The sequence below is a fragment of the Paenibacillus wuxiensis genome, assembly GCF_040195695.1.
GTDB lineage: Bacteria > Bacillota > Bacilli > Paenibacillales > Paenibacillaceae > Paenibacillus_B > Paenibacillus_B suaedae.
Window position 1 is genome coordinate 1 of sequence record NZ_JBEFZI010000015.1, and the last position, 57,671, is coordinate 57,671.

Annotated in this window: 56 protein-coding genes, 3 pseudogenes, 2 riboswitches and 1 other annotated feature; of the genes and pseudogenes, 54 read left to right on the plus strand and 5 right to left on the minus strand. The window is 47.0% G+C overall.

The genetic code is table 11. From position 1 onward, the window contains the following. From ABN764_RS26235 to ABN764_RS26285, 11 genes and pseudogenes are all read left to right on the plus strand, one after another. A partial coding sequence (locus tag ABN764_RS26235) for a 3-hydroxyacyl-CoA dehydrogenase/enoyl-CoA hydratase family protein (protein ID WP_446673567.1) occupies positions 1 to 2,363 on the plus strand: 2,363 nt, incomplete at its 5' end. 49 nt (positions 2,364 to 2,412) lie between these two features. Further along, positions 2,413 to 2,601: a hypothetical protein gene (locus ABN764_RS26240; RefSeq protein ID WP_446673568.1), complete on the plus strand. Its 189-nt coding sequence runs from the start codon at positions 2,413 to 2,415 to the stop codon at positions 2,599 to 2,601. Further along, complete coding sequence (locus ABN764_RS26245; protein ID WP_446673569.1) at positions 2,595 to 3,860, plus strand: acetyl-CoA C-acyltransferase; 1,266 nt, start codon at positions 2,595 to 2,597, stop codon at positions 3,858 to 3,860. Before ABN764_RS26240 ends, ABN764_RS26245 begins: the two co-directional genes overlap by 7 nt. An 83-nt stretch (positions 3,861 to 3,943) precedes the next feature. Then, the gene (locus tag ABN764_RS26250) at positions 3,944 to 5,761 is read left to right on the plus strand and encodes an acyl-CoA dehydrogenase FadE (RefSeq protein WP_446673570.1); all 1,818 of its coding nucleotides are present in this window, start codon (positions 3,944 to 3,946) and stop codon (positions 5,759 to 5,761) included. A 75-nt stretch (positions 5,762 to 5,836) separates the two neighbouring features. After that, positions 5,837 to 7,579, plus strand: coding sequence for a long-chain-fatty-acid--CoA ligase (locus tag ABN764_RS26255; RefSeq protein ID WP_446673571.1), 1,743 nt, complete (start codon positions 5,837 to 5,839; stop codon positions 7,577 to 7,579). A 162-nt stretch (positions 7,580 to 7,741) separates the two neighbouring features. Then, on the plus strand, positions 7,742 to 8,167 hold the full coding sequence (locus ABN764_RS26260; protein WP_044357052.1) for a PaaI family thioesterase: 426 nt from the start codon (positions 7,742 to 7,744) through the stop codon (positions 8,165 to 8,167). A 77-nt stretch (positions 8,168 to 8,244) separates the two neighbouring features. Then, positions 8,245 to 8,797: pseudogene (locus tag ABN764_RS26265) on the plus strand (cysteine hydrolase family protein). Positions 8,798 to 8,848: 51 nt separating this feature from the next. Next, positions 8,849 to 10,345 (plus strand): nicotinate phosphoribosyltransferase, encoded by a 1,497-nt coding sequence (locus ABN764_RS26270; RefSeq protein ID WP_446673572.1) that lies wholly within the window; start codon positions 8,849 to 8,851, stop codon positions 10,343 to 10,345. A gap of 232 nt (positions 10,346 to 10,577) precedes the next feature. Further along, entirely contained in the window at positions 10,578 to 11,441 is an 864-nt protein-coding gene (locus tag ABN764_RS26275; RefSeq protein ID WP_446673573.1) for an SMP-30/gluconolactonase/LRE family protein, read from the plus strand. A gap of 310 nt (positions 11,442 to 11,751) precedes the next feature. Continuing rightward, a complete protein-coding gene (locus tag ABN764_RS26280; RefSeq protein ID WP_446673658.1) occupies positions 11,752 to 12,771 on the plus strand; it encodes a P1 family peptidase in 1,020 nt (339 codons plus the stop codon). Between the two features lie 106 nt (positions 12,772 to 12,877). Next, the gene (locus ABN764_RS26285; protein ID WP_072728724.1) at positions 12,878 to 13,591 is read left to right on the plus strand and encodes a lysophospholipid acyltransferase family protein; all 714 of its coding nucleotides are present in this window, start codon (positions 12,878 to 12,880) and stop codon (positions 13,589 to 13,591) included. 62 nt (positions 13,592 to 13,653) lie between these two features. Here ABN764_RS26285 and ABN764_RS26290 read toward each other — a convergent pair whose 3' ends face one another. Further along, positions 13,654 to 14,607 carry an L-lactate dehydrogenase gene (locus ABN764_RS26290; protein ID WP_446673574.1) on the minus strand — a complete coding sequence of 318 codons (954 nt, stop codon included), beginning with the start codon at positions 14,605 to 14,607 and terminating at the stop codon, positions 13,654 to 13,656. A gap of 224 nt (positions 14,608 to 14,831) precedes the next feature. Here ABN764_RS26290 and ABN764_RS26295 point away from each other — a divergent pair, with 224 nt between their 5' ends. From ABN764_RS26295 to ABN764_RS26335, 9 genes are all read left to right on the plus strand, one after another. Further along, entirely contained in the window at positions 14,832 to 15,224 is a 393-nt protein-coding gene (locus ABN764_RS26295; protein ID WP_083189303.1) for a metal-sensitive transcriptional regulator, read from the plus strand. 47 nt (positions 15,225 to 15,271) lie between these two features. Next, a complete protein-coding gene (locus ABN764_RS26300) occupies positions 15,272 to 15,472 on the plus strand; it encodes a cation transporter (protein WP_021262381.1) in 201 nt (66 codons plus the stop codon). Between the two features lie 137 nt (positions 15,473 to 15,609). After that, the gene (locus ABN764_RS26305; protein ID WP_446673575.1) at positions 15,610 to 18,024 is read left to right on the plus strand and encodes a heavy metal translocating P-type ATPase; all 2,415 of its coding nucleotides are present in this window, start codon (positions 15,610 to 15,612) and stop codon (positions 18,022 to 18,024) included. A 190-nt stretch (positions 18,025 to 18,214) separates the two neighbouring features. After that, positions 18,215 to 18,505 (plus strand): HesB/YadR/YfhF family protein, encoded by a 291-nt coding sequence (locus ABN764_RS26310; RefSeq protein ID WP_021256452.1) that lies wholly within the window; start codon positions 18,215 to 18,217, stop codon positions 18,503 to 18,505. Between the two features lie 212 nt (positions 18,506 to 18,717). Further along, positions 18,718 to 18,908: riboswitch (cobalamin riboswitch) on the plus strand. A 322-nt stretch (positions 18,909 to 19,230) separates the two neighbouring features. Beyond that, positions 19,231 to 21,555, plus strand: coding sequence for a 5-methyltetrahydropteroyltriglutamate--homocysteine S-methyltransferase (gene metE / locus ABN764_RS26315; protein ID WP_446673659.1), 2,325 nt, complete (start codon positions 19,231 to 19,233; stop codon positions 21,553 to 21,555). Positions 21,556 to 21,892: 337 nt separating this feature from the next. Next, the gene (locus tag ABN764_RS26320; protein WP_446673576.1) at positions 21,893 to 22,408 is read left to right on the plus strand and encodes a DUF3939 domain-containing protein; all 516 of its coding nucleotides are present in this window, start codon (positions 21,893 to 21,895) and stop codon (positions 22,406 to 22,408) included. 151 nt (positions 22,409 to 22,559) lie between these two features. Further along, positions 22,560 to 22,964, plus strand: coding sequence for a DnaJ family domain-containing protein (locus ABN764_RS26325; RefSeq protein WP_021256449.1), 405 nt, complete (start codon positions 22,560 to 22,562; stop codon positions 22,962 to 22,964). Positions 22,965 to 23,108: 144 nt separating this feature from the next. Beyond that, positions 23,109 to 24,047, plus strand: coding sequence for a glutaminase A (gene glsA / locus ABN764_RS26330; RefSeq protein ID WP_065293253.1), 939 nt, complete (start codon positions 23,109 to 23,111; stop codon positions 24,045 to 24,047). 103 nt (positions 24,048 to 24,150) lie between these two features. Beyond that, positions 24,151 to 24,561: a YuzC family spore coat inner layer protein gene (locus ABN764_RS26335; protein ID WP_268624398.1), complete on the plus strand. Its 411-nt coding sequence runs from the start codon at positions 24,151 to 24,153 to the stop codon at positions 24,559 to 24,561. 83 nt (positions 24,562 to 24,644) lie between these two features. Here ABN764_RS26335 and ABN764_RS26340 read toward each other — a convergent pair whose 3' ends face one another. Beyond that, positions 24,645 to 25,283, minus strand: a complete 639-nt coding sequence (locus ABN764_RS26340) for a nitroreductase family protein (RefSeq protein ID WP_446673577.1) — start codon at positions 25,281 to 25,283, stop codon at positions 24,645 to 24,647. Positions 25,284 to 25,649: 366 nt separating this feature from the next. Between ABN764_RS26340 and ABN764_RS26345 the strand changes: the two genes are divergently transcribed. From ABN764_RS26345 to ABN764_RS26360, 4 genes are all read left to right on the plus strand, one after another. After that, positions 25,650 to 26,510 (plus strand): DUF72 domain-containing protein, encoded by an 861-nt coding sequence (locus ABN764_RS26345; RefSeq protein WP_072728718.1) that lies wholly within the window; start codon positions 25,650 to 25,652, stop codon positions 26,508 to 26,510. A gap of 72 nt (positions 26,511 to 26,582) precedes the next feature. Next, a riboswitch (purine riboswitch) is annotated at positions 26,583 to 26,682 on the plus strand. Between the two features lie 274 nt (positions 26,683 to 26,956). Further along, positions 26,957 to 27,565 (plus strand): xanthine phosphoribosyltransferase, encoded by a 609-nt coding sequence (locus ABN764_RS26350; RefSeq protein ID WP_446673578.1) that lies wholly within the window; start codon positions 26,957 to 26,959, stop codon positions 27,563 to 27,565. Then, a complete protein-coding gene (locus ABN764_RS26355) occupies positions 27,562 to 28,911 on the plus strand; it encodes a nucleobase:cation symporter-2 family protein (RefSeq protein ID WP_072728716.1) in 1,350 nt (449 codons plus the stop codon). The genes ABN764_RS26350 and ABN764_RS26355 overlap by 4 nt, the downstream gene beginning before the upstream one ends. Before the next feature lie 343 nt (positions 28,912 to 29,254). Then, positions 29,255 to 29,707 (plus strand): DnaJ family domain-containing protein, encoded by a 453-nt coding sequence (locus tag ABN764_RS26360; protein ID WP_446673579.1) that lies wholly within the window; start codon positions 29,255 to 29,257, stop codon positions 29,705 to 29,707. A gap of 137 nt (positions 29,708 to 29,844) precedes the next feature. Here ABN764_RS26360 and ABN764_RS26365 read toward each other — a convergent pair whose 3' ends face one another. Beyond that, positions 29,845 to 30,711, minus strand: coding sequence for a fatty acid kinase binding subunit FakB (locus ABN764_RS26365; RefSeq protein WP_142543661.1), 867 nt, complete (start codon positions 30,709 to 30,711; stop codon positions 29,845 to 29,847). Between the two features lie 216 nt (positions 30,712 to 30,927). Between ABN764_RS26365 and ABN764_RS26370 the strand changes: the two genes are divergently transcribed. From ABN764_RS26370 to argS, 3 genes are all read left to right on the plus strand, one after another. Beyond that, the gene (locus ABN764_RS26370) at positions 30,928 to 31,110 is read left to right on the plus strand and encodes a hypothetical protein (RefSeq protein WP_021256440.1); all 183 of its coding nucleotides are present in this window, start codon (positions 30,928 to 30,930) and stop codon (positions 31,108 to 31,110) included. A gap of 238 nt (positions 31,111 to 31,348) precedes the next feature. Next, positions 31,349 to 32,278 carry a DUF3895 domain-containing protein gene (locus tag ABN764_RS26375; RefSeq protein WP_446673580.1) on the plus strand — a complete coding sequence of 310 codons (930 nt, stop codon included), beginning with the start codon at positions 31,349 to 31,351 and terminating at the stop codon, positions 32,276 to 32,278. A gap of 175 nt (positions 32,279 to 32,453) precedes the next feature. Beyond that, positions 32,454 to 32,697 (plus strand) — a binding site (T-box leader). 60 nt (positions 32,698 to 32,757) lie between these two features. Next, the gene (gene argS / locus ABN764_RS26380; RefSeq protein WP_446673581.1) at positions 32,758 to 34,518 is read left to right on the plus strand and encodes an arginine--tRNA ligase; all 1,761 of its coding nucleotides are present in this window, start codon (positions 32,758 to 32,760) and stop codon (positions 34,516 to 34,518) included. 343 nt (positions 34,519 to 34,861) lie between these two features. Here the strand turns inward: argS and ABN764_RS26385 are convergent. Further along, positions 34,862 to 35,002 (minus strand): annotated as a pseudogene (locus tag ABN764_RS26385) (hypothetical protein); the annotation flags it as partial. Between the two features lie 209 nt (positions 35,003 to 35,211). Here ABN764_RS26385 and ABN764_RS26390 point away from each other — a divergent pair. The 11 genes from ABN764_RS26390 (at position 35,212) to ABN764_RS26440 (ending at position 45,780) form a co-directional block, all read left to right on the plus strand. After that, positions 35,212 to 35,790, plus strand: a complete 579-nt coding sequence (locus ABN764_RS26390) for a TetR/AcrR family transcriptional regulator (RefSeq protein WP_446673582.1) — start codon at positions 35,212 to 35,214, stop codon at positions 35,788 to 35,790. 139 nt (positions 35,791 to 35,929) lie between these two features. Continuing rightward, positions 35,930 to 36,271: a DMT family transporter gene (locus ABN764_RS26395; RefSeq protein WP_446673583.1), complete on the plus strand. Its 342-nt coding sequence runs from the start codon at positions 35,930 to 35,932 to the stop codon at positions 36,269 to 36,271. Then, complete coding sequence (locus ABN764_RS26400) at positions 36,271 to 36,585, plus strand: DMT family transporter (protein ID WP_174809606.1); 315 nt, start codon at positions 36,271 to 36,273, stop codon at positions 36,583 to 36,585. The genes ABN764_RS26395 and ABN764_RS26400 overlap by 1 nt, the downstream gene beginning before the upstream one ends. Before the next feature lie 269 nt (positions 36,586 to 36,854). Further along, a complete protein-coding gene (locus tag ABN764_RS26405; RefSeq protein ID WP_446673584.1) occupies positions 36,855 to 37,832 on the plus strand; it encodes a serine hydrolase domain-containing protein in 978 nt (325 codons plus the stop codon). A 132-nt stretch (positions 37,833 to 37,964) separates the two neighbouring features. Next, complete coding sequence (locus tag ABN764_RS26410) at positions 37,965 to 38,432, plus strand: zinc ribbon domain-containing protein (protein ID WP_021254935.1); 468 nt, start codon at positions 37,965 to 37,967, stop codon at positions 38,430 to 38,432. Between the two features lie 333 nt (positions 38,433 to 38,765). Further along, positions 38,766 to 40,574 (plus strand): proline--tRNA ligase, encoded by a 1,809-nt coding sequence (locus ABN764_RS26415; RefSeq protein ID WP_446673660.1) that lies wholly within the window; start codon positions 38,766 to 38,768, stop codon positions 40,572 to 40,574. A gap of 63 nt (positions 40,575 to 40,637) precedes the next feature. Beyond that, complete coding sequence (locus ABN764_RS26420; RefSeq protein ID WP_446673585.1) at positions 40,638 to 40,976, plus strand: acetyl-CoA acetyltransferase; 339 nt, start codon at positions 40,638 to 40,640, stop codon at positions 40,974 to 40,976. 163 nt (positions 40,977 to 41,139) lie between these two features. Beyond that, positions 41,140 to 41,718, plus strand: a complete 579-nt coding sequence (locus ABN764_RS26425; RefSeq protein WP_446673586.1) for a TetR/AcrR family transcriptional regulator — start codon at positions 41,140 to 41,142, stop codon at positions 41,716 to 41,718. Positions 41,719 to 41,782: 64 nt separating this feature from the next. Further along, complete coding sequence (locus ABN764_RS26430) at positions 41,783 to 43,729, plus strand: alpha/beta fold hydrolase (RefSeq protein WP_446673587.1); 1,947 nt, start codon at positions 41,783 to 41,785, stop codon at positions 43,727 to 43,729. 104 nt (positions 43,730 to 43,833) lie between these two features. Then, positions 43,834 to 44,856, plus strand: a complete 1,023-nt coding sequence (locus ABN764_RS26435; RefSeq protein WP_021254930.1) for an FUSC family protein — start codon at positions 43,834 to 43,836, stop codon at positions 44,854 to 44,856. A gap of 435 nt (positions 44,857 to 45,291) precedes the next feature. Further along, positions 45,292 to 45,780: a DinB family protein gene (locus ABN764_RS26440; protein WP_174809490.1), complete on the plus strand. Its 489-nt coding sequence runs from the start codon at positions 45,292 to 45,294 to the stop codon at positions 45,778 to 45,780. Between the two features lie 156 nt (positions 45,781 to 45,936). On the opposite strand, the gene ABN764_RS26445 is transcribed toward ABN764_RS26440, so the two are convergent. After that, complete coding sequence (locus ABN764_RS26445) at positions 45,937 to 46,206, minus strand: hypothetical protein (RefSeq protein WP_021254928.1); 270 nt, start codon at positions 46,204 to 46,206, stop codon at positions 45,937 to 45,939. 237 nt (positions 46,207 to 46,443) lie between these two features. Here ABN764_RS26445 and ABN764_RS26450 point away from each other — a divergent pair, with 237 nt between their 5' ends. From ABN764_RS26450 to ABN764_RS26525, 16 genes and pseudogenes are all read left to right on the plus strand, one after another. After that, positions 46,444 to 47,454, plus strand: a complete 1,011-nt coding sequence (locus ABN764_RS26450; RefSeq protein ID WP_446673588.1) for an alpha/beta fold hydrolase — start codon at positions 46,444 to 46,446, stop codon at positions 47,452 to 47,454. 373 nt (positions 47,455 to 47,827) lie between these two features. Then, positions 47,828 to 48,637 (plus strand): annotated as a pseudogene (locus ABN764_RS26455) (alpha-L-rhamnosidase-related protein); the annotation flags it as partial. Between the two features lie 161 nt (positions 48,638 to 48,798). Beyond that, positions 48,799 to 49,287, plus strand: coding sequence for a GNAT family N-acetyltransferase (locus ABN764_RS26460; protein ID WP_446673589.1), 489 nt, complete (start codon positions 48,799 to 48,801; stop codon positions 49,285 to 49,287). 167 nt (positions 49,288 to 49,454) lie between these two features. Next, positions 49,455 to 49,970 carry a GNAT family N-acetyltransferase gene (locus ABN764_RS26465; protein ID WP_446673590.1) on the plus strand — a complete coding sequence of 172 codons (516 nt, stop codon included), beginning with the start codon at positions 49,455 to 49,457 and terminating at the stop codon, positions 49,968 to 49,970. A gap of 250 nt (positions 49,971 to 50,220) precedes the next feature. Then, positions 50,221 to 50,565: a hypothetical protein gene (locus ABN764_RS26470; protein WP_446673591.1), complete on the plus strand. Its 345-nt coding sequence runs from the start codon at positions 50,221 to 50,223 to the stop codon at positions 50,563 to 50,565. A gap of 245 nt (positions 50,566 to 50,810) precedes the next feature. After that, positions 50,811 to 51,215 (plus strand): hypothetical protein, encoded by a 405-nt coding sequence (locus ABN764_RS26475; protein WP_315745301.1) that lies wholly within the window; start codon positions 50,811 to 50,813, stop codon positions 51,213 to 51,215. 71 nt (positions 51,216 to 51,286) lie between these two features. After that, entirely contained in the window at positions 51,287 to 51,832 is a 546-nt protein-coding gene (locus ABN764_RS26480; RefSeq protein ID WP_446673592.1) for a hypothetical protein, read from the plus strand. 44 nt (positions 51,833 to 51,876) lie between these two features. Then, complete coding sequence (locus ABN764_RS26485; protein WP_446673593.1) at positions 51,877 to 52,092, plus strand: bacteriocin immunity protein; 216 nt, start codon at positions 51,877 to 51,879, stop codon at positions 52,090 to 52,092. 427 nt (positions 52,093 to 52,519) lie between these two features. Beyond that, the gene (locus ABN764_RS26490) at positions 52,520 to 52,999 is read left to right on the plus strand and encodes a GNAT family N-acetyltransferase (protein ID WP_446673661.1); all 480 of its coding nucleotides are present in this window, start codon (positions 52,520 to 52,522) and stop codon (positions 52,997 to 52,999) included. Positions 53,000 to 53,204: 205 nt separating this feature from the next. Further along, the gene (locus tag ABN764_RS26495) at positions 53,205 to 53,588 is read left to right on the plus strand and encodes a VOC family protein (protein WP_268627728.1); all 384 of its coding nucleotides are present in this window, start codon (positions 53,205 to 53,207) and stop codon (positions 53,586 to 53,588) included. A gap of 120 nt (positions 53,589 to 53,708) precedes the next feature. Next, positions 53,709 to 54,173 carry a GNAT family N-acetyltransferase gene (locus ABN764_RS26500; protein WP_446673594.1) on the plus strand — a complete coding sequence of 155 codons (465 nt, stop codon included), beginning with the start codon at positions 53,709 to 53,711 and terminating at the stop codon, positions 54,171 to 54,173. Positions 54,174 to 54,196: 23 nt separating this feature from the next. Then, entirely contained in the window at positions 54,197 to 54,577 is a 381-nt protein-coding gene (locus tag ABN764_RS26505; RefSeq protein WP_446673595.1) for a VOC family protein, read from the plus strand. A gap of 196 nt (positions 54,578 to 54,773) precedes the next feature. Continuing rightward, the gene (locus tag ABN764_RS26510; protein ID WP_446673596.1) at positions 54,774 to 55,640 is read left to right on the plus strand and encodes an alpha/beta hydrolase; all 867 of its coding nucleotides are present in this window, start codon (positions 54,774 to 54,776) and stop codon (positions 55,638 to 55,640) included. An 8-nt stretch (positions 55,641 to 55,648) separates the two neighbouring features. After that, positions 55,649 to 56,317, plus strand: a complete 669-nt coding sequence (locus tag ABN764_RS26515; protein WP_446673597.1) for an HAD family hydrolase — start codon at positions 55,649 to 55,651, stop codon at positions 56,315 to 56,317. Positions 56,318 to 56,362: 45 nt separating this feature from the next. Next, entirely contained in the window at positions 56,363 to 56,896 is a 534-nt protein-coding gene (locus tag ABN764_RS26520) for a GNAT family N-acetyltransferase (RefSeq protein ID WP_446673598.1), read from the plus strand. 153 nt (positions 56,897 to 57,049) lie between these two features. Then, positions 57,050 to 57,523: a GNAT family N-acetyltransferase gene (locus ABN764_RS26525; RefSeq protein WP_446673599.1), complete on the plus strand. Its 474-nt coding sequence runs from the start codon at positions 57,050 to 57,052 to the stop codon at positions 57,521 to 57,523. Positions 57,524 to 57,671: the final 148 nt, after the last annotated feature.

Sequence of the window (57,671 nt, forward strand, 5' to 3'; positions counted from 1 at the left end):
TGCACAACCCCATCGTACCGAGGCGCTCGTTTTTGTTCAACCACCCAATTATTCGTATTACAGGAATTCTAACGGAGGACGAAGTGGAGGCAGGCAAGACTCTGGAGCATCCAGATGTCCGCAGCCGCCACGCTAATCAAGCGATTGCGCGATTGAAGAAGTCGAGCCCAGCACCGCTCTATATGGAAGCGTTCGCAGAGCGTATCATACCGGGTAATACAGCGGATCATTTGCAGGAACTTGCGCAGGTAGATTGGATTATTGAGGCGGTCACGGAACGAGTGGACGTGAAGCGCACGGTGCTGGCGCAAATAGAGCGCCACTGGCAAGAAGGGACGCTGATCAGCTCGAATACGTCAGGCATTTCCCTTGAATCCATGTTGGAAGGGCGATCAGAAGCATTTAGGCGTTCATTTGTCGGCACTCATTTCTTTAATCCGCCACGATACATGCATCTGGTGGAGCTTATACCGAATGCATTGTCGGATCAGTCGGTATTAGAAGGGGCCAAGGAATGGTGTGAGCGCAGACTGGGCAAGGGAGTAGTCATTGCCAAAGACACGCCTAACTTCATTGCCAATCGAATTGGGACGTACGGCTTGGTGATCACGCTTCAAGAAATGGAACGGTACGGTCTTACCATCGAGGAGGTCGATGCCTTAACAGGGCCGATTATCGGGCGGCCGAAGAGTGCTACATTCCGAACGCTGGATATCGTCGGACTAGATACATTCCTCCATGTAGCGAACAATGTGGCTGAGCATGCTGAGACAGAAACGGAGCGGAATGCGTTTGCTCTGCCGCCTTGGTTCAAAGAAATGGTAGAACGCGGCTGGCTAGGAGAGAAGAGCGGCCAAGGATTCTATCGCAAGGTACGCAGCGGTTCACCTGGAGAAGATCCGATCCATGCACTGCGTTGGCAGGATTGGACGTATGGGCCGAGGCAGCAGGTTGCTTCGGTGACGCTGCAGCAGGCGAAGCGGGAGAAGGGAACGGCAGCCAAGCTGAGAGCTGCAATCAGCGGCCGTGACCAAGGTTCACAGTTCATCTGGAGCATGATGAAGCAGGTATTGTGCTATGCAGCTTCCAAGGTAGGGGAAATTGCAGATCATATCGAGGATATTGATAAAGCAATGCGATGGGGCTTCAATTGGGAGCTGGGCCCATTTGAATGCTGGGATGCGATTGGTCTTCGGGATAGTGTCGCACGCATGAGGGCGGAGGACACAGAAATTCCGGCCTGGGTGGAGGCATGGCTGGAACAAGGTCACGAGCGGTTCTATGAGCAGCGAAGCAGCGGATTGTTCTTCGCCGCGGCAGGAGAATGGCAGCAAGCCGTGAAGAGTGAACAATCGATATTGCTTCGCTCTTTGAAGGAACAGGGAAGGACAATCGCACGCAATAGCGGTGCGAGTCTTATTGATGTCGGTGATGATGTGGCCTGTCTGGAATTCCATTCTCCGAACAATGCAATCGGGGAAGATATTTTATCCATGATCGAGAAGAGCGTAGATATCGTAGCGCGTGACTACCGAGGTCTCATTGTTGCGAATGAGGGACGTAACTTCTGCGTTGGGGCAAATGTGATGCTTCTGCTCGGCGAAGCTCAGGCCGAGGAATGGGACGAAATCGACTTCATTATCCGCCAATTCCAGCGAGCGATGATGAAGCTGAAGGGCTTGCAGCGGCCCGTCGTTGCTGCACCGCACCGAATGACACTTGGCGGAGGTGTGGAGGCGTGCCTGCCGGCCGATATGATTGTGTTCAGTCCAGAGACATACTTCGGACTAGTGGAGACCGGAGTTGGACTGATTCCTGGTGGGGGAGGCTGCAAGGAAACGGCGATTGCGCTCTCACATCGGCTGCCGCATCCCGATGATGATCTGAACGCATCACTTGTGCGCGCATTCGAGACGATCGCCATGGCCAAAGTGTCGAACAGCGGTCATGATGCGCTGCGACTCGCCTATGTACGATCCCAAGATCGTGTGCTATTCGCGGAGCAGCGCCGCATCTATGAAGCGAAGCAGGCCGTTCTCGCTATGGATTCGGCAGGGTATGTGGGGCAAGTGCAGGAGGCAGGCCGACCATCTATACGCGTAGCTGGACGGGAGGGCTTTGGCGTCCTGCAGTTAGCCGTATCCAATATGCTGGAGGGCGGCTACATAAGTGAGCACGATGCGTTAATTGCTCGCAAGCTCGCACGTGTACTTACAGGTGGAGACGTGCCTGCCAATCGCCTCGTATCTGAATCGCATCTGCTCGATTTGGAGCGGGAAGCCTTCTTATCTCTTTGCGGAGAACGGAAAACACAGCAGCGGATGCAGCACATGCTGAGCAAGGGGAAGCCGCTGCGCAATTAGGGCATATCGAATTAGACATCATACTGGCAAGCAGGGCCGGAGCAGTGGTTTGGATAGCAGCAAAGAAACAAAGAAGCAACCAGTAACGGAACAACAGAACAACAGAACAGCAAAACAGCAAAACAGCAGAACAACAGAGCAACAGAGCAACAGAGCAACAGAGCAACTGGGCGGTGATAGCTTGCATTGGTTTCTGTTGCTGGAAGGCAATTGGGTGAGAGGGGGATATGCATGGTAGCGGATACGCCTGCAAAAGCATTAAGAGAAGTAGTCATCGTAGCGGCAGCAAGAACAGCAGTAGGCAAGGGAAAGCGTGGAGCACTGGCTGACACGAGAGCGGAGGATTTGGGACGGACCGTCATTGAGGCGGTGCTGGAGCGAACCCCAGGACTAGAGAAGCATGACATAGATGATGTCATTCTAGGTTGTGCGATGCCGGAGGGGGAGCAGGGGCTGAATGTAGCGAGGACAATCGCGCTTTATGCAGGGCTGCCCCATACGGTTCCCGGGGTCACCATCAATCGATTCTGCTCATCCGGTTTGCAGGCAATTGCCTATGCAGCGGAGCGGATTATGACAGGAGCTGCGGATGTCATTATCGCCGGAGGCGTAGAGAGCATGTCACATGTTCCTATGACAGGCTTCAAGCTGTCTCCTCATCCGGTTATCTCTGAAGAACGTCCTGAGATCTATATCAGTATGGGTCACACAGCGGAACGGGTCGCCAAGCAATTTGGCATAACCCGCGAGATGCAGGATGCATATGCGACAAGGAGCCACCAACGTGCCGTTCAAGCCTATGCGGACGGGAAATTCAATGATGAAGTGGTGACCGTTCAGGCTAAGCGAACTTGGGAGGAAGCAGGCGGCAAACTGAAGAGTACGACCATCGATTTTCGAATAGATGAATGCATTCGCCCAGAGACAAATGAGGATACGCTGCGCAAGCTGAAGCCGTCTTTTGCCGCACAGGGCTCTGTAACAGCTGGCAATTCCTCGCCGTATAGCGATGGAGCGGCCGCGGTCATGGTAATGAGCCGGGAGCGGGCAGAAGAACTAGGGTTGGAACCGCTCGCGGTATACCGTTCGTTTGCCGTTGCGGGCGTCCCGCCTGAAGTGATGGGCATCGGACCAGTTGAAGCTATCCCGAAGGCGCTTCGCCTTGCAGGAATCACGAAGGAAGAGGTAGCGCTCTATGAGGTAAATGAGGCATTTGCCGCACAGTGCCTTGCGGTCATTCAGGAGCTGGGACTTGATGACAGCATTGTGAATGTAAATGGTGGAGCGATTGCGCTTGGTCATCCGCTCGGCTGCACGGGCGCGAAATTGACCACAAGTCTCATTTATGAGCTGCGCCGCAGAGGTGGTGGTCTTGGTGTTGTGTCCATGTGCATCGGCGGCGGGATGGGGGCTGCAGGCGTATTTGAGGTTCTGCCGCCGTGTGAGGAGAACGGTGAGAATCTTGCAATCGCATCGAAAGATTCAGATGAAGATTAACGGCACATAGACTTATCTGCATGAATTGTACCAGACGGGAAGATGGCGGGTACAAGAATGAAGATGGATCGGAGGAATGAAGCATGGAAGCTGCGTCTACGACGCGTGTAAGAGGCGGTGGCTTCGTCATTGACGAGCCGATTCTGGAGTGGGTAGTAACACCAGAGGATTTCACTTCGGAGCAGCGATTGTTCGCGGACACGACCAAGGCATTTGTTGAGGGAGATGTGCTGCCGCATGATGAGGATATTGAACATCTTAATTATGAGCTGACTGTTCAATTGATGCGCAAGGCAGGAGAGCTTGGACTGTTAGCGACAGATATCCCAGAAGCCTATGGGGGGCTTGGTCTCGATAAGGTAAGTTCTACGATTGTCAATGAGAACTTGGCCCGTGCATCTTCCTTCGCATTGTCCATTGGCGCTCATGTTGGCATCGGCACTCTGCCGATTGTGTACTTTGGAACGGATCAGCAGAAGCGCACGTATTTGCCTGAACTGGCAACAGGCGCTAAGATCGCTGCCTATTGTCTAACAGAACCAGCATCCGGTTCTGATGCGCTCGGCGCACGAACAACAGCTAAGCTGTCTGATGATGGTACTCATTACATTCTGAGCGGATCGAAGTTGTATATTACGAATGCAGGTTTTGCAGATATTTTCATTGTGTATGCCAAGGTAGATGGTGTGAAATTTACAGCATTTATTGTGGAGCGAAGCATGGAAGGATTTACGGTTGGGCCGGAAGAGAAAAAGATGGGGATCAAGGGCTCATCCACCTGCCCGATTTACTTCGATCATGTCCGTGTTCCGATTGAAAATGTGCTTGGCGAAATCGGCAAGGGGCATCTGATCGCATTTAATATTTTGAACATAGGCAGATTCAAGCTGGGGGCAGGTTGTTTGGGTGCGGCGAAGGAGACGATCCAGTTGGCTTCCGCATATGCGAATGCTCGCACACAGTTCGGCAAGCCAATCAGCAGTTTCCCGCTTATTGGGAAGAAGCTCGCGGAGATGAATACGCTGACCTATGTGTTAGAGAGCATGGTATATCGAACATCAGGATATATTGATGCGATGCTGCAAGACGTCAATGATGGCTCTACTAGTACGGGAGCGCAAGATTCAGCCCATGCAGGCGTATCTCCGGCCAAAGCAATCGCGGAGTTTGCGCTTGAATGCTCCATTATTAAGGTATTTGGCAGTGAAGCACTGAACACGATTGCGGATGAGGGCGTGCAAATCCATGGCGGTTATGGCTACATCCAAGAATACAAGGTCGAGCGGATCTATCGCGATGCACGCATTAATCGTATATTCGAGGGCACGAATGAGATCAATCGACTGCTTATTCCTGGAACCTTGTTGAAAAAAGCATTAAAGGGCGAGCTTCCGTTAATGGAGCGCCTAGAGCGGCTGCAGGAAGAGGTTCTGGCATTCAGCCCTTCACTTGGCGATGAAGAAGATGGCCCAATGGCTGAACTTTATAAGTTGTTGAACCAAATGAAAACTGCGTTTCTCGTTGTGGGCGGAACGGCGGTTCAGAAGTATGGTACGCGCATCGAGCAAGAGCAGGAGGTTCTTTCCGCTCTCGCAGACATGATGATTTATATTTACGCAGCAGAAAGTGCGATTCTACGAACGGATAAGCTGGTTAGCCGCTTAGGTGAAGAGAAGGCTGAACTTGCTCTGCAAATGACACAGGTGTTCGTTCGTGATGCGCTTCAGGTAATTGAACAGAGAGCCAAAGAAACGCTTCAAGAAGCAGCATCAGGAGATACCCTTCGCACGCAGTTATCGCTGCTCAAGAAATTCAGCCGCGCCACTCCATTATCCTTGACCTCGCGGAAGCGGGCTATCGCTGCACGCATTATTGCGAACGAGCGTTACACCGTTGTCTAGATTAACAATGAGCAGCAATCAATATGCGCTGATGCATGGTGAAGCGCAACTAGAACGAGGAAGGGGAGTAGCATCATGAATGCCTATTCTGATGAAAGGCCATGGCTGCGCCATTATCCTGAAGAAGTAGCACCGTCGTTCGACTATCCGAAGCATAATGTGGCCCACCTGCTAGAGAAGGCTGCGGCAGAATTCCCTGAGCGCGCAGCTATTGAGTTTATGGGGAAGACGCTTACGTATCGTGAACTACTCGCTTCTGTCTATCAATTTGCTGGAGGCCTGCGCTCACTTGGTGTGAGTGCAGGAGAGCGGGTTGCCATCATGCTGCCGAATTGCCCGCAAATGATCATAGCCTATTACGGCACATTGATGATGGGTGGAATTGCGGTGATGACGAGTCCGCTGTACATGGAGGGAGAATTGGCCCACCAACTGGAGGATTCCGGAGCAACCGCGATCATTACATTGGATTTGCTGTTTGCTCGTGTACTTCATGTGAGGCAGAAGACGAAGCTCAACCACATGATTGTTACTTCTATTCGGGATTATTTGCCGTTCCCAAAAAATTGGTTGTATCCATTGAAGATGAAGAAGGATGGCCAATCGCTCGCAATTCCTGATGTTCCGGGTGTTGTTCGCTATAAGCGATGGCTCGCATCAAGTGCGCCCCTAACGAAGGCGCATTCTGTGGATGCCGAACAGGATGTCGCCATGATTCAATATACAGGAGGCACAACCGGAAGAGCGAAGGGAGTGATGCTGACGCATTATAATTTGATTGCCAATACGGTGCAGACGTCAAATTGGTTCTATCGCGCGCAGCGCGGCAAGGAAACGTTCCTTGCGGCACTCCCGTGCTTCCATGTGTTCGGCTTGACGGTACTGCTCAATTTAGGAATTCATCTGGCAAGCAAGCTTATTCTGCTGCCTCGGTTCGATACGATGCAGGTGCTTGAGTGCATTCATAAGGAAAGAGCAACGATCTTCCCAGGAGCTCCGACGATGTACATTGCAATTAACCACCATAAGGAGGTAGCACGGTACGACCTATCGTCTGTGCAGGCGTGCGTGTCTGGTTCTGCACCACTCCCATTGGAGGTGCAAGAGCGGTTCGAAGCCATTACAGGAGGCAGGTTGATTGAAGGTTATGGCTTAACGGAAGCTTCACCGGTTACACATGCGAATCCGCTCTGGGGATATCGGAAGATCGGAACCATTGGCATTCCATTTCCCGATACAGATGCTAAGGTCGTTAACCCAGACACTGGAGAGACGATGCCAGTAGGCTCCATTGGCGAACTGGCTGTACGAGGGCCACAAGTCATGAAGGGATACTGGAATCGGCCCGAGGAGACGGCAGATGTGTTGAAAGAGGGGTGGCTGCATACTGGCGACATGGCCAAGATGGATGCCGACGGGTTCTTCTCGATCGTTGATCGGATGAAGGAAATGATCAATGCAAGCGGATTTAAAGTGTTCCCGCGCGATGTGGAAGAAGTGCTGTTCGAGCACCCGCAGGTAAAAGAGGCAGCTGTCATCGGTGTGCCGGATCCTTATCGGGGGGAGACAGTCAAGGCCTTCATCGTGCCAGTGGAAGGAGCTGCGATTACAGAGAAGGAACTGGAAGGATGGTGCCGGGCTAAGCTCGCTGCATTCAAGATTCCGCGGCAAATTGAATTTCGAGCGGAGCTGCCTAAAACAATGGTTGGCAAGGTGCTAAGGCGCAAGCTAGTGGAGGAAGAGGCCCAGCGCCGGCTGCAGCGCGATGGCCATCGGGATGGGATCGCATCAGATGATACAGACAAGGACAAAGAGTAGATGCTGCGCAATATGCATGCATTGTGATAAGATAGAAGGGGGAAGGCCGGTCGTTGATAGAGATCGGCCTTCTCTACTTTCAACATTTTGTTAGTGAAGTAAGGGCATAATGTTAGTATACTATTAGGTAAATAATGGCGGAAGAATCGAGAGGTGGCTAACATGAGCAATGAGCAGAATCTGCAGTGGGATGAATTAGAGGCACGTGCGCAGTCTTCGTTCTGGGGATACTTGGGTTGTGAGCTCGTTCATGCGGATGAGAAGGAAGTGATCCTCCGGCTAGATGCGAAGGCTCACCATTTGAATATGATAGGCATTGTACATGGGGGCGTGTTGTCCTCCCTGCTTGATAATGCGATGGGAATCGCCGCTTCCGCATACAAGCAAGATCCGAATATTGTTACCGGAAGCCTGAATGTGAACTTTCTGCGACCAATGAAGGCAGGCATATTGGAAGTAAGGGCGCATGTCGTTCATGCAACGAAGCGTGTGCTCACGCTTCAAGGCACGGTAGTAAATGAGCAAGGAGAGCTTGGCACGATGGCAACGGGGACTTTCCACGTGAGAGGTCAACGCGCAGGAGGTTGACATTTAGCACCGATTTGTCATAATGACGTTAAGCTAACTATCGGATATCAGGTCTCGGAGAGGAGATGGATTCGGAATTGAAGGCATTGATTGTCATAGATTATACGTATGATTTTGTAGCGGGCCGACTTCCATGCGGGGGAACCGGCCGTACATATTGAGAATCGTGTTGCGGAGTTGATAGATTCCTTCGTGAATGCTGGGGATTTCGTGACGATGGCGGTTGATCTGCACGAAGAACAAGATCCCTACCATCCTGAAACCGCTCTGTTCCCGCCGCATAATATTAGGGGCACGGGTGGGCGCAATCTATACGGTCAAGTAGCTGAAGTATACGAACGCCATCAATCCAAAGTATACTGGATGGATAAGACCAGATACAGCACATTCTGCGGCACGGATCTTGATATGAGACTGCGAGCAAGACAGATAGAAGAAGTCCATTTAGTTGGAGTATGTACGGACATCGGCGTGCTTCATACAGCTGTAGATGCTTATAATATGGGATATAAGATTATTGTCCATGAGGATGCTGTCGCCACCTTCAATGGGCATGCGCATGAATGGGCGCTACAGCACTTCCGCAATTCACTCGGTGCTCAGATTATAAGTGGGTACCGCACAGAATAGTTAATGCCGCATACTGTATGACTGGTAAGTGGTAGAAAGAGAGATGACCTGATGAATACATCAATGGCCCTACACACAGATAAATATCAAATTAATATGATGTATGCACACTGGAAAAATGGCACGCACAATCAGCAGACTGTGTTCGAGGCTTTTTTCCGCAAGCTGCCCTTCCATAACGGGTATGCTGTGTTCGCTGGCCTTGAGCGCATCGTTGAATATATTGAACGCTTGCATTTTACAACAGAAGATATTGAGTATCTCGGCATGCAGGAAGAGCAGTACGAGGAAGCATTTCTGGAGGAACTGCGCAACTTCCGCTTTACGGGACAGATCGATGCGGTTCGGGAAGGTACGCTTGTATTTGCGAATGAACCGCTTATTCGCGTTGAAGGACGCGTGTTCGAGACTCAGCTGATTGAGACGGCACTGCTGAACTTCATGAACTTCCAGACACTCATTGCAACGAAGGCATCGCGCATTAAGCATGTGGCTTCCACTGATATTCTGATGGAATTCGGCACACGTCGTGCACAGGAAGCCGACGCAGCTCTATGGGGGGCACGCGCCGCTTACTTGGCTGGCTTCCATGCAACGTCCAACATGCTGGCAGGACGCAGATTCGGCATTCCGACAAAAGGGACGCATGCACACGCATGGGTGCAGAGCTTCGAGAGTGAGGAAGAGGCATTCCAAGTGTTCGCTGAAGCATTGCCTGATCAGGTGACGCTGCTCGTTGATACGTATGATACGCTGCACAGTGGAATACCGAATGCCATTCAGATTGGTATGGAGCTGGAGAAGAAAGGGAAGAAGCTGCAAGCCATCCGACTCGATAGCGGCGATATTGCCTATTTGTCGATTCAAGCCCGCAAGTTGTTGGATGATGCTGGTTTGAAGGATGTGCAAATATGTGCGTCCAATGATCTGGATGAATATACGATCTCAGACTTGAAATCGCAGGGTGCCCGCGTGGATATGTGGGGAGTTGGTACGCAGCTTATTACAGCAGCGGATCAGCCATCTCTTGGCGGAGTGTACAAGCTCGTATCGCGTGAAGTGAACGGCGAGATGAAGCCGACAATCAAGATTTCGGCTAATCCTGAGAAGGTAACGACACCAGGCAAGAAAGATGTATACCGCATTATTCATAAGAAGAAGAAAAAAGCAATTGCGGATTACATTTGCCTCTCTGAAGAAGATGAGGTAAAACGTCGGGCAAAGATTAAGTTATTCGATCCGATTCATCCATATTTGCACAAGTATGTAGAGCACTATGAAGCAGAACTGCTGCTTCGACCTGTATATCGGGACGGCAAACTAGTCTATGAGCGTCCGAATCTGGAAGAAATCCGTAATTACCATAAGGAGCAGCTTCAGCTGTTCTGGCCGGAATATTTGCGCAAGTCGAATCCGGAGCAGTATCATGTTGACGTAAGCACGAAGGCTTGGGAACTGAAGCGCGACATGATTGAATCACATGTTCAAGAGAAGGAAAAATGGCGTACATTCCAAATGGATGCCGGTGATATGGAAGATCATGATTAATTAGCGGGAACAGTTGTTGGACAAGTTCATTCATTGATTCATTTATACAATCTTTACAAGCTTCTAGAAGTTCGTATTGAGAGTAATGTAGATTCAGGCTAGGAAGCGGGGATAGAATCGCTGTCATGTGCAAGGGCAACTGTGATAGCGATTTGCTTCTGTTCAGTCCTATCACTTGCAAGATCGTTAACGTTGTAAATGATGTACATGCGAATAGGGAGAGTGAGATTGCATGGATCAGACGTTTGATGGATCCGGGATTCAGATGCGAAGCAGTGAGGTATTTACGCCACAGCATGGATTTACACAAGGCATAGAGGGACCGGCTTGCGATAAGGAAGGCAACTTGTATGCTGTCAATTATGAACGACAGGGCACGATTGGCAAGGTAACACCAGAAGGCGAATGCTCCGTATTCTTGGAGCTGCCTGAGGGATGCATTGGCAATGGTATACGCTTTACTCGCAATGGAGACATGTGCATTGCGGATTATGCAGGGCATCACGTATTCCGCTATTCCTTCGTGACGAAGGAACTGCACGTTCTGGCACATGATCCAACGATGAATCAACCGAACGATATTGCGATCATGGCAAATGATATTGTATTTGCTAGCGATCCGAAGTGGGCCGATGATACAGGGCAAATCTGGCGTATTCGTCCAGATGGAGAAATGACGCTTCTGGAATCAGGGATGGGTACGACCAATGGCATCGAGGTTAGCCCAGATGAACGCTTGCTCTATGTCAATGAATCGGTTCAACGACGGATCTGGGTATATGATCTTCAGGAGGATGGCAGCATCTCGAATAAGCGTCTGTTCCATCAGTTCCCTGATTTTGGATTGGATGGCATGCGATGTGATGTTGACGGCAATCTGTATGTCGCACGCTTCGGCAAAGGAACAGTCGCGGTTCTTGCTCCAGACGGAACCGTGACAGAAGAGATCCGCCTCCATGGAAGCAACTGCACGAATGTAACATTCGGCGGCGAAGACGGCTGTACGGTATACGTCACGATCATGGATCAAGGTAATGTCGAACGATTCCGAGCGAATCGTCCTGGCCGCTGCCGACGTCTATTCGGACTCGTATAATTAATTCATAATAAGAGGAGCCCTAGCAGCGGGCTCCTCTCTCTTCTTGTGAACGGAATGGGGCTTGGGTATAACTTGTAGATGATGGTTGCGGCTTAGACAGAACTCGAGGATTGTAAAGCCTATTATTTCTCGGGAAAGCGCAGAATTAGGCATGAATCGGCATGAATGTACAAAGCTCGATGAGTCACCAGCGAGTTACGAGTTGCATTTATGTCGTATGATTCCCGCAGCGGGTCGCTTCATGCATCATCGAATCATGAGAACCGGAAATAGACATCTAACAACGATGACAGAAAAGGGTGCGAATATGCAATCTTCCCATTGGAATATCAAACCCGGGGGCAAGCCTGCTCGCTATCCTGGCGCAATCACGGATGTACCAGGTATTGTTGTCGGGCATGCGCATGATAATGAGGCACATACAGGCTGTACAGTCATTGTAGCAGAACAAGGGGCTGTATGCGGCGTTGATGTCAGGGGATCAGCGCCTGGCACTCGTGAAACGGAGTTACTGCAGCCAACCGCTCTCGTTCAGCATATTCATGCATTGTGTCTCAGCGGCGGAAGCGCATTTGGACTCGCTGCTTCACAAGGGGTAATGCAGCGATTGCAGGAGCAGGGGATTGGACTTGATGTCGGCGTTGCCAAGGTGCCAATTGTTCCATCTGCTATTTTATTTGACTTGGCGATAGGCAATCCGACAGTCGTACCAACTGCAGAGATGGGATATTCGGCTGTTGAGAATGCGACGTCTGAAGCGGTTGCCGAAGGCAATGTAGGTGCTGGCGCAGGTGCAACGCTTGGCAAGTTCGCGGGAGTGGAACGAGCAATGAAGGGCGGATTTGGTACGGCTTCTGTACAATTGCCAAATGGTCTTGTTATTGGTGCGGCTGTTGCTGTCAATGCGGTTGGCGAAGTGAGACATCCGAAGCATGGTACGGTATTAGCTGGGGCAAGAGCGGATGAGAAGGGACAGTTCATTGATCCGTTGTCTTTCCTAACGCAATTGGCTAATCCCTTCCAAGCGACGATGAAGCCAGGGACAAATACGACAATTGCCGCAATCGCCTGCAATGGAGCATTCACAAAGACCGAAATGACGAAAATTGCACAAATGGCGCATAATGGCTTGGCTCGCACCATTTATCCTGTCCATACGATGTATGACGGAGATACAGTGTTCGCGATGACAACAGGCGGAATTGACGCCTCTGTTGATCTGGCGGGCATGTGGGCAGCCGAGGTGCTTGCTTATGCCGTCCACAATGCCATCATTGCAGCGAATTCCGTTGAGGGTGTGCCTTGCTCACAAGAGTGGCTTGATTGACTGGTTTGATAGAATAGCTTGATAGTCTAGCTTGATGTGCATAACAGGAATGATTTAATAATGGCATCATACATCGATACGTTGTAGAGGGGAATTACATCACATCATGAAATTCATACGAACATTGATTTGGTTTATTTATTTTTGGCTTTATTTACTTTTCATTATCCCTGGGATGTGGAAGGCCAATCGACTATATAAGCAAGGTCGGTATGAAGAACTGGATGCCTACACGGCCAAGCAGGTCGGAAGATGGGCGCGGTCATTGCTGCGTGTAGCCGGTGCGAAGGTAACGGTTCGTGGATTGGAGCATATCCCAGAAGGCGGAGCCGTCTTTATCTCGAATCATCAAGGGAATTTCGATGTGCCGATCATGCTTGGGCATGTTGGCAAGCCGAAGGCGCTGATGGCCAAGGCAGAGCTGGCGAAGCTGCCTTTCATTCGTGTGTGGATGAAGTACTTGCGCTGCATCTTCGTTGACCGCAGCAACGTACGCCAAGCCATGAACAGTCTGAATGAGGCGGGCAAGCTCGTAGAAAGTGGACATCCGATCGTCATCTTCCCTGAAGGAACACGAAGCAAGAGTGAACACATCGGTGAGTTCAAAAATGGCGGCTTCCGCGTCGCTACGAAGACAGGGTTCCCTATTGTGCCTGTTCGGATATCGGGTTCTTACAAGCTGATGGAGGCGAATGGGAATTGGATCAGTCCTGCTCATGTGGAGGTAACCGTTCTTCCTCCAGTATCGACAGCTGGCCTGTCGAAGGAGGAGGCTGCGGAGCTTCCAGAGCAAGTCCGTACAATGATTGTGAATGCATAATTAGGAAGGCGCACCGTCTATGGACAGTGCGCCTTTCGTTTATTCGCAATCAACAACCAACTCTATTTCGGGAATACCGAAGATATTGCCTGCTTAAGCACCCCTGCGGAATGATGAAGCTTCTGCATCTCGTCTTCAGACAAATGAAGCTCGTATACATCGCGGATTCCTTGGCGATTTACGACGGCAGGAACGCCGATGTACACATCATCCAGACCATATTGTCCAGTCAGCAAGGCAGATACGGACAACACAGAGTTCTCATTCTTCAGGATAGCCTTTGTCAAGCGAGCCAAGCCCATCGCGATTCCGTAGTAGGTAGCCCCTTTACGTTCGATGATGTGATAAGCAGCATCGCGTACATTCAGGAAGATATCATCCAATTCTTCCTGTGTCGGCTCGCCATGCGTCTTGCGATAGTGCTCGAGCGGCTGGCCGCCAATGCTGACATTGCTCCACGCAGGTAGCTCAGTATCTCCATGTTCGCCCATAATGTAGGCATGGACGTTGCGTGGATCAACGCCGATTTTTTCGCCGAGCAAATAACGCAGACGTGCGGTATCCAAAATTGTACCGGAGCCGATGACGCGATGAGCAGGCAGACCTGAGTATTTCCAGGTTGCATATGTAAGCACATCGACTGGATTTGTTGCGACCAGGAACAATCCATCAAAGCCGCTCTCCATGACGGAAGTAACGATCGATTTGAAGATGTTCGCATTTTTGCCGATTAGATCAAGACGTGTTTCTCCTGGTGCTTGGTTCGCACCTGCTGTAATGACAACGAGGTCAGCATCCTTGCAATCGCTATAGTCTCCAGCCCATATGCGCATATTGGATGCGAACGGAAGACCGTGATTCAAGTCCATCGCATCTCCTTCTGCTTTTTTGTGGTTAGCATCGATAATGACTAGCTCAGCGGCCAACCCTTGATTGAACAACGCGAACGCGTAACTGGAGCCAACAAAGCCCGATCCGATCAACGCGACGCGGGACACTTTTGTCATTTGGGTCATAATAAGTGTGCCTCCTCGAAAGTAATAACAATAAGTTCGTCTGTTAGACAATGGGCCTGAAGCCAGACTAACACTTAAATTTTAACCATTTTCCGAAGAAATAACCAACCCTAATTTACCACAGCGAGAAATTTGAGTTAGCTGAAGAAGCAAGCTTTCAAAAAAAGGGCTTGCATAGGGTAGGGGGGTATAGTATAGTTATTGCATGAGGTGGTGATACACAAATGTCAAACGAACGTATCGATGAACAAGTCGATGACGTGATGACCGCTGCTTTTGGTACAGAAGATGCTTGCCATGCAAGTGAAGAAGGGTGCGAGCACCACACTCCAGACGGGAAGCGGAAGAGTCATCACTCAGATGAGATGAAGAAGAAGCTGGTTCACCGCTTGAATCGCATTGAAGGTCAGGTGCGAGGCGTGAAATCCATGATTGAAAAAGATACCTACTGTGACGATGTGCTGAATCAAATCGCATCCATCCAGTCTGCACTTCATTCAGTTGGCAAATTGCTGCTCGAAGGGCATATGAAGAGTTGTGTCGTCGAGCGATTGCAAGACGGGGAGCCGGAAGTCATTGACGAGCTGCTAACAACGATTCATAAATTACTAAAATAAGAACATGGCCTGTTCCTTAAGGAATGGACGATAGAGGAGGAAGTAAGATGGTTAACGAAACATGGACAGTAGAAGGGATGACATGCGGGCACTGCAAGCAAGCAGTAGAACGAGCGGTAGAAGGTACAGGTGCAACTGCACAGGTTGATTTGGCTGCGAAGCAAGTAACCGTATCTTATGATGAGTCCAAAGTAAAGCCGGAACAAATCCGTGAGGCAATTGAGGATCAGGGCTACGACGTCGTGTAATGATAAGGCGCCGATTCTCATATTATGCTGAATACGCTGATTGATTACTGCAAAGAACACTCCTTCAGAGGAGTTTTCTTTTGGAATCAGATATAGGGTATAGGGGTATGTTTGAGAAGGATAAGGAGGACATGACAATGGCAGAAAAGCAAGCAACGTTGCCGATTGAAGGAATGACCTGTGCCGCATGTGCAACACGAATTGAAAAAGGATTGAATCGTATGGACGGCATCGCAGAAGCATCTGTCAATCTTGCTTCAGAACGAGCGGCCGTGCAATATGACGGTGATGCAGTAACCTTGCAGCAAGTCGTTGATAAGATCGAGCATCTCGGATACAAGGTTCCGGTAGAAACGTTGGATTTGCAAATTGAAGGAATGACTTGTGCCGCTTGCTCCACTCGCATTGAGAAGGGACTGAGCCGTATGCAGGGAGTGCAGACGGCAGCAGTCAATTTAGCAACGGAGACGGCGAAGGTCACCTTTATTGGATTGAAGCAAGAAGATATTTTGAATAAGATCTCTCAGCTAGGTTATACGGGGCGGCTGAAGAAGGAAGAAGGCGAGAGTGAACAGGAATCGCCAACACAGCGGAATATGCGTCGATTGCGTAATACGTTCCTCGTCTCTGCCCTATTGTCCATTCCACTACTGTGGTCCATGGTGGGTCATTTTTCTTTCACTTCATGGATTTGGGTGCCGGAATGGTTCATGCACCCTTGGGTGCAAATGGTACTGGCAGCGCCGGTTCAATTTATTATAGGGGCACGCTTCTATGTTGGGGCATTTAAGGCACTCCGCAGTGGGAGCGCCAATATGGATGTGCTTGTTGCGCTCGGTACGACCTCAGCCTATGTGTACAGTGTGTACTTGGCGTGGCAATGGCAGATTGGCGAGCTTCACCATCCTGAGATGTATTTTGAGACGAGTGCTGTTCTCATTACGCTCATTCTTCTTGGTAAATGGCTGGAGGCTTCGGCTAAAGGACGGTCTTCTCAAGCGATCCGGGCTCTGATGGGGCTGCGTGCCAAAACGGCAACCGTTGTGCGCGACGGTGAACAAGTGGAAGTGCCTGTGGAAGATGTGGCAAGTGGGGATCTCGTACTTGTTCGCCCAGGTGAGAAAGTACCAGTAGACGGCATTGTAGTTAGCGGGACATCGACCGTGGATGAATCCATGCTTACCGGTGAAAGCGTCCCTGTTGAGAAGCAAGCTGGCGATAATGTATATGGGGCTACCGTGAATGCGCAGGGGGCATTTACGATGAGAGCGACTCAGGTCGGCTCCGAGACGGCGCTCTCGCAAATTATTAAAATCGTTGAGGAGGCACAGGGCTCCAAGGCTCCGATTCAGCGGATCGCTGATAAAATATCAGGCATCTTCGTGCCGATAGTCGTTGGGATTGCGGTGCTTGTATTCTTAATTTGGTATTTCGCTGTCGAACCAGGCAACTTCGGTGTAGCCTTGTCTCGTACCATTGCCGTACTCGTAATCGCTTGCCCGTGCGCGCTCGGCTTGGCAACGCCAACGTCGATTATGGCGGGAACCGGACGTGCTGCGGAATATGGTGTACTATTCCGTGGCGGCGAGCATCTGGAAGGCGCATATCGGGTGCAGACGGTTGTGCTCGACAAGACAGGAACCGTAACAGAAGGGGCTCCTTCGCTTACAGATGTTGTACTGCATGATGGGAATGAAGACGAGAAGACAGAACTCTTGACCTTACTGGCATCTGCTGAGAAGCAGTCCGAGCATCCATTGGCACAGGCAATTGTGAAGGGATTGTCGGAGCAAGGAATCAGCACGGTCGAACCGGATTCATTCCGAGCTGAACCTGGATATGGAATAGCGGCTGAGGTGAAGGGGCATCAGATCATTGTCGGCACACGCAGATGGATGGAAAAGAACGGGGTAGCAAGTGGCGATGCGGAGGCAGCGTTGCAAGACATGGAGCAGGCAGGCAAGACGGCAATGCTCATTGCGGTTGATGGCAGCTGGAAAGGCATTGTTGCCGTTGCCGACCAGGTGAAGGCTTCTTCAAAGAAGGCCATTGAGCGGCTGCATCAAATGGGGATACGCGTCGTCATGATGACAGGAGACAACACTCGCACGGCCAGAGCAATCGCGTCACAAGTAGGGATTGATGATGTATTTGCAGAGGTGCTGCCTGAACAGAAGGCACAGCATGTGCGCGAGCTGCAGCAGAGAGGCAGTGTTGTCGCCATGGTAGGCGATGGAATTAATGATGCGCCAGCTCTGGCAGCAGCGGACATTGGGTTCGCGATCGGTACAGGTACGGATGTAGCAATGGAGACGGCAGGCGTAACCTTAATGCGTGGCGACTTGAACGGCATTGCGGACGCGATGGAGATGAGCCGCCGTACCATGCGCAACATTAAGCAGAACTTGTTCTGGGCGCTCGTATACAATACGATAGGCATCCCGATTGCAGCAATCGGATTGCTTGCACCTTGGCTTGCAGGAGCGGCTATGGCCTTCAGTTCGGTATCCGTTGTACTGAATGCGCTGCGGCTTCAACGCATCAAGCTGTAACCTGGCAGAATTTCTCGGTAGAGATCGTGATGTTCCTAAACAGAAGGTAGCATATAATCATATCGCCGAACGTATTATGCGGTAATGATGATGCGGATCATTGACGAACTGTCAACTTTGGTGTTAACAAAAGTGGCGACCACATGGTATGATCAAATCGGATGAAAGGTATGATTAAGGAGGTCTGAACATGCAATTACGCGTTACAGCGAAGGCAGTCGAGCGTTTTTTGGCTGATTGGGGATTCACAGCAGGAGACTCAGTACGCATATTCGTCCGCTATAGCGGATTCAGTGCTTCAGGACCTTATTCATTCGGCATCATGAAAGACAGTCCGCAATATCCAGCAGTGACGGAAGTTGTGAACGGCATTACGTTCTTTATGGAGCAAAATGATGTATGGTTCTTGGATAATCGTGAATTGACGCTAGATGAGAAAGGTGAAGATATTGTCTTTCTGCATGAAGGAATGGTCATCTAGCGTATCAACCCGTAATCATCAATAGGCGAGCCGAGAGGCTCGCCTATTGTGCATGGATAGACGCTTAGTGAATCGGAGTTTAATAAAGATAAGGTGATAGCTCCGGTATTTGTTTATTTTGGTTAGAGATGAGAAAAAATCCTTGTCATTCGTTCTGGTTAGATATATAATCGTTCTCAATTGGGGGAAGCGTGACTGCGACTTTCAATGCAATTGAATAGGAGGAAACAGGTGCTTCGGGTAACGTCGAAGCTTAATAGGGAAGCCGGTTGGAAATCCGGCGCGGTCCCGCCACTGTGACAGTTGAGGTATTGCGAGAGAGCCACTGGTCGTAATTGATCGGGAAGGCTGCAAAGGCCAATGAAGCTGAAGCCAGGAGACCTGCCTGTTTTGACAACACTGTTCGTACCTACGGGAGATAGGGAAGTGTTCGTAAGCATGGATATCGGTTTTCGATTCCTCTTAGCATGAGGGCAGTCTGCTAATGAGACGGAAGGATCGATCTATTCCACTATGACTTCATGGACGTTTACGAGACATTTCTGTTGTTGGACAGGAATGTCTTTTTTGCATATTGTTTTGCAATGAAATTTCTGAAGTCTGAGTGATAAAGTCACATATGGTGGGGTAGAGCGTTCAACTGCAATCTTAATTCCGTGTTAAGCGATAGAAATTGTCCAATTATATCCCGTATGGCAAAATGACTCATGGAGAGGGGCAGTATGATGACAGTTCATTCAATCAAGACAAGCACAGCAGGTTACCCTCGGATCGGATACGACCGGGAATGGAAGAAGGCATTGGAGCAATATTGGGCTGGTAATAGTTCTGTTCAGCAGCTGGAAGAAGGATTGGCGCGCATCAATGATGTTCGGCTGAAGACGATGCAGGACGCTGGCATTGACCTAATTCCAGTAAATGATTACTCCTGGTATGATCATGTGCTTGATATGACGGCCACATTCGGATTGATTCCGTCACGGTTTGCATATGATGGTGGAGAAGTGAACGCAGATTTGCTGTTCGCCTTGGCTCGCGGAACACAGGATGCGGTAGCTTGCGAGATGACGAAGTGGTTTAATACGAACTATCACTACATTGTGCCGGAATGGGAAGGCAAGGCGCCGCAACTTACGGTCAATCGCCCGCTGCAAGCCTATCGCCAAGCGAAGCAGATTCATGGCATTGAAGGTAAGCCAGTCATCATCGGGCCATATACTTATGTCCGCTTTATTAAAGGGATTAAACCGGAAGAGCGCCTGAACGTTCTTCGCCAATTCGTAGGGGTATACGGACAGTTGCTTAGCGAGTTGGAGGGTGAAGGTGTTCAGGCTGTGCAATTGGATGAACCTGCATTCGTGCTGGAAATGCCAAGCGAGCATTGGGCTGCTGTGAAGGAAGTCTATGCCGAATTGCGCAAGGCGGCACCAAGCTTATCATTATGGGTTCAGACCTACTTCGATGCGGTGTCTGACTACGAAGCGTTCGTATCGCTTCCGGTGGATACGCTCGGATTAGACTTTGTTCATGATAAAGGGAGAAATGAAGCAGCGCTTCGTCAATTCGGATTCCCTGCGCAGAAGCAGCTTGCTGTCGGCATTATTGATGGCCGCAATATTTGGCGTACGGACTTGGCGGCTGCTGCAGTATGGCTGGAGTCTGTGGAAGAGATTGTACCAAAGGAACGCTGGATTATTCAGCCATCATGCAGCCTGCTTCATGTACCACTCACGGCGGCGCGGGAAACTGAGCTGCCAGCACCAGTGCGCGAGGCATTGGCGTTCGCGGATGAGAAGCTGGAAGAGACGGCTCTGCTTGCTCGTCACTTCTCAAGCCCGAGTGAAGAGACGCGTGCAGCGTTAGCAGAGAGCAGAGCTCGTGTTCAAGCATGGCGTACGGAGCCGTCAAGACAGCGTCCACAAGTCGTTCAAGCGTTGGAAGAACTGCTTCGTGCAGAGAAGGAAAAAGGAATTGAACGTCTTCCATTCGAGGAACGCAAGGAGCTTCAGCGCAAGCGCTGGCCATCGCTGCCGCTGCTGCCGACCACAACGATTGGCAGTATGCCGCAAACTGTGGATATCCGGCGCGCACGCCTTCGCTTCCGCAAGGGAGAATGGGATGCCAAGACGTATGAAACGTATTTGGAAGAGGAAATGACACGCTGGATTCGCATTCAGGAAGAGATCGGCATTGACGTGCTGGTACATGGTGAATTCGAACGCACGGACATGGTTGAATACTTTGGCGAGAAGCTGGACGGGTTCGCATTCACGAAGTTCGGCTGGGTTCAATCCTATGGCTCGCGCTGTGTAAAACCTCCGGTTCTGTACGGAGATGTGGCGTTCACAGAGCCGATGACGGTGAAGGAAACGGCATTTGCACAGTCCTTGACGTCTCAGCCGGTTAAGGGAATGCTTACGGGCCCGGTTACGATCTTGAACTGGTCGTTCGTACGTGACGACATTCCTCGTGAGCAGGCGGCATTCCAGCTGGCGTACGCGCTTCGTCAAGAGATTGCAGCACTGGAGACTGCAGGGATTGGCATGATCCAGGTCGATGAGCCTGCGGTGAAGGAAGGTATGCCGCTTAAGGCGGAGGATGCTGTCTATTATACGGATTGGGCAGTGCTTGCTTTCCGGCTTGCAACATGCGGAGCAGCGCCTGAGACGCAAGTACACACGCACATGTGCTATTGCGACTTCTCCGACATGGTCGATACGATCCGCAAGATGGATGCGGACGTGATCTCGCTCGAAACGGCACGCAGCGGCGGCGATATGATTGCTACACTGGAGGAGCAGAGCTACGAGCTTGGCATTGGTCTGGGTGTATATGATATTCACAGTCCACGTGTGCCTGCTGTAGAAGAGATTGATCGGATCATCGAGCAGGCGCTTCGTGTGCTGCCGGCTGAGACGTTCTGGATTAACCCAGACTGTGGTCTGAAGACGCGCCGCGAGCCGGAGACGGTAGCTGCACTGCGCAACATGGTAGAAGCAACGAAGCTTGCTCGCGCACGCCATGAAGCGGCAGTATCGACTGAAGCATAAGAACTGATCCTCGCTAGTTTTCATCGCGCGCATATAGACCTTCAATATTTCTTCATTATCATAGGGAAAGGCCATCTCTCGCAGTCATCGTGACTGCCATGCAGAGATGGTCTTTTTTTATAACGTGAAACCTTCAAATTTAAAATACGTAATATATGGTAAATCGACATTTTTCTTTTCCTGCGCGTGAGTGAATGAGATGAACATTGGTTATTCATATGTTAAAGGAATACCGGAACAACCAAACATGTCGATTAATGAAAATTATGTTATAATAGAGATGTAAGCGGATACATGAATCCTGCTTCCATCTTCCTTATCACACGGAGGCAGAAAGGTGGGATCTGATATGCGTTGGTTCACACAATGGTTCAAACGGGATAAGAAAAACTCTAAGGCAGCTCTTGAAGCGGTGCATGTAACGTTAGAAGATGTCCGCAGAGCGGTGATTCAATATGAGAAAGATATGCCAAAAGAGATTAAACGAACGACCCTGCTCCTAGGGGATCAAAGCATTGATTTGAAACGCCTGCGCCGTTATTTAGGTGGGGAATCGGATCAGAAGTTCTATATGTCCCATTACACGTACGAAATATTTGATGAGAAAGATAAGCACATTCCGATATATCTAGATATGGTTCAGGCGGCGGTCGATGATTATTTGGATGAACATGATGATCTTCCCGTACTCACGGGAACACGCAACCGCCAAGTCCACTATGACCTGCTCATGCAGCGCCATTATTTAAAAGAGAAGCCGCCTATCTCTTTCTACTTAACGACAGAGCAATTTTTACTGACTCACGAAGAGGATTGGCATAAATCACAAGCAGCGATTCCAATTGATTTGTAATTGAATTGGCACGAATAACAAGAGCTTGCCCTCATTGGCTGAGGGTGAGTTCTTTTTGTTTATTTTCCAGTTAAAATTCTGGGGTGATTAGTGGTATCCTATTACAGGGTATGTCTACATTAGATGTAGTCGAATAGCGAGGTGTGCAATCATGGATATTATCGGATGGATGGCAGAGCAGAAGATTCAAGAGGCAATGAATGAAGGTGGATTCGATGAGCTGCCAGGCAAGGGGAAGCCTCTGGTGCTCAAAGACTTGTCGCATGTTCCTGAGGAATTGAGACCAGCTTATTTGATGATGCAGAATGCAGGCCTGTTGCCGGAAGAGCTGCATGTAGGACGCGAAGTCGTTCGCTTGGAACAGCTTCTCGCTGCCTGCACTCCCGAAGATGAACAGAAGATTGGTGACACACGTAGGCAGCTGAATGAACGGAAGCTGCGGCTGCAAATGATGATGGAGGAGCGGGGATGGGCTGTTGTACCTGCGTTCGCCCAGTATGAATCACAGATTGTGAACAAGGTTTCGCGTGTTACGGAGCCTCAGCGTGAGGACTAGAGTACAGGCTGGACAGCATAACATGCTGACGCATGTGAACCCGCTAACCAAGAAACGATAGATATAACCATATATATCTCATCAGCGAGATGCTGATATGTTCATCGCAATGTTGGTTGAAGGAAGGAAAGGTGTTCATTACGTATGACGACCTATTGGCAGCAACTTAGAAGAGAGCTCCCTCATTGGGTAGAGGAGAGCCGGACAGTATCACAAGATGGAGAGGTCGCTTCATATATACCGGGGCTTGCAAATGCTCCGAAGGATGGGCTGTGCATATCCTTGTTCGGTATTCAAGGTGAACAGGTGCATGCAGGCGATTGCAAGTTCAAATTTACAATGCAAAGCATATCCAAGGTCTTCTCACTGCTCTTGGCCTTGCTCGATAGCGGCGAGGCAGTTGTATTTAATAAGGTAGGGATGGAGCCCACTGGTGATGATTTCAACTCGATCTTGAAGCTTGAGCTCGTTGACCCTGGGAAGCCGTTCAATCCCTTTATCAATGCAGGGGCGATTACTATCGCCTCGTTAATTGAGGGGGGAACGCCTGAGGAAAAATCAATGCGCATGCTTGAATTCATTCGAGAATTGGCGGATGACCCTACCATCACGTGGAATGAGGAAGTATACCAATCCGAGAAGGATACGGCACATCGGAATCGTTCATTGGCTTATTTCTTGAAGGATAATGGTGTACTTGAAGCGGATGTAGAGGATACGCTGGAGGTGTATTTCCGTCAATGCGCAATTGAGGTAAATACCGATCATCTTGCGCGTATGGCTCTTGTATTGGCAAATGGCGGCTGCAATCCACAGACAGGACGCTGCTACATTCCGAAGCATTATGTACAGATTGCGAATTCGTTCATGGTGACGTGCGGCATGTACAATGCCTCGGGAGAATTTGCGATTCACGTGGGCATCCCGGCCAAGAGCGGTGTGTCTGGCGGTATTCTTGCAGTCATTCCTGGCAAGATGGGAATCGGTGTCGTTGGGCCTTCCCTGAATAAGAAAGGCAATAGTGTAGCAGGGGTACATCTGCTTGGCGCTTTGTCCGAACGATACGATTGGAGCATTTTTTAGCACGCCGCTAAGCCGCAATGAAGAACACGAAATGTGCTCCTCTTACATAGGCTGACATAGTACCTTCTTCGTACGGACTACTTAGAAACGAGGGATGTGTGAGATGTCGTCTAATGAACCAGGGATTACGTGTCGGGTAGGATCATTGCAATCCATCATACGAGTGCCTTCTGTCCGACCGGTATTGGGTAAGCGGGATCGCATTCCAGAAACTTATCCGCCTATGGATTCGAGCCTATTTGTAACCTCAGCAGCCAGTACCTATTCCCTAGCGGAGCAGGCGGTACGTGTGCTTGATCGACTGAGGAGCTCGCATTCTCTGGCGACTGCCGTTATGGACGCAGCGCAGCGGGGCAACAAGGCTGAGGTGATACGGCTTATACGCGAGATCGGGGTACAGTCGAGGTTGGATGTAAAATTTACGCCAGATGGTATCCAAATCATTTTCAATACGGATCCTGCGGCAGGACGCTGCTGCGAGCTGGAAGTGAAGATGCGCTGGAATCCGAGCTAATCCTAAGCAACAGAGAAAAGCGCCACATCCATGGGATGGGCGCTTTTGTATTTCATTGTGCTCAAAAAAATAAGGATCATATCTTATTGATTCGCTGGGAATGATTCATGGAACACCGTACGTTCCAATGGCAAGCGGCTTGTTGCATGCGCAGGTGCAGCTGCTTTGCCAAGTGTAATAAGCATCACCGGCACATAGCGGGACGGGATGGTGAATTCCGTAACGAACTGCTCCTTGCTAAAGCCGCCCATTGAGCAAGTGTCCCAGCCTTTAGCTTTGGCAGCAAGCATCAATTGCATGGCAGCAAGTGAACTGTTGAGGATCGCTGCTTCGGTGCCAACCTGCTCGGAAGATGCATAGGCGCGGTTAATGTTGCCTACCAGTGTATCATGCACTTGCTGCGAGATGTTGCCTGCTTGCAGCTGCTCGCCATACAATTCTGACGCCATCAGGTTCGCTTGTGTGTCGCCAAGCACGGCAATGACAGCCGAGCAGTCAACAACCTGCTGCTGATTGTAGGCGATGGGCAGAAGCTTCTGCTTCGTATCTTCCTGTTGGAAGACGAGGAAGCGCCAATGCTGCAAGTTCCAAGCAGATGGTGCGGATCCGGCAAGCTCCAAGATCTCGTTCAATTCGGAAGAGGCAATTGGTGTATGTGGAACATATTTACGAACAGAGTGGCGCGACAGCATAGCTTCGCTTGCATTCATTGATGTAGTCATCGTATTTGGTCATCCTTTCAAGGCGATATTCACATCTAGGGTATAATATTCTATTTCTAGCTTTTGCTAACAAATATATAGTAGCATAATTATCGTTATTGAAGCAACGATTCAATGATCAAGATGTTGAATGCGGAGACCGCTTATCTCACTTATAGCGTGTACATTTGTTATTTTGTTATGAGTATATTTTTCAGAAAAAGGTTGGTTTGGTACGAAGGGGCGTAATGTACATAAGTTGCAGAACTGAAATCGATATGTATCATGATGAGTAAGGAAATATTGTCCGATGGTTCGACGTTTATGAAGAAGACATGAGTATGGCGTGTACATAAGAGCAAATACAAGGTGTGGAAGGAGTCGAGAATGGAGCATCATCAGATTGAAGTTGGTCTAGCGGGCTGGGGGGATCAAGATGCGTTGTATGGGCCGGGGACAAGAGCTGCTGAGAAGTTAAGTGAATATGCGCGGCATTTTTCCATCGTCGAATTGGACAGTTCTTTCTATGCAGTTCCTTCTCCTGAGCGAATGCTGGGTTGGTGCGAACAGACACCTGAGCACTTCGGATTTATCGTTAAGGCGTATCAGGGGATGACAGGGCATTCTCGCGGTAAGCATCCTTATACGAGTACGAAGGAGATGTTTCACGTGTTCCGTCAATCCGTCGAGGCGCTCCAAGAAGCGGGCAAGCTTAGAACAGTGCTGTTTCAGTATCCTCCCTGGTTCCATTGCGACCGCAGAAATGTAGACATCTTACGGCGTACGCGGAAATGGATGGAGGGCTTGCCTGTTGCTCTTGAATTCAGACATCAGAGCTGGTTTGTGGAACCAGTGCGTGAGCGGACGCTTGCATTTATGCGCGAGGAAGGCTGGATTCATAGTATTTGCGATGAACCACAGGCAGGTGAAGGAAGTGTGCCAACGGTACTTGTACCGACACAGGCAGAGGCTACCATGATTCGGATGCACGGCCGCAATGAATCTGGCTGGAATGCAAGCGGTCAGCCGAATTGGCGAGATGTTCGTTATTTGTACCGTTATGATGAGCAAGAGCTTACAGAGTGGAAAGGACATATCCAATCTCTCTTGATGAATACGAACCGCTGCTGGATGATCTTCAACAATAATTCGGGAGGCGATGCAGCGCACAATGGGAAGCAGTTCAAGCGTATGCTTGGACTGGAAGATCCGCCGCTCCCAGCTGAGCAGCTGACATTATTTGATTAAGAAGATAGGAACAGTTATTTTCAGAAATTGTTACTTCCTTTCAGTAAAAAAATGAGGTATACTTACCGCTACAATCATAAAGCAGCGTCTTCTCGTATAGGTGCAGGAATTGGCCTGCATGTTTCTACCCAATCACCGGAATGATTGGACTACGGGGAACCAGCGTGCCGCACATTATGTCGTGGATTTGGGTGAATACGTCCGTATTCCGTAATACTGCAGCGCGGCCGTTTCTTTCAGTGATTCTGCTGGGAAACGAGGTTCACAGTCGATAGCTTGCATGTTTGTTAGGCTGACGATTCGAATCGTACAAGCACTAACCAGCATTCAGGTTTCGTACAACCCGATTCCAATCACCTTCCTGCAGCGGAGGGGATTGGAATCGGGTTGTTGTCGTATTAGAGAAGAGAGACGTTCAACTGTATACGTCGAAAGGGGAACTGGACATGAAACAGCTTCAGGATAAGATTACTCAAGAGGGATTAGTGCTCGGCAACAATGTATTGAAGGTGGACTCGTTCCTTAATCATCAGATGGATCCAGCGCTTATGCAAGCGATTGGTCAAGAATTCGTGCGTCGTTATGCAGGTGAACGTATTACGAAGGTACTTACCATTGAATCTTCCGGAATCGCCCCAGGTTTGATGACAGCACTGGAGTTGAATGTACCGCTCATCTTCGCTCGCAAGCAGAAGTCATTGACACTGCGCGAAGACATTATTGTGGAGAAGGTATACTCCTTCACGAAGCAAGAGACGAATGAGGTAACGGTGTCGAAGCGCTTCTTGTCCGCTGATGATCGTGTACTGATCATTGATGATTTCCTTGCAAATGGTGAAGCGGCTTCTGGCCTGGCTCGCATTGTGGAGCAGGTAGGAGCAAGTGTAGCTGGTTTTGGAATCGTTATTGAGAAGTCGTTCCAACCAGGACGCCAAATGCTGCTCGATGGAGGATACCGTGTTGAATCCTTGGCTCGCATTGCTTCTCTGTCAAATGAAGGCGTAACATTCGTGGATGAAACTGCGGAAACGACATCGGAAGCGGTGCAGCAATGAGCCGAGTCGATAACCGTATTTTTGTAAAAAATCGGCATCCGCTGCAAACCTTCTCGCTCGGCTTGCAGCATGTGCTCGCTATGTATGCCGGAGCGGTTATCGTTCCGCTCATCGTGGGCGGCAATTTAGGATTCAATCAAGAGCAAATTACGTACTTGGTTGCCATTGATTTATTTATGTGCGGGATCGCCACGCTGCTGCAAGTATTTGCGAATCGGTGGTTCGGCATCGGGATGCCTGTCGTGTTAGGCTGTGCGTTCCAAGCCGTCACGCCAATGATCGCAATCGGGAAGGATTTTGGCATTTCGTATATTTACGGAGCCATCATTGCAATGGGCATATTCGTCATCTTGTTCGGGGGCTTATTCGGCAAGTTAATTCGCCTATTTCCGCCTGTCGTAACGGGCTCTGTAGTAACGATTATCGGTGTAACGCTAATTCCTGTTGCATTCACGGATTTAGGAGGAGGCCAAGGCAATCCGGACTTCGGCAGTCCAACGAACTTGCTGCTTGGCTTCGGCGTACTCATATTTATCGTTATTATGAACAAGCTGTCCGCTGGATTTATCCGTGCGGTATCGATCTTATTAGGGCTTGTCATTGGCACAACGATCGCAGCGCTCATGGGTCAGGTTGATTTCACTCCCGTAGCGGAGGCATCCTGGTTCCATGCAGTACAGCCTTTTTATTTCGGCGTTCCGAAATTTAATATGACGGCTATCCTGACTATGATTATTGTAGCAATGGTCGGCATTGCTGAATCTACAGGCGTGTTCATGGCTTTAGGCAAAATTATAGACCGCGACGTGGATTCGAAGGATCTGGCACGTGGTTATCGGGCAGAAGGCCTGGCGATAACGATTGGCGGTATTTTCAATGCATTCCCGTATACGACATATTCGCAAAATGTCGGGCTTATCCAAATGAGCCGTGTGAAAACACGTGATGTGATCGTGGTCGCGGGTGGATTGCTGATGCTGCTTGGACTTGTACCGAAAATTGCCGCATTAACGACGTTGATTCCGAGTTCAGTGCTCGGCGGCGCCATGGTTGCCATGTTCGGTATGGTTGTGTCGAGCGGTCTGCGGATGCTCGGCTCTCAAGTAGATATGAATCGTCATGAGAATCTGCTCATTATTGCCTGCTCGGTAGGGATGGGACTTGGTGTAACGGTAGTGCCTCAATTGTTCGCGAGCCTGCCGTCAACGGTTCGAATCTTAACGGATAACGGAATCGTAGCAGGAACTTTTACCGCGCTGGTTATGAACCTGCTCTTCAACGGTACGAAGCAGCAATCTGATGGAACGCAGAGCGAGGAAGAAACTGAACATTCTGTAGCTTCTTAGGCTCTGAACAAGCTAGTCTGACAATAACCAATAGTGACGGCCCATTGGATGAATTCCAATGGGTTTTTTGCTATGCGGTATGTGTGCTCAATCATCGCCACAAGGCTCGAACCTTTGGTTTCATGCAGGTCATTAACAATGATATTCAATAAAGCAATTCATAAAGCAATTCATAAAGCTATGTAATTAAGACATGCAATTAAGCTATTCATCACAAGCATTTTACATAAGCCACTCAAACCGTACACGCACGAAATTGTCACATTTAAAGGGTGGTGCATACTAGACAAAATTGTGAAACAGATTGGATAATTATGTTATTCATGTGATTGGGGGGATCGCAATGGGTTGGTTCCGAAAGGAAAGTAAGCAGTCAGCAGAAGTTAAGCCGATCAAATCGGAAATCGCAGAGGACGCACCGCAAACGATAGCAACTGAACGAATGATGAGCAATTGGTTGGATGATGTCTTTACCCAATATGAGAAGAAGGGCGGATTGGATGATTTGCCTGGCAAGGGCAAGCCGCTAGAGGTGCGAGGCGGAGATCCGTTGAATGGGGTGCTGCACAACGCGAATGTTGTCCCTTCCTGGCTTGCGCTTCAGCATGAGATTAGAGATGAACTGCAGCGTATTATGAAGCTGAGCAAGGATCAGCCCCAAGCCGACGTATCGGCTGCGATGTCCGATGTGAATCAGAAAATCGTGAAATATAACGCGACCGTTCCATCTACATTATTCCAGAAATCCAAGGTTACATTAGATACGATAGAGGGCCAATTGGCGAAATGGATGTAACAATAGTCCAGAAGCTGACATAAGAAGCAGATGCCCGCACGATCGGTTAGCGCCGATTGTGCGGGCATCTTACTGTTCAAGGAGCGAGTGGATTCGTCTCCTGTCTCTTCAATTCCAAGGCAGCCATGTTGAAACCTTTATGCGGAATAGGATTTATTCGGGAAGAAGAGCGCTAATGTTCCTGGGCCTGAATGAGCGCCAACTGCGCAGCCAATGGAACTAATCAGGAAGTTCGTCATCCCGAAGCGTTCAGTAATCATCGACTTCAACTGCTCCATCGCTTCTGCGTCATCACCATGGGCGATACCGATGACCTGCTGCTTATCTTCGAGATTCGCTCGCTCCTCCATCAGTTCGACAAGACGCTGAATGGATTTCTTTCTGCCTCTTACTTTATCGACGGGAATGAGTTTTCCATCCTCAACATGAAGCACGGGCTTAATATTGAGCAGTCCGCCAATGATGGCTGATGACTTGCTGACACGTCCGCCGCGATACAAATATTGCAGGTCATCGACCGTGAACACATGCTCCATTTGCCGGGCAAGCGATTGTGTGCGTGTGATAATCTCTTCCCTAGGCAATCCCTCACGCGCCCAGAGCGCAGCCTGTCTAACAACAAGGCCAAACCCGAGTGAAGCGCATTTGGAATCGATAATACTGCAAGTGAAGGACGGGAAGTCATCTTGTACCATATCATGCATAATGCGGGAAGAGGCATACGTTCCTGACAGTTCCGACGAGAACGCAATATAGATAGCTTCCTCGTTCGCTTCGGCAATCGATTGGAAGGTTGTCTGCAGTACCTCCATCGAGAGTTGAGAAGTCTTATATACATTGCCTTCGCGCATGCCATCGAGCATGGCTTTCGGCGTAATAGTTACTCCGTCCTCATATTGTTCATTGTCTATAGTAACGATTAGCGGCATGACCGTAATCCCCAACTCGTCAATGACAGATTGAGGGAGGTCAACAGCGCTGTCGGTAAGAATGCGAATTGCCATAATCATTCTCCTTTTCTTCTTTCATGTTCATACCGAAGTACTTATCTCCATCATACCATGAGTTGAAGCGAAAGCGGTGAAGGAATGTGTTTATCAAGTATTGTGAGTTAGTGGGGTTTAATGGAAATGATGGAGCTGAATCATACAGTCATATTTCCCCTCCTTCATACATAAGGGTAGGAGAACGAATGAATTGACAGGAAATGAGGGGATAGAATGGCGAAGAACAAACGCGGTAAATCATTATGGAATCTGCCTTCACGTGGCCGAGGTACATGTCCGGTCTGCGCCAGCACTCGCATTAAGCTGCTGTATAATCGGACAAGAGGGAATGGCGTACAGATTAAGGTATGCAAGAAATGCTTTCAAGCACCGCAGGAACGAATTGATGCTTCATAATGGCAAGTCCAGATCCGATCGTAAAATGCCATTGATGAAGAATAAATATTCTTCATTTAGCTTCGCTTCTTAGGGATCACCGTTCTTATCGATGTGCCTACCATAGGTTGCCGCCCAGCGAGGGAGTGATTGACTGCCTGCGCTAGGGCGGCTTCTTCATGTGAGGCATGCCTTCACTTCCATGCTCTACTTCCTGTACAATAGACAGTAATGGAGCAAAGCGCGAGGAGGAGAAGATATGATATTAACTATCCAGGAACGGGATGAGATGTTATCGCAGCTCAATGACAACCAACGTGAGTTCCTGAATCACTATCTCGTTCGCTCTCGCCGCACGGCGTTCGCCAATGCGATGGCGAAGGAGAAGGGGCATCATGTTCCAGAACATGCGGCACCAGAGGACATCGAGGCGCTGTTAGATGATTGGATTTATACGGGGTATAAAGATGCGGGGACGATAAGTCCAGAGCTGCGATGCGAATGCGGCCGTTCTCTTCGATATCAGCATGAGGTGAAAAACCGGAAAACAGGCGAGATCAAAAAATTCGGCATAGAGCACTTGAAGGAGCACTTAGGGATTGATGCTGCAATCGTGGCGACAATTAAGAAGGGCTTCGAGGCCATTGATTATGAGCTTGATGAGATCTTGTTGAAGATAGCCAACGATTGGAAACCTGCTCCAGATGCCTATTCTGTGGCAGATTTGCCTGAACATCTACAACGGCAATTGTCGGTTGGACTGCCCTTGTTGGACAAGCAGATCAATATGCTGCGACGCAAGCCGGTGGTGAGGAATGCTTCACCTTCGCCTAAGACAAGCGAGCCTAGCGCAGCTCCTGAACCTGCATCGGCACCGATTCTAGAGGAGTTCGACCTATGGTCATGGACGGAGCCCGAGCCTGCTGCTGTGGTTCAAGAAGTTAGTAATGCTGGGAATGGGCTTACTGCTGCTGAACAAGCGGCCGTGAAGCAATATGTGGAGACCGGTGTTGGCAGTGCGAGAGTGATTAGTGAATTGTTAATACGTGATCATGGAACGCCAGATCGCCGCTATATAACAGGCAAGCCTCTAATCTATCCGGATGTGTGCCAATTTATTGAGCAATCTTATCTAGACATTTCGGTCGAATTGAATGGAACTGAGGATCGCAAGTATACAATGCGGTAATCGAAGCTGGACGGATAGTAGTAGAATGAGTCTCGGATTTGATGTGAATCTCAACTGGTTATGACGTAAATACTCGGATGGTGGCATAGTAAGGAATATTTTTTCTGAAAATATGCATGTGATAGGTTGATTTTTCCTAATTGTTCTGGATATAATGTGTAAAATGAAAATCGACGCAACAACGATGAACGGGAGAGTACTCTGCACAATCCGTGCTGCAGCGAATCGGGATGGTGGAAGCCGATACGGAATGGAGAGGAAGCGGACCCGGGAGTTGGTTCTGTGAACTGCCTCATATGAGGCCGTAGGAGAGCCCGGCGACAGCCGTTATTTATCGAGTGGACTCTTTTCGGAGCAGCAAGCTTCCGGGTAGGGTCAAGTAGAGTGGTACCACGGGGATTCAAGCCTCCGTCTCTTTGTAGACGGGGGCTTTTTGACGTGTTGCGAACCGTAACCAACAACAGGAGGAGAACGAACTTATGCTAAAAGAAATTGCCGCGCAAGTACTAGAACCTATTATGAACATGAACGGGGCAGACATCGAACGTGCCTTGGAAGTACCTCCGCAGAGCGAGCTCGGCGACTTGGCGTTCCCTTGCTTTCCATTGGCGAAGCAGTGGAGACGTTCTCCACAGCAGATTGCGGTGGAGCTTGCTGAACGCATCAATCAAGAGAGCGATAACATTCGGATACGAGCGGAAGCCTCTGGCGGATATGTGAATGTATGTTTTGATCAAGATTACTATGGCGAGGCTTGTCTTGCTCGCATGCAGGAGCCGTTATTCGGCAAGCTGTCGATCGGAGAGGGGCAGCGTGTCGTTATTGATATGTCGTCCCCGAATATTGCGAAGCCGTTCAGTGTCGGTCATCTGCGTTCTACGATGATTGGAAATGCGCTCGCTCACCTGTACGAAGCTGCAGGATACGAGGTTTTGAAGGTGAATCACCTTGGGGACTGGGGTACCCAATTCGGCAAGCTGATTACGGCCTATAAGCTGTGGGGGGATGATGATACGCTGCGCCAAGATCCAATCCGTGAGAGCTTGAAGCTGTATGTAAGATTCCACGAGGAGGCGGCTCAGCAGCCGGAGCTGGAAGACGAGGCGCGCGAATGGTTTCGCAAACTTGAGGCGAGCGATGCAGAGACTGTGCAGCTGTGGACGTATTTCGTTAACGCAAGTATGGTCGAATTCAATCGCATGTACGAACGACTCGGCGTTTACTTCGATCACTTTCTTGGCGAGAGCTTCTACAATGACAAGATGGATGCGGTCGTCGCTCATTTGCAGCAGCTTCAATTGCTCGAAGAAAGTGATGGGGCGATGGTCGTTCGTTTGGATGATGAGGGAATGCCGCCATGCTTGATTTTGAAATCAAACGGCACAACGATTTACCCGACACGTGATTTGGCAACGGCGATCTATCGTAAGGAAGTCATGAAGGCTGACAAGTTGATTTATGTAGTTGGCGCGGAGCAGCAGCTGCACTTTCAGCAGGTATTCGCCGTGCTTGGCAAGATGGGATATGAGTGGGCACAGGAATGTACTCATGTTCCGTTCGGCTTGATGACATTTGAAGGGAAGAAGATGTCTACGCGCAAGGGCAAGGTTATCTTCCTTGATGAGGTATTGAATGAGGCAGAGAATCGCGTACTCCAAATTATCGAAGACAAAAACCCATCTCTGCAAGAGAAAGGCAAGGTGGCATCGAAGGTTGGGATTGGTGCGATCATCTTCGGTGACCTGAAGAGCAGCCGTATGCTGTCTGTTGACTTCAACCTGGAGGATGCGCTGCGCTATGAAGGCGAAACCGGCCCTTATGTACAGTTCACACTCGTCAGAGCGAAGAGCTTGCTCGTCAAAGGGGGATGGACGCCATACTCTGATTGTCCAGCGGATACCGCGGTGCTTGGCAAGGATGCAGCGGAGTGCGAAGGTGAGCTGCTGGGCAAGAAATCAATTGCGACAGGAGGAGTAAGTCAAGAAGCATGGATCTGCTTGAAGTCTCTCAGCAAGTATGAGCGTGCTCTTCAGATGGCGGTGGCTAGCAATGAGCCATCCATCTTCGCCCGGTATTTGCTTGATGCAGCCAAGCAGTTCAACCGTTATTACCATCAGGAGCAGATTCTCGTGGAGAATGAGATCGAGCGCCGCCACAAATTGCGTATCGTCGCAGCGGTGGCACATGTGCTTGAAGCAGGGCTGAACCTGCTTGGCATTGAAGCGCCGGAACATATGTAGGGCGTTATATCGATGTGAGTTGTGAAAAAGAGAATCGCATCATCTGTATCACTTCATTGATTATGCGTATGTTAGGCATGAATTTCGTAGGGGTGGTGGGTTGGTTTGTACTCGCAATCTGAACCTGTCTATCTGTAGACGACAGAAGAGCCGCGGAGATATCGTCTCCCGGCTCACGCACAGGTCACATACAGGGGTCATGTACAGGTCACGCACAGATCATTTATAGATCATTTACAGGTCACTTGCAGATTAGGCTTGATGCTACTGTCATTATCGCCATTTTTCCAAATTCCGGAGTGATAAGCGGGAGGTTCATCTGTTCAATGGCTGCTTTTGTATCCTATTTAGCGTTCAGTCCCTTTTTATCGGAAAATGGGATCAGGTTTTGCTTCGCATTTTTGGATGTCATTAGAATAAACATTTGAACTTTCTGTTCGTCATTTGTAGGCAGAGTTGCTTTATCCTTTTCTCGATAAGCCTTGTGAAGCTCTGGTTAGAGAAGATGTATCGTATTTAAAATATATAAAAGGGTATTTAACTATCGAACTCGTGATTGACAAAAGAGATGAGATGTGAAAAGATGTACCTAACGAATATTAGTTAGGATAAAAATGTGTCGTCGTAATGGCATGCGGGAACGCTGCGTGCATTACCTAACGAATATTAGTTAGCCTGAAGGAGATGAGTAGAATGACAGCTAACCGAATTATTGAGGTCGCTTTGAATCATTTTGCAGAACACGGATATGAAGGGGCTTCCCTTGCGAATATCGCGGAACAGGTAGGCATCAAGACGCCATCTATTTACGCTCATTTCAAAAATAAAGATGATCTGTTCGTTAGCGTAATCCGCCGTGCTGTACAAGAGGAAATGGGACACTTGCAGCGGTACATTCAGACCCACCGTGAGCATCCGATTAAGGATGTGCTGTACGGATTGATCCAACAGTATGAGGCACGCTATGAAACGAGCAATCAATTGAAATTCTTGCTGCGGGTGATGTTTTTTCCGCCTGTTATCATGCAGGAGCGAGTTATGGAACTGGTCAACGCCCATCTGGATCAGATAGAACGGGAGCTTATGGCCGTGTTCAAGCTAGGAGTGGAGCGAGCGGAGATTGATCAACTGGATATGGAGATGATGACCGCTTCTTATATGTGTCTTGTTGATGGCATTCTCGTTGAAATGCTGCTTGGCGGCCCGGACAGATTCCGACGCCGCTTCGATGCTTCATGGCGCATATATTGGCGCAGCCTAACACGGGACTAGTTCGTAAATTGATATGAACAATGAATCTCTTGATTGAGAAGAGATATAGGAAATAAAGAGTGGAGTAAGCCGCATCTGTGGGATGCAGTCATGGAATCGTGCTCGTTATAGAGATAGCAAGGAAGGGAGAGAGCAGCAAATGAATAAGCATTGGATCTACGTATTTATCGCCGCCTTCTTCGAGGTTTTCTGGGTAATCGGATTGAAGCACGCGAACAATGTATGGGAATGGGGAGGTACGGCCATTTCAATTATTGTCAGCTTCTATGTGATGATTATGGCAGGCAAGAAGCTCCCTGTAGGGACGGTATATGCCGTATTCGTTGGACTTGGAACTGCAGGAACTGTCTTCGCAGAGATGGCTTTCTTTGGAGAACCATTCAAGATGATCAAAGTGCTGCTTATCCTTGTGATGCTAGCAGGTGTGATGGGATTAAAGCTGGTGACGAATGAGAACGAAGCGAAGGGAGCTGAATCCTAATGGCTTGGATAAGTCTCATTGCAGCAGGATTATGTGAAATGCTTGGTGTGGCGATGATTAGTAAGCTGAACAAGGATCGCAACTGGCAATCCTTCGTCTTTATGGCGGCAGCATTCAGCGCTAGCTTCATTTGTCTGTCTATTGCGATGAAGTCGCTCCCGATGGGGACGGCGTATGCGATATGGACGGGAATTGGCGCATCTGGGGGTGCCATCCTCGGGATGCTCTTCTACGGGGAGTCCCGCGATTGGAAGAGAATCTTATTCATCTCCTTGGTACTCGGAGCAGCAATTGGGCTGAAGCTTGTTTCTTGATGCTGAAGCTGACAGGGCATCGTTGAGGCATTTGTGCAAATGGAATAGTCAGATCGTGATCCGTGACAAATGAGGAACAACTCCATACCATAATTAATTTTATAAAGCGCCTCCCACTATCAGCATGGGAGGCGTTTTTGTGACGTTGATTAGAAAATGAAGGAAACCCTGCCATAGATATCGAAGTCAGTAACGACGTAGTACTCACTAGTAGAGTTCATCTTCAGAGCAGCAAGCTGTGAAGAACATGGGAAGGGGATAAGACCGTTATGGAGTTAGCAGCTTGGGTGGATCAATTGTTGGAGAAGCAAGGATATAACGGATCGATCTTGCTGGCGTCACAGGGTGAGATTGTCATAAGTAAAGGGTACGGCCTAGCGAACATGGAAGAGAGGCAGCCCATTAATAAGGATACAGTATTCAAAATTGCATCGATTGCCAAGCAATTTACGGCAACAGCCATTATGAAGCTGCAGGAGCAAGGGCTGCTTCGTGTAAAAGATAAGCTTGCGAAGTATGTACCTGAGTGTACAGGGCTTGCAGATGTTACGCTCCATGAGCTGCTCACTCACTCCTCTGGATTGGACGAAGATGCATTAATTGATTGGAATGTACATGAGGATCTAAGGCCATTGCATACGCTGGCGCTCGATACCGTCACGCCATCCGGTGCAAAAGGGGCGTATCGCTATAGCAACTTCGGCTATGCGCTGCTTGGACTGATTGTAGAGAGACTGTCGGATCAACCGTATGAAGCGTATATCGAGAAGGAATTCTTCGAGCCATTCGGTATGACAAGAACAGGTGGACGTATGGATATACTTCGCAGTGAGCCGAACATGGGGATCGGCTATAGAGGGGGAGAACTCGCTTGGAAGGAAGATATACCAAGCCATAACAGTGCAGGAAGCATTGTCTTCTCCACTACCGAAGACCTGTTCCGCTGGGATCGTGCCCTTCGCTCAGGCCAAGTGGCGAATGCGGAGTCAATCGATGCGATCTTCACGCCGCAAGCTCGAATTGATGAGGAACGCAGTTATGGCTACGGATGGGTCGTATATCCGGATCGACCGCATATCTCGTATCATAACGGGGGATTATCGGGCTACAGCTGTACGATGATTCGGGATGCGAAGTCGGATTCGGTGCTTATTGCCTTGAGTAATTTAGCGGATATCGGCATGCAGCCTATTGATGTACTGAAGCAGGGCTTGCAGGAGCATTTCCCAGCGTTCATGCAGTTGTAGCTGTAGCAGTAGCCTAGCCGCTAAAGGAGCGTACAGGTTATTCGGAACGGATTGTGTCAATTTGCAATTGCTTTACAACGGAATCAGTGCGTATTCAAGATTTGGCTGGGTAACGGAAGGAGTGCATCGCGCATGGCGATCCAAATATGCAGCAACTGTGGGTATTCGAACGAAAAGTCCGCATCGGTATGCATCGTCTGCAGTCACTCCCTGAAGGACGCCTCCTTACAGGGAACGCCAGAGGAAGATAAGCAATACAACGGCATCTTGGCTGTGAAGCAAGTGGAGCTTACATGCTCTGAGTGTAATGGAAATGTAGAGCAAGGCTCCACGGAGTGTAAAAATTGTGGTTCCATGATTTCGAATCAGATTGCCAGTGAGAAGTCAGATGATCGACCTAGCGAAGAGCAAGCGTCAGAGCGCAATATAGGCTGCACTTCACTCTTGATCGTAATCATAGCCACCGCTATTTACCCAATTGTCGGAATCTTAGTGGGAGGCGTATATGCCTTCAACAACGACAAAGAGAAGCGGGGAGTCGGTATCGCGTTATTGGTACTGGGTTTATTGTTGAAGTTGGGCTACTGGGTGATGCGGTAATCGGGTATCGGTGGATGAGATACTTGACACCGAGTAACAGAACATGTAATTTATTTAGAAAATATAACCACGAAAAGCGACGACCAAAGACATGAGAGTGAACGAGATGCACGTACAGAGAGGAGTTAACTTGGTGCAATGATTCCCTTGCAGCTTCATTCTTCCTACTTTGCAGCTGCAGATTCGATCTGCCGGGCGCATGCCCGTTATGGAACATGTGAGAGCTGTCGGTATATGCCGACTGCTGAATTAGGGTGGTACCACGACAACGCATTCGTCCCTTATGGGATGGGTGCGTTGTTTTATTATGGAGAGAAGAAGAGGGGGATTGAGATGAAACAGAGTGAATTGTTCCTATCTACGATGCGGGATATGCCTTCAGATGCGGAGACTGCCAGTCATCGACTGCTGCTGAGAGGCGGTTACATGCGGCAAGTTGCGGCGGGCGTATACTCGTATTTGCCGCTTGGCTGGAAAGTGCTTCGGAATTTACAGGAGCTGATTCGAGAAGAGATGGAGCGGGCAGGTGCTCAGGAGATGCTCATGCCAGCCATGCAGCCTGCAGACCTGTGGCGGCAATCGGAACGGTATGCGGTATATGGTGAAGAGCTAATGCGGCTGTGTGATCGCCATGAACGGGAGTTCGTGCTCGGCCCGACACATGAAGAAGTCGTTACGGCACTGGTGCGAGATGAAGTCAATTCGTATAAGAGACTGCCGCTTACACTGTATCAAATTCAGACGAAATATCGTGACGAACGACGGCCTAGACATGGCTTATTGCGATGCAGGGAATTCATCATGAAGGATGCTTACTCCTTCCATCTGGATGCAGATTCGCTTCATGCTCAATATGATCGAATGGTTGAGGCATACCATCGGGTGATGCAGCGTCTGAATCTAACGTATTGTGCAGTGGAGGCAGATGCTGGCGCGATTGGCGGAAGCGGACGAACACATGAATTTATGGCACTGACCAGCATTGGTGAAGATACGATTGTGTCTTGTGGGCATTGCGGATACGCCGCGAACCTTGAGAAGGCTGTAAGTGAGTCTGACTCTGCATCTGCATCTGCGGCGAATACCGAAGCGCTTCCCGATTCGGTCGAAGCTGGACATACGAAGGATGTCGACACGAAGGCTGTCCAAATTGAGGAAGCACGTTTAACAGGAGAGGCATCGACAGCAAATATGCCTGCACGTATCCATACCCCTGGGGTGAAGACAATTGATGAGTTGACAGCCTATTTGCAAGTGGAACCGTCCCAAACGATAAAGACATTGTTATATGTGGCAGATGGTGAGCCAGTTGCAGTGCTCGTTCGCGGGGATCATGAAGTAAATGAAACGAAAGTCATGCGAGCATTGACAGCCAATCAGCTGGAACTCGCCGATGCCGAGACGGTAATGCGAGTAACAGGCGCTCCTACAGGGTTTGCAGGGCCAGTTGGATTGAAGATCAAGTGCTTAGTCGATAAGGAAGCGGCTCACGTGGAAGACGCGATTGTGGGAGCGAATGAGCAGGATTACCATCTGATGCATGTGAAGGCTGGGAGAGATTATGCACTCACTATGGTAGGCGATTATCGGAATGTCGTGGAGGGAGAACGATGCGTACATTGTGGTCATGCACTGTCGTTCCATCTTGGAATTGAGCTAGGACATGTCTTCGAGCTTGGAACGAAGTATACGGATAAGCTGGGCGCACAGGTGATGAACAAGTCGGGTCAAATGCAGACACTTCTGATGGGATGCTATGGTATTGGCGTATCCCGCATGATGAGCGCAATGGTGGAGCAGATGCAGCATGAACGAGGGCTGCGCTGGCCGGTGTCTGTCGCTCCTTACTTGGTGCATATCATTCCAGTCTCGATGAAGGATGCAGCACAAGCTGAAGCAGCATCGAGATTGGCTGAGGATATGAGCAGCTTTGGTGCGACTGTGCTGTGGGATGATCGCGATGAGCGGTTCGGCGTGAAACTGGCCGATGCGGATCTAATTGGCTGTCCAATGCGTATCGTTATCGGCAAGCATATTGCTGAAGGGAAGGTAGAACTTGTACATCCAGACGCCAGCACATCAACTCTGGTAACGATGGAGCAGGCGGTTCATACGGTGAGAATGTATGCAAATCGGTCATGATCGGACGGTATGAGACATAAGGTGGAAGTGTGTGACATTCGAACAGAATGGAGGTCATATGCTATGAATGCTTCGAAGCCATCATCCGATCAGTCGCTTCCATCTCAAACCGAGCCGCAAGTTATATATCAAGCGGATGGCGCTCACTTACAGTGCTTGCGGGATACTCGTGAAAAGCTGCATCATATATGCCATTCGTATATGAATCGACCCGTCCGTATTCAGACGATAGACGGATTTATCTGTGATGGTATTATTGTAAATGTGGATCGGGGAATTGTGTACGTACAGACGCAGCAGCCGGTTATGCAGCGGGGATTATACAATGCTTACATGTACAATAACGTTATCTTGCCGCTGGTTCTGTATGAATTATTAGTTATTACGCTGATGGTTACATAAGTCCTCTTGCACTTTATCAGCTGTATGCATCCGTGAACAATCACACTTAGCCCTTGCTATCGAAGCAAGGGCTGTTCGTGTATGGAAAGATAAAAACAGTGAATAGAGGTTGTAAATATTGATTTAGTACTGTATAGTACTAATTATGAATGAGAGTAAACGAATGCAACCATTATCGAATCGAGATCGAGTCATTGGCACGGCTGCAGCGCTATTTTTGCGCCAAGGGTATGCCTATACGAGCATGGATGAGATTATGCATGCGAGCAATGTGTCTAAGTCGAACATCTATTACCATTTCAAAAGCAAAGAGGAACTACTTGGTTCAGTGCTCGTCTATTGGATGGGACAATATGAACAGTTGCTAGAAAGCCTGCTTGCACGAAGCGATCTAACCGTAGAAGAGAGGGTGCTGGCATTTGTGGATGCTGCTGCGCAGCAGCATGAGCAGTGTGATGTTCAAGTGGGATGCCCCTTCATGTCGTTGTTCATGCAGAGTCCGCTTGATGCGATCCAGGTTCGGCAGCAGATCGGACAATTCTTCGCTCAGCAGCTGCCTCTGTTCGAGCGGATGTTCGAGCAGGCAAGAGCAAGCGGAGAGATTGCAAGCCATCATCAACCGTATGGATTGGCAGTTGTACTGCTATCCGCGATAGAAGGGGCACTGCTGCTAGGTGATACAGAACCAAGCCTGCCGCGTGTCCGGCATACGGTTGCACATTTTTTTCAACTGCTTCGCTGAGGCGAGGCTTTTTTTTGACGTGAATTAGAACTGAGTAGTACTAATTATCAGAGGGGGCAATAACATGATGTACAACAAGGAAACGATCTTGATTACTGGGGCAACGGGGTTTATTGGGAGAGAGGTAATCCGGCAGTTGAAGGATGGTGATGAAAGGCTGCTTCTTCTCGTACGTTCCGCGACACGAGCAGAAAAGCTGTTCCAGCAGTACTCAGAATCGGTAAGAAGCCGTATTGTGTTCATCGAGGGGGATTTGGAGCAGGAATGTCTGGGATTGAAGAAGGAGGATTGGCAATTAGCGAGGCAATCTGATGTATTGATCCATGCCGGTGGAGCGATGCAGATTACTCAATCAAGTTCAACAGCAGAGCGAACCTTCCTTCACGGTGCTCAGGCAATAAGTCGGTTAGCGGAAGAGATTCATGGTAGCAAGGGACTTCGACGCTTCATTCATGTAGTTGGCTATATGAGCCCCTTTCAACAAGACACGAATGTTAGCGGGCTTTCCATTGATGATGTGAGTCGGTTCGTGCCGCCCGATGCTGCCCCTTACGAACGTATGAAGTTCATGGCGGATCTGTGGATTCGTCAAGAGGCTGCTCGCGTTGGCTATTCGCTATCTGTTGTCAATCCTAGCACCGTTATTGGTGCTAGGCCAACTGGAAGTACGCCGCAGCTGGATGGCCTTGGGATCTTAGTGAAGGCGGTTCGCAGCAGATTGATGCCGGTCGTTCCAGGAGGGAAGCATTATTGGCTGCCTCTTGTAACGAATGACGAGGTCGCAGAAACTATTGTGTTGCTGGCTAGGGATCAGGCGAATTCAACTCATCAATCAGCAACATATAACCTTGTTGGTGATAAGGCCGAACAACCAAATATGAAGGAGCTATTACACGAAATTGCTCGGCAGCTTCATGTAGGAGCGCCAGTGATGTCTATGCCAACCCGATTGCTATTGGCCGTGATGAGATATGGTGGGGAGAAACTAACAGGCATTCCGACGCAATCATTGGCGTTCGTAACAGATCGCAGCTTCAATAATGATTCGGCGAAGCAACTGCTGCGTCAGAGCTCGATGCGTCTGGGCTCGAATCGTACACCGCTGGATTGCAGAGACATATTACCGTTTGCTATTGCAGATATGGATTACCGTCTCACATTTCCGGAAGACAAAGGGGAGAGAAGCTTCGCCAGAGGTCGATTCGGTTCGATGGCTGCGTGGATAAGGGAAGGATACGGAGTGCCGATTGTACTGCTGCATGGCTGGCTTAGTCAAGCAGACGATCTGCTTCCGTTGGCAGCTGAACTGTATCAGCGAACGGGCCGTCCACTAATTGTTCCTGACTTGCCGGGGTTCGGTCGCTCACCTTCAATTGATGGGGCTGACCGAAATCTGGCTGCGGGCATTGTGGACAGCGTTGCGGCGGCCATTCAGCTTCAAGAGCCCGTAACCCTGATAGGTCATTCTTATGGTGCGTGGGTAGCGAATGAATGTGCCATTCGGTTACATGGCAGTGTGGAGGAGCTGATTATGCTGCAGCCTGTGCTGCAGCGGCCGCGTGGTGCTGTAAGGGCGTTTATCAGCCGCGGACGCCCACTTGCAGCTTTTATGCTGAAGCACATGCCTGCTTCGGTAATGAATAAGGCAATGCTACGCGAGGGAGTGTTCGAACATGCATCATCAATTCCACACGGGTATGTGTCAAGAATGAAGGCTAGTTTTCGTTCTCCTCGGATTGCTAATGCGAATGCTTCTATCATGCAAGCCATCTATCATCAATTGCCGAAAACGATGACTTCGCCCAAAGAAGTAAAGCTGGCTAGTTCGCTCGTAGGAATCGTATGGGGGGAGAAGGAGAGGCTGCATCAGCTGCCTGTCTTACTCGAGGGAGATGAGCGTCTAGTTCGCTTGCCGTACGGGCATCATTTTCCCTTATCGCATTCAGAAGCAACTGCGTCGACTATCGCTGCGGTGCTGGGCGAAAAAACAACAACAGAGCAGAATATTTAGGCGTGATCCATTTTATTAGCCACCTACCTTGTCTTGAAGCTGGATGGATTCGTGTATACAATAAGGGAGTGTGAGTGCCGTCTAGCAGAATGGAGGGATTGAGGATGGCATTCGGAGCCAGAGTGCTGAAGACAGGGATTGCGGTTACGCTAGCGTTGTTCATTAGTCAAATATTCCAGTTCAAAACCCCGGTCATCGCCGCCGTTGCCGCGATATTTGCGATGCAGCCTTCGATTTATCGTTCATGGAGGTATTTTCTTGAACAGCTCCAGACGAATACATTGGGCGCTGCAATCGCCTTATTGGCAGGGATGTATTTCTCGCATGAGCCGATTGCCGTCGGTATTGTATGTGTACTGGTCATTATGATTTGTCTGAAAATGAAAATGGAAGAGACAGTAGGGTTGACGCTCGTGACCGTCATTGCCGTTATGGAAGCATCAGGTCAATGGGATTTCGCCCTGCTTCGCTTCGCGCAGATATTGATCGGGATTGGTTCTGCTTGTCTTATTAATATTTTGTTCTTCCCGCCGAATCCGAAGGCACAGTTCATTACGTTGATTGAATCATGCTTTAGTCGAATGTCGCTGCTGCTGAGAACCGTCATCTCGGATGAAATGAAGGAATCCGTGTTCCAGGAAGAGAAGCAAAGTCTGGTGGATTCACTGAAGGTACTCGCCGATAAGTATAAGCTGTTCGAAGAAGAGACGAAGAAGCTGAAGCGAGCGAAGTATAGCCGCTCACGCGAGTTGGTTGTATATAAGCAGCTGCTGCATACGCTCCGCAGCGGAATTGAGGTGCTGGAAGCTATCGATGAACATTACTTCCAAGCAGCCCGTGAGCCGGAGACGAATCAAATGTTCGATCAACACTTGGAAATGCTGATTAAATGTCATGAGCATGTACTGTTGAAGTTCGAAGACAAGGTAAAGCCGAACAGCTTGGAACTGGATAAGATGGAGGAAGATAATGAGCAGTTCATGCAGATCACGATGAAGCTATGTTCCCAAGATGGCAGTGAGATGCTAAGGTTGTCCATTGTTGCCGCGGCTATGTATGAATACGGCTTTCAAATTGCAAGATTGGATCGCCTTGTCGGCCACGTCGAGAAAGATTCAGATGCGTAGCGGCAGATGGTGTGCAGCGTATTGAATCTTTTCGCACCGCGCGTGCTCCCAAGCACGCGGTGTTCCGCTGCATGACGGCGGTCGGTCAACCACAAGGTTCACAGGAGTAGCAGAATAAATAACCGATGATCGTACCAAGGAGGAAGACGGCTGATGACAGCTGTCTTCTTTCTTTTTTCATCAGCAGGATCCAATAAAGCTGTACTCCCATGCTTTTGTGCTGCGCGAATGAATTTCACGCAGGACAGCTTGGATATACAGATGTGAGACACAAGGGCGGAACAGGCGATCGATTTTAGGAAAGCTTAGGAAAGCTTAGGAGAGCTTAGGAAAGAATTCGTTGGAAATTCATAATTTTAGGCATTGAACTGATGGCAAGAGCGATATATGTAAGGAGAAGGGTTGACTCTTTCATTCAGATTGGAGTGAAGTGTAGTGGAATCGGTTCATTTGGAGCATGAGGTGCTAAATAGTTTCCAAACTTGGAGAGGATGGGTAATCGAAGTTTTGAATAAGGTAGACGTGGAAATTGTCGATACGATCCCAGCAGGGTGCAATAACTCTATCCGATGGCATGCGGGTCACCTTGCTGTGGCATGGGATCAAGGAATTTTCCAGAATGTCTTTAAGGAAAAGCACTTGCCTGAACATTATGTGGGCTATTTCGCCAATGGAACAAGTCCTTCGCAATGGAATGGGGATGCTCCTGCTCTGGCGGAGATCATCACCCATTTGGAGGCACAGCGTCATATGATCTGTGAGCGAATTGGGGGAAACTGGGATCTCGACTTGGTCAATCCTTTTCTTCAATTTACGAAGGCTAGCCAAATGTTCTTCTTCTTGTTAAGTCATGAAGCTATGCATTTCGGCCAGATCAGGACATTTATAAAGACCCTTGAAGCATCCCAGCCGAATCCAATCTAAGTACTTCGACGAAACAAGCATGTACCGATGGGCAATTTTATTATGCATGTCAGAAAGGGATCAAAGAAAAAAGAGCCGTGTACCGGCTCTTTTGACAATAAACCTGTCAAATAGGAAGATGCGTAGTTAGGTAGTTAGGTGATTCCGATTGTAATGTTATTTGCGCTTTGTTTTTGGACGAACGCCGCGAGTGCCAACAGTACGCTTGCCATTTTTCACGCTTCTGATTTCTACAGGGCCTACAACTTCCTCTCTTTCGACAACCGTGAATACATGCTTCGGAATCGGGCAGCAATGATGACGGTTGATCACTTCGATCGGATGAATGATAGGCAGTATTTGAGGATGGAAGAAATCACGAATTACTGGTCTTGGCGGACATACGATTGGTTCTGCTGGCGGGCAGAACGGACGAGGACATGTCATGAATAACAACTCCTTCTGTTAAGATGGTACATTATATTGGGGAACTTGGAATTGAGTCTGTACACCTGTACTGTCTCGTGAGAAAAATGCACAAATATGGGTGGGAGACCAGCAGTGCATTTGTGTATGTCGTCTCGCTTTGAGCGTGTTATTGAACAGCGGGTAAACGTGCAAATGTGCATAGATCGAGCGGAGAAAGGGTATCTTTACCTCTATATTCGTTACGAGGTGAGACTGATGCCCAAGAGGCTTATTAATGGAATTCATCTGCACTACCATACGTATGGCATAGGTACACCCATATTGTTTATTCATCCGCCACTGTTGACCTCGGCCAACTTTCGATATCAAGCGGCGCAATTATCGTCTACTCATCAAGTCATCACCTTCGATATTCGCGGCCATGGGGAGAGTGATGCTTCCAAGGAACCCATTACGTATCCGCTCATTGTCCAAGATATGGTGAAGCTGCTTGACGAGCTTGGCATTAAGCAGGCCTATATTTGTGGATACTCGACTGGCGGAGCCGTAGCGCTTCAGGCGCTATTATCACATCCGCATCGATTCAAGGGCGGCATTCTTGTGAGTACGATGGCGGAAGCAAGCGATTACTGGCTAAGAGGAAGAATTGCGCTTGCGATCGCACTGACGGCGATGAAGGCCAAGTCATTGCTTGCGTGGGCTATTTCGTTCGGAAATGCGGACAGCCGGACGACATACCGGAACTTGAAACGTACGGCGATGCGTGGGGATGTATCGAATTGGAAGCAATATTATCAAGCGTCATTGAAGCATCGCTGCACAGAGCAGTTGAAGTGCATTCAGGCGCCTATGCTGCTGATTTATGGCGAGAAGGACAAAGGTTTCCATCGTTATGCGGTCAAGCTCCAGCGATATTTGCCGCATTATCATTTGTATTGGCTGAAGGGGGCTAAGCACCAAATTCCGACGAAGCAAGCACGTGAGATGAACGGAATTATTGCACGGTGGGTGCGGAATCAAGAGCTGGCATCGGAAGTGAAGGAGGAGCTTCTTGCAAAGCGGACTGTGAATTCAATGCCGAAGCAGGAGGCTGAGAGTACTCAGTCTGAGTGGGATGGAACCGCAAGCGAGACGAACTCTGCAATTCCGATGGAACCACCCTGGTACATGGAGGAAGAAGACTTACGTGTAGCTGATGCACTGCATGTTCTAACTGCAGCGGAAGCAGGAGAAGTAGATGATCATCATGCGGATGAACTGCATTGATCGGCGAGCTTAAGTTGGAGATCGAGCAATGGGAAATAGAAGTGAGATATGGACTGCGACTGGATCATGGCTTATACAAATAAATGTTGGAGAAGACGCGCAGCTGTGCTTGGGCATTGGCGCGTCTTTTTTTACTGCTTGTTGGAGGTTAGGGAATGGGAAAAGGATGGACGGTGGTTGCTAGCACATTCCTTCAATAATAATAGATTTCTTTTAATAGTTATTCCAAATATAGTGAGTTGAAGGTATAATTTATGGAAATATGCAGCAGTACTATGTTTCTATTACTCCATGAAATCAGGTGACGACTATGCTCATAGTGAAGAAGGGTGTGAGAACAAAGAGAATCCCATTGGCATTGAATTAGGAATGGTTTATCGCGACTGCTTACTATGAATATTCGACCTCCTTGGTGCAGCGGATTGCGGTTATTCTGGGCGAGGTGGAGGATGCTCAGTACTATAGCAGCTTGCACGGGCATATTCTTCAGGCGCTTCAGGATGAGTTCATTACGCCGAATGGCAGACTGGCGTCTGATACGCAGACCGCACATGTACTGGTATTGATGTTCAATCTAGCTGGTGAGTGCGTGAAGGAACGCGCTGTGAAACGCTTGGTAGAATTGTTGAAGCATGAGAAGGATCATTTGACGACCGGATTTCTAGGGACACCGTACTTGAACCTCGTCTTGAGTCAATGGGGACATCACGAGCTTGCGTGCAAGCTCTTATTCCAAGAGGATTATCCGTCATGGTTCTATCCGATCAAGAAAGGCGCAACCACCATATGGGAGCATTGGGACGGCATTAAGGAGGATGGCTCGCTATGGAATGACAGTATGAATTCCTACAACCATTACGCCTACGGTTCCATTATCGAGTGGGTGTACCGCTATGTCGTCGGCTTGGAAATCGATGAGGAGCAGCCTGCGTATAAGCATTTCTATTTGCAGCCGCATTTTGGTTATGGTCTAGATTGGCTGCGAGTGAAGCGGGAGACGGCGTACAGCGAGATTGCGATCGAGTGGAAGCTGGAAGATGGTATGGTCGAACTGACAGTGAGCATTCCAGCCAATACGACTGCGACACTGCGAATCGACAACCAGATCTGGGAACCTGTTGAAGATTATGAAGCAACGATCGGTTCAGGGGCGCATCGGTTGCAGTACCGTCAATCTAGATGACCGGATTTAAGCGGGAAAGTTATGTACATCGGGGGCATATCCATCATGAGTAGGTGGATATGCCTTTTGGTTTTCGAGGATTATATTTCCAATCAAGAGGTTTCGAAGTTATACTTAGAAGAAGGAAATTCTTGAAGTCCTATTATTGAGGTGAATCTGAGATGTCAGTAGTCAACGTTGAGTTGAATCAGAAAATCATTTTAAAACACCTGATGACATTGTTTCTTCATGACTTATCAGAATTTAATGAAGAACAGGAATTTAATCAAGAGAGTGGTTTATTTGAATTTGATGCTTTTGAATGGTTTTTTGAGAAGGAAGGTTTAACTCCATATTTTATTAAGCATGAGGATGATATTATCGGTTTCATTTTACTTCAAAGCTCTCCTTATACGAATCCAGAGCGATATGATTATTTGATTAATTCATTTTTCATTCTAAAGAAATATCGTAGGAAAGGTATGGGGAAACAAGCCGTTCAAGATTTATTTCAACAATGTCCTGGAAGGTATGCAATAGGCCAACTATCTAATAATACTCCCGCAATTCAATTTTGGAGAAAAATTTATGAAAATATGAATGTCGAATTTCAAGAAAAAGAAGAGATGGAAGAAGGTCTTAAGATAAGATATCAATATTTTGAGATCTGATTTTGTAAAAAAGATTATTACCATATCAGGAAGGCATAGATGCCAAAAGGTTATAAGAAATCATCGTAAATAAATTTCAACAGAAGAGATGTTACTACTCATTATATATAGTTATGGATAAGTGTTTGTAATATCTGCATTAATTAATCCTAAGAGGTGATTATATTATGCGAATAAGAAAAGCAACGATAAACGATGCAGAAGGAATTGCAAAAGTTCATGTGGATAGTTGGAGAACAACTTACAAAGGTATTATCCCAGATGATTTCTTGTCAAAATTATCATATAAAAAAAGAACTGATGTATGGATCAAAAACATTGAAAATGAAGATAATTTTGTAGTTCTAGCGGAGAACCCAGAAGGACAAATTGTTGGGTTTGCAGATTGTGGTAAGAGAGAAACAGTTCCTAATTCAGGTGACTTAACATCTATATACATACTTAAGGAATATCACGGAAGAGGTTTAGGGAAAGAATTACTCAGACAACTGTTTCTACATTTCAAATTTTTAGGATATCAAAACATTTATGTTGATGTTCTAGAAGATAACAAGACCCGCTATTTTTATGAACATTATGGTGCTAAATTATGTGATTCCACTCAGATAATAATTGGGGGAAAAGTTCTGAATGAATTAACTTATGAATGGGATAAAATTGACGAGGTTATAGCGAAGTTATAACCTTACTATACTTAAAAACAACAATTAATAATTTGTATTTCAATGGAGTCGATGACTTCCCATAACACCGTATTTACACTGCTAACCTTTCGGTTCTTGGTCTGCACGAGATGATTCGAAGAAGTTGATCAGCAGACAATCCTGAGAGCTAAGTTTTCGACCCAGCTGCTGTCGCTCCTTTATCGTGAAAACTGAGGACGTTAGACGGAAATACTGTAATGAATTAAATAAGAAAACAAGGGATAAAATCATGGAAAACTCAATAATTAAATATCTATATTATTTGGGATCAGGATTATTAGTATGTTTTGTTGTATATATGATCGCAACTAATTCCTTTCAAAAGACTAAATATACACTCTTTATCTATGAATATCCAGCAAGTAATAGCAAGAAAGTTGAAGGATTGGAAGACCCCAATAAAAGAATAAGTGGCTACAGTTTCGGAGTACCAGGTATCGGAATTCTAGATAAGAGAATAAACGTATTAAGCACACCATTATATGTATTAATAAAACAAAAGAATCAAGAAATTGAATATGTAACTGACAACGTTAAGAAATTAAATGAGTATCTAAAGGAAGAAATAAAATAACTTGTAAGTGGATTTCGAAGAAGTCAGCAACTTCACCTAACACTGTATTTACACTGCGGGGCTTACGCCCATTGATTCGCTCAAGGAAATTCGGAGAAGTTGGATCAGGCGGACACATCCTCACCGACTAAGCGCATCGCGCTCAGCGACTTTTTCGTCTCAAGTCGGTGGGGTCGTGAATACAAGAACGTTATAAGTAATTACCTAATGCAAAGCATGATAAAAGAAGAAAGGAACATAAACGTATGTGGGTTCCTTATGAGACATTAAGAAAACATCCTCCAGATTTTCTTGTTAAGTATCGATTTTTTATACCTGAAGAAGGTGGAAGACAAAATCTTCCTTATCAAGGTTATCGAAGTGATTTTGCTATAGAATCGGATTTTATGAATAATACAATAGATTTAAGGGTGATACACCCTGAATTTGAAGATGAGTTTGGAAATCTTATTATGGACGAATCAAAGCAAGTAAATATAAGTGGAACAGCAAGGATGTGGATTCTATTTCCTAGTTCTAGAGCACGTCATAGAAAAACATTAGAAGTAGGAATGAAGGGATATTTTATGGAAGGACCTAAAAAGGTAGCAGAAGCAGAAATAGTTCAAATCATCGGACTACTAACAAATTCTTGTATTGAAGATCATTGAATTTTGGAAGCTTGCTCAAAGCAGAGGCAAATACATATTGCATTATATTCACGCATCGGGGCATTCGACCCTTGGTTCTGACTTCGCCAGAAGCCCTGAATACAGGAACAAATGGGGGGATATACATTAAAATCCCATTAACTAGTGTGAAAGCAATCATTATTTTCATTTTTCTATTAGGGGTAATATATCTCTGGTTTGTTGATTCGAACAATGTCACAAAGGAGATTCAAATAAAACATATCGCAAGTACTGAGATGTCCAAAGCGGTATATACAAAAGAAGGAACGGGTGCATTCATCAATTGGGTAGATATTAAATTAAGGCAAGACGAAGTTGAAAATATTGCAAACTGGATTAATTCCGTACCTGAATCAGAAATTATAGAGTTGAACCAAATACCTTCAAATAGAAGCATTAATGCAGGGATTGTGTTTAAATTAAAGACCAATAAAGAGATACGAATTCAATACGATCTTGAAAAGATATATATAACGAGAACAGATCTGAAAAAAAGCCAGGTTGTTTATTCAATTAATCAAGAAGAATTAAAGAAATTCTTTGATACACAGCTTAAGGGTTTTTATTTTGGAGAAGACAAAGTAAAGGATTTCTGAAAGAATATCACCCAATAGAGAACTTTTTATTTGAGAGGTAAAGAATGACCAAAAAATTAAGTAGAGATGAATTGATTAATCTCGTAAGGAAAATTATGAAATGTGAAGGATCAGAGCACGAAATAGATGAGATGATGAATTTACTTGAAAGTAATGTGCCAGATCCACATGTCTCAGATTTAATATTTTGGAGTGATATCGAATATAGCCCAGAAGAGATAGTCGATAAAGCAATGAGCTACAAACCTATTATTTTGTAAAGTATATATTATTTTGTTAATAATTCGAAACTAGAAGTAATTGATGGCGATAGTGACATAAGTTTCGAAATAGATTTGATTGATAAAGATACCAAAGCTCAATAAGAGAGGGTATCGAACTGCATGATAAATATATGGAAATGACTTAACGGGGTTCCTTACACATTTCGTGATTTCTTAAATGAGCCAGCGTTTGTATTTGAAGAAACAACATTTAATTTCAATATAGGAACGCTTGTACGCAGAAGTTTAAAAAGGTAAAATATAACTACAATTGAATCTTAGGTGGGCGTGGTTTCACTTCGGAAGAATAATTGTGGGATAAATATGTACCAATCCAGGTACACGGAGGGGAAATATGCTTTACGGACAACGAGTAACATTAAGGCCTGTTGTTGAAGAGGATTGGGAACAATGATATGCATGGCTGTCTGATCCTGTAGTTAACCGAACGTTACCATCAGGGAGTGGTATGCCCCTAACACCTGAAGTGGTCAGAGAACGTACACGGAGGTTCGCACAAACAGATCTATCAGCTGTCTATTTTACCATAATAAAAGAAGACTGCATCGCGATTGGCAGTACCCAATTGTTTAACATCCATCCTTGGTCCAAGCATGCTGAATTTGGTATTTGGATTGGGGACAAAACGGTATGGGGGCAAGGTTACGCTACAGAAGTGACAGGTGTTGTCCTGGGTTTTGCATTCGAGCGTTTAAACCTTCATAAGGTGTATTTGACGGTAGATGCTGATAATCCTGGTGCTATTCGGAGTTATGAAAAGGCTGGTTTCAAGAAGGATGGCATACTAAGAGACGAAGTCTATAAAAATGGCCAATATGTAGATCGTATAATGATGAGTATTTTGAAGCATGAATATTTAAAGCTATCTAATTGTTCCAAGTAACAAAGCGTTCAGGATACTTAAAAAGGATATACAGGAATATGAATTATAATGAGTAGAGTATCGGATGTATAATCATGGAAGTCGGTCAGACAACAAACGCCCCACCCTAAGATATGAGCTTTCTAGGGCTGGGGCGTTTCGTGAATACAAAACGTTAGATAAAATCACAAAGAGTTTGAAATTATTCATTTTAGGAGTGAAGAGGATGAGCGATGCTTTTCTAACAAAATTAGAACACATGCAAATTCCAGTCAAAGACTTGGATGAATCAATTGAGTGGTATGTATCGCACCTTGGATTCAAATTATCAGGGAAATCTAAAGAGCATCATCATGCCTTTTTAACATTGGAAGAAGGGCCAATGTTAATGTTGTGGGAAACCAATGAAATAACAAGTGCTAACTTCATATTTAATGGACAAGAGATGCCTGTATTGCTCTACAACACCAAGCAAATTCATCAGTTCCATGATTATCTGAAAGAAATTGGAGCTGAAATTACTTTTTATAAAGATGAAGGATTCGGATGGGTTCTTAAATTCGTAGATCTCAATGGGAACATGTGGGGAGCAATTCAATTAAATGAATAGCAAATGAAATTGAAAGCGGAGTCAGAGTGGGTTCGTCTAACACAATATTCATGCTTTGGACCATTCGACCCTTGGTTTGGCTGTAGTCAATTTAAGCAGTTCAAGGATGGAGATCTCAATTTGAAAGAAGTTTATCAAACTCTTGTAATCGAAGAAGTAAGTAAAGACACACAAGAAGATGCTAAACGTATTGTTTTAGCTGGACTAAAGGAGAGATTTGGATCGTTGGATGAATCATTAAATCAAGATCTCAATGAAATCGTCCTTAATTATAGTAGTAGGGGAAATCACTTTTTGGTTGGCAGAATAAATACAAAAGTTATTTGCACTGGTGCATTAATTCGTGAAGAGGTTGATACAGGGAGAATTGTTAGAATGTCGGTACAAAAAGAATACCGAAGACATGGATTAGCTCAAAAAATGTTAAAAGAGCTTGAAAGAAGAGCAATAGCTAAAGGATTCAAGAGAATTGTGTTAGAAACGACAAATTCCTGGCACGATGCAATTTCTTTTTATAAGAAAAATGAGTATAAAGAATTTGATAGAAATGAGTATGAAGTACATATGGTAAAAAAGTTATTTTAATGGTATTTGGGAGGGAGCTAACAATGATTTTTGAGATGACTACTCAATTTCGGGTATCAAATATGGAAGAAGGACAGAAGTGGTATGAAACACTCTTACATAGAAAGCCTGATTTTATTCCACATGAAGGCTTTGCGGAGTGGGAACTGATTCCCGGATGTTGGTTACAGATTGCAGAAGGAACACCTACTGAAGGTAATGGGCCATTACGTTTGGGAACAACGAATATTGATGCTGAGAAAGATAGACTTGCTGAAGTGTTAGAAATAGATGATTTTGAAATTTACTCAAGACCAGAGGTTCCGGTCAAATGGGGAACCTTTACAGATCCTTGGGGGAATCGTCTTGGATTTTTTGAGTACCTGGATAAGAACGAAGAACGAGAACGTATAAAGATGATTTAAAGATGATCATTGGAACGAAAGATTCTTAATCAAAGAATATGGGACAGTGACGTCTCTTGGTTGTTAGATGTATAATCATGGAAGATAATCAGACGACAAACGCTCCAGCCTAAGATAAGAGTTATCGGCTGGGGCGTTTTACGAATACAGAAACGCTAGCTGAAATGCGGCGTAAAATCGAAAGGAGGAATAAGTCTTGAAAGATACGAAGATCTATAAAGAAGTAAATAATTGTTCTATAAGTGCAGATATTTATTATCAGGGTAGAAATTCTCCTGTGATCTTGTATATCCATGGAGGAGCGTTAATTTTTGGAGCAAGATCATGGTTATCCTCAGATCAGATTGAATATTTCAGACGATCTGGCTTTAGTATAGTCAGTGTTGATTACAGACTTGCTCCTGAAACTGGATTTGAGGATATCATAGAAGATATAAAGGACGCAATTACTTGGGTAAGAACGAAAGCAATCGAATGGTTTGATTTCGATGTAAGTAATATTGCAGTTATGGGTAGCTCAGCTGGTGGCTATCTTAGTTTATTAATTGGAACAATGGATATTAGACCTAAAGTGATTGTTTCACTTTATGGTTATGGGGATATTCTTGGGGAATGGCTCTCTAAACCGAGTGAATACTACTGTCAGAAACCGACTATAAATAAGGAGACAGCTTGTCAGCATGTCGGGGATCGTGTAGTTACGAATGGCCAATGGGAACGATTTAATTATTATTTATATTGCCGACAGCATGGTGTCTGGTTAAAAGAAGTAACGGGAATCAACAATGAACATGATCATACTAAATTAATTCAATATAACCCAATCAATAATATAACGGTAGATTTTCCCCCAACATTATTGCTTCATGGTGATCAAGATACAGATGTTCCCTACGAACAATCAGTATTAATGCACAAGAAGTTAAAGGAAAAGGGAGTAGCTACAAAGTTAATAACTATAAAAGGAGCGGATCATGTTTTTGATCAGAACTTTAGTGACCTACAAGTTCAAAGCGCCTTTGAAAATGTGATTGATTTTTTGAGAACACATCTTTGTAAATGAGGTATCCTATGAGGCAGCAATTAGAAGGCATTGTATTTGATATGGATAATACGATTTTAAGCTCAAAAATTGACTTCCAAGCCATGAAGTATGAAACCTATCAATTTCTCGTATCGAAAGAGATCCTACCCGCTGGATATAATCTTGATTACCATACAACATCAACAATTGTTGAGGAAGCAATACAAACGAATCGAATGACTGAAGAGTTACTGAAAGAAATGTGGGATATTGCGAAGAAGCATGAAGTGTGTGGAATGCAGGGGGCAGATTTGGAGCCCGGTGCAGTGGAGATCCTTAATAAACTTCAAGGTAGATATCACCTTGCAATTGTAACAAATAATTCTGTTGAAGCTGCAGAAATCGCATTAAGAGATAATGGTATTTATGAATATTTTGATTTCATTATTGGTAGGGAGTTAATGAAATCATTGAAGCCTTCACCGGATGGATATTTGCGAGTGTTGGATGAATTTAAGAACTCAGCGAATGAATGGCTCTCTATAGGCGATTCATGGATAGATGGAAAGGCATCTATTAGCGCAGGGATAAGGTTTATAGCTTATCGATCCGATAAAGAAATGTTGAAGCAGATGAAGGTGAACCCGACTGCAGAACTGTCCAATCTCTTGGAATTGATGAGTCTGATTGAGCAAATCGAAGAAGGCTCTGTGTGAAAACTTGTGCAAGAGCTACTAAATATGATAGGAGGAGGATATGATTTGACCTTAGAGTACTTAATGAGATCGAAAAACATTCAATTTAGGAGAGCCAAAATAGAGGACTTAGACTTCATTATCTCATTAGAAAAACATCCAGATAGCAAGAAATATATTATTTCTTGGACCAGGGATAAACACCAGGATGCATTGGGAAGCGATGATTTTATATATATGATTGTAGAGAACTCAAATAGTCAGAAGATTGGGTATTTCATATTATCAGGACTATCAAATCAAAATGGTTGTATTGAATTAGTTAGAATTAATATAGGTGAAAAGGGTAAAGGTTATGGGAAGGAAACAATGAAGCTGGTACAAGAATACGTGTTTAATCATCTTAAAGCGCATCGGCTTTGGTTGGATGTTAAAGAACATAATAATAGAGCAAGACACGTATATGAGTGGGCCGGATTTAAGGTAGAAGGCTTGTTAAGGGAATGTATTAAATCAGAAGAAAATTATGAGTCCTTGGTAATAATGGGAATGTTGGAGAATGAATATAGAGGAAGACTTTCGGCTTCGATCCTTAGTTAGTTTCATTATAATGTGTGGAGGTATTTTATTTCCGACAGGACTTGTACCTAAATTGGATATATTTTATTAGGTCTTTACCAGGTAGTATCTTATTCTTGATCATATATTGGTATGAATTAAAGACATTCAAAGGTATCCGGAAGGAGTAATAAAATGGACATTACGTTAATCAAATCAGGCCTTAATGAAGCATCGATGATTCACGAAATGCAAATCAAAGCATTTATGCCGCTGTTAAATACATATCAGGATTATGAAACCAGCCCTGCTAATGAATCTGTGGAACGAATAATAGATCGATTAAATCAATCGTTTACGGATTACTACATTATAAAAAGTTCAAATATTTCAATAGGTGCAATTAGAATTGTAAGGAAAGAGAATAAAATCTATCGCGTCAGCCCAATATTTATTTTGCCTGAACATCAAGGGAAAGGAATTGCACAAAAGGTATTTTCTATAATCGAAGATATATATAACGATGCGCGAATTTGGGAATTGGATACCATATTACAAGAGCAGGGGAATTGTTATCTCTATGAAAAATTAGGTTATCAAAAGACCGGGGAATTAGTGCAAGTTAACGATAATATGACAATTGTGTTTTACGAAAAACGTTTGATTTAGCATTAAGACGCAACATCAACAAAAGCCCCAGCCTGAAGAGCTATCTAAGGCTGGGGTTTTTCGTGAATTCATGAACATTATCTGAAATTAATACGTGAGGAAGTGAAAGAGGGATTCGAAAATTAAACTTGACACTGTAAAGATTGTT

Bases quoted from the DNA above. Each gene is read 5' to 3' on its own strand.
- ABN764_RS26245 (WP_446673569.1), top strand. From the start codon at position 2,595: ATGGTAGCGGATACGCCTGCAAAAGCATTAAGAGAAGTAGTCATCGTA.
- ABN764_RS26250 (WP_446673570.1), top strand. From the start codon at position 3,944: ATGGAAGCTGCGTCTACGACGCGTGTAAGAGGCGGTGGCTTCGTCATT.
- ABN764_RS26255 (WP_446673571.1), top strand. From the start codon at position 5,837: ATGAATGCCTATTCTGATGAAAGGCCATGGCTGCGCCATTATCCTGAA.
- ABN764_RS26260 (WP_044357052.1), top strand. From the start codon at position 7,742: ATGAGCAATGAGCAGAATCTGCAGTGGGATGAATTAGAGGCACGTGCG.
- ABN764_RS26270 (WP_446673572.1), top strand. From the start codon at position 8,849: ATGAATACATCAATGGCCCTACACACAGATAAATATCAAATTAATATG.
- ABN764_RS26275 (WP_446673573.1), top strand. From the start codon at position 10,578: ATGGATCAGACGTTTGATGGATCCGGGATTCAGATGCGAAGCAGTGAG.
- ABN764_RS26280 (WP_446673658.1), top strand. From the start codon at position 11,752: ATGCAATCTTCCCATTGGAATATCAAACCCGGGGGCAAGCCTGCTCGC.
- ABN764_RS26285 (WP_072728724.1), top strand. From the start codon at position 12,878: ATGAAATTCATACGAACATTGATTTGGTTTATTTATTTTTGGCTTTAT.
- ABN764_RS26290 (WP_446673574.1), bottom strand. From the start codon at position 14,607: ATGACCCAAATGACAAAAGTGTCCCGCGTCGCGTTGATCGGATCGGGC.
- ABN764_RS26295 (WP_083189303.1), top strand. From the start codon at position 14,832: ATGTCAAACGAACGTATCGATGAACAAGTCGATGACGTGATGACCGCT.
- ABN764_RS26300 (WP_021262381.1), top strand. From the start codon at position 15,272: ATGGTTAACGAAACATGGACAGTAGAAGGGATGACATGCGGGCACTGC.
- ABN764_RS26305 (WP_446673575.1), top strand. From the start codon at position 15,610: ATGGCAGAAAAGCAAGCAACGTTGCCGATTGAAGGAATGACCTGTGCC.
- ABN764_RS26310 (WP_021256452.1), top strand. From the start codon at position 18,215: ATGCAATTACGCGTTACAGCGAAGGCAGTCGAGCGTTTTTTGGCTGAT.
- metE (WP_446673659.1), top strand. From the start codon at position 19,231: ATGACAGTTCATTCAATCAAGACAAGCACAGCAGGTTACCCTCGGATC.
- ABN764_RS26325 (WP_021256449.1), top strand. From the start codon at position 22,560: ATGGATATTATCGGATGGATGGCAGAGCAGAAGATTCAAGAGGCAATG.
- glsA (WP_065293253.1), top strand. From the start codon at position 23,109: ATGACGACCTATTGGCAGCAACTTAGAAGAGAGCTCCCTCATTGGGTA.
- ABN764_RS26335 (WP_268624398.1), top strand. From the start codon at position 24,151: ATGTCGTCTAATGAACCAGGGATTACGTGTCGGGTAGGATCATTGCAA.
- ABN764_RS26340 (WP_446673577.1), bottom strand. From the start codon at position 25,283: ATGACTACATCAATGAATGCAAGCGAAGCTATGCTGTCGCGCCACTCT.
- ABN764_RS26345 (WP_072728718.1), top strand. From the start codon at position 25,650: ATGGAGCATCATCAGATTGAAGTTGGTCTAGCGGGCTGGGGGGATCAA.
- ABN764_RS26350 (WP_446673578.1), top strand. From the start codon at position 26,957: ATGAAACAGCTTCAGGATAAGATTACTCAAGAGGGATTAGTGCTCGGC.
- ABN764_RS26355 (WP_072728716.1), top strand. From the start codon at position 27,562: ATGAGCCGAGTCGATAACCGTATTTTTGTAAAAAATCGGCATCCGCTG.
- ABN764_RS26360 (WP_446673579.1), top strand. From the start codon at position 29,255: ATGGGTTGGTTCCGAAAGGAAAGTAAGCAGTCAGCAGAAGTTAAGCCG.
- ABN764_RS26365 (WP_142543661.1), bottom strand. From the start codon at position 30,711: ATGGCAATTCGCATTCTTACCGACAGCGCTGTTGACCTCCCTCAATCT.
- ABN764_RS26370 (WP_021256440.1), top strand. From the start codon at position 30,928: ATGGCGAAGAACAAACGCGGTAAATCATTATGGAATCTGCCTTCACGT.
- ABN764_RS26375 (WP_446673580.1), top strand. From the start codon at position 31,349: ATGATATTAACTATCCAGGAACGGGATGAGATGTTATCGCAGCTCAAT.
- argS (WP_446673581.1), top strand. From the start codon at position 32,758: ATGCTAAAAGAAATTGCCGCGCAAGTACTAGAACCTATTATGAACATG.
- ABN764_RS26390 (WP_446673582.1), top strand. From the start codon at position 35,212: ATGACAGCTAACCGAATTATTGAGGTCGCTTTGAATCATTTTGCAGAA.
- ABN764_RS26395 (WP_446673583.1), top strand. From the start codon at position 35,930: ATGAATAAGCATTGGATCTACGTATTTATCGCCGCCTTCTTCGAGGTT.
- ABN764_RS26400 (WP_174809606.1), top strand. From the start codon at position 36,271: ATGGCTTGGATAAGTCTCATTGCAGCAGGATTATGTGAAATGCTTGGT.
- ABN764_RS26405 (WP_446673584.1), top strand. From the start codon at position 36,855: ATGGAGTTAGCAGCTTGGGTGGATCAATTGTTGGAGAAGCAAGGATAT.
- ABN764_RS26410 (WP_021254935.1), top strand. From the start codon at position 37,965: ATGGCGATCCAAATATGCAGCAACTGTGGGTATTCGAACGAAAAGTCC.
- ABN764_RS26415 (WP_446673660.1), top strand. From the start codon at position 38,766: ATGAAACAGAGTGAATTGTTCCTATCTACGATGCGGGATATGCCTTCA.
- ABN764_RS26420 (WP_446673585.1), top strand. From the start codon at position 40,638: ATGAATGCTTCGAAGCCATCATCCGATCAGTCGCTTCCATCTCAAACC.
- ABN764_RS26425 (WP_446673586.1), top strand. From the start codon at position 41,140: ATGCAACCATTATCGAATCGAGATCGAGTCATTGGCACGGCTGCAGCG.
- ABN764_RS26430 (WP_446673587.1), top strand. From the start codon at position 41,783: ATGATGTACAACAAGGAAACGATCTTGATTACTGGGGCAACGGGGTTT.
- ABN764_RS26435 (WP_021254930.1), top strand. From the start codon at position 43,834: ATGGCATTCGGAGCCAGAGTGCTGAAGACAGGGATTGCGGTTACGCTA.
- ABN764_RS26445 (WP_021254928.1), bottom strand. From the start codon at position 46,206: ATGACATGTCCTCGTCCGTTCTGCCCGCCAGCAGAACCAATCGTATGT.
- ABN764_RS26450 (WP_446673588.1), top strand. From the start codon at position 46,444: ATGCCCAAGAGGCTTATTAATGGAATTCATCTGCACTACCATACGTAT.
- ABN764_RS26460 (WP_446673589.1), top strand. From the start codon at position 48,799: ATGTCAGTAGTCAACGTTGAGTTGAATCAGAAAATCATTTTAAAACAC.
- ABN764_RS26465 (WP_446673590.1), top strand. From the start codon at position 49,455: ATGCGAATAAGAAAAGCAACGATAAACGATGCAGAAGGAATTGCAAAA.
- ABN764_RS26470 (WP_446673591.1), top strand. From the start codon at position 50,221: ATGGAAAACTCAATAATTAAATATCTATATTATTTGGGATCAGGATTA.
- ABN764_RS26475 (WP_315745301.1), top strand. From the start codon at position 50,811: ATGTGGGTTCCTTATGAGACATTAAGAAAACATCCTCCAGATTTTCTT.
- ABN764_RS26485 (WP_446673593.1), top strand. From the start codon at position 51,877: ATGACCAAAAAATTAAGTAGAGATGAATTGATTAATCTCGTAAGGAAA.
- ABN764_RS26495 (WP_268627728.1), top strand. From the start codon at position 53,205: ATGAGCGATGCTTTTCTAACAAAATTAGAACACATGCAAATTCCAGTC.
- ABN764_RS26505 (WP_446673595.1), top strand. From the start codon at position 54,197: ATGATTTTTGAGATGACTACTCAATTTCGGGTATCAAATATGGAAGAA.
- ABN764_RS26515 (WP_446673597.1), top strand. From the start codon at position 55,649: ATGAGGCAGCAATTAGAAGGCATTGTATTTGATATGGATAATACGATT.
- ABN764_RS26525 (WP_446673599.1), top strand. From the start codon at position 57,050: ATGGACATTACGTTAATCAAATCAGGCCTTAATGAAGCATCGATGATT.